Below are 57671 nucleotides of genomic sequence, written 5' to 3' on the forward strand. Positions count from 1 at the left end.
CTCCGTCCTTATCGAACTTCTTTGATTGTGTCGTCGGATTGAAGACTCGGAAGTACGGTACGGCATCCGTCCCGACCGATGCCGCCCATTGCCAACCACCGATGTTCGAAGCCGCTTCATAATCGACGAGTTTCTGTTGGAAATAACGTTCCCCTTTTTGCCAATCGATCAATAGATCTTTTGTCAGGAACGACGCGACGATCATCCGCAGACGATTATGCATCCAACCGGTTTGGTTCAATTGACGCATCGCTGCATCGACGATCGGATAGCCGGTTTTTCCTTCACACCAAGCCTTGAATCCGTCCTCGTTTTCTTCCCACTCGATTTCTCGGTACTGGGTGTTGACCGCTTGTCGTTTCGATTCCGGGAAGTGCATTAAAATCATGTAATAGAACTCACGCCAGATGAGTTCGGTGATGAACGTCTGCTTCCCTTTCGACTCTTTTGCATCTTGAATAGCTGCATAGACCGTTCGAATCCCGATCTCACCGGTCCGTAGATAACGTGAGAGTAAACTCGTACCGTCCATCGCTGGAAGATCACGATTCTCTTCGTAGTTTTCAAGCGATTGCTCGATGAATTTCTTTAAGCGTTGTTTCGCTTGCTTCTCACCCGGATGAAATGCCGCATCAGACTGTGCCTTTTTAAAATAGGCATCAATGAAACTATTAGTGTGCTGGCGCTTATGATAATGATCCCGTAGCGTTTGCCACTTCACTTCATAGGGTGTTGGAATTTCTTTTTTCATGAACGCATTCTTATACGGCGTGAATACTTTATAGAACTTTCCATCCTGCTTTTTAATGTCATGTGGATGGAGCAGATGCCGGTCTAACAAGCGCTCCGTTTGTCGTTTCTTACGTTTTTTGATGATTCCCTCATCCCGCACCTTGAATGGTTCGACATATTCCGCGTTGAATAACAAAACGTCCGCATCATTGGTTGCATCTAAGAAAGCTTGTTCATCGCCTTCGATGAAGCGAATCGGCATCTCTTTTTCTTTACAATCATCTGAAAACAATTCGAGCGCTTGAAAGAAATATTGTTGCCGCGCTTCATATTCTCCAATGTAATCTGGATTGAGCCAAAAGACGAACTCGACTGTCGCTTTTGGATTTTCCTTCAGTAATTCAATCGCACGTGCCAACATGTGGTTGTCTTGTAATCGAAAATCGCTTCGAATCCAACAAATAATGTTCAACCGTATCCTCTCCCATTACATATTGAATGAAAAACAGGCAGCCCGCCGAGCGTGCGCCTGTTTTTCATTGTGACCTTATACGAATTCAATCAATAAGTCTTGACTCGCAATAGCTTCGCCTTCTTTAACATGGACGGCTTTGATCTCACCGTCTTCTGGTGCTTGGATCGTCGTTTCCATCTTCATCGCTTCCGTAACGAGAAGTTGTTCTCCTTTACGGACACGAGTGCCTGTCTCAACGAGTACCTTCAGCACACTACCCGGCATCGACGCACCGATCTGTTTTGCGTTACTTCGATCTGCTTTTGGACGGCTTGATGAACTTTCCTTAATACTGATGTCCTTGACTTCGACTTCACGAGGAACACCATTCATCTCATAATAGATTGTCCGCATCCCGTGATCGTCTGGCTGACCGATTTGAATCAACTTGAGATATAGTGTCTTCCCTCGTTCAATTTCGACCTCGATCGTTTCGCCTAAGCGCATACCGTGGAAGAATGTATTCGTATCAAGAACCGAGATATCGCCATATCGCGCGACATACGAACTGTAGTCCATGAAGACTTTTGGATAGAGCGCGTAAGCGAGAGCATCAAATTCCGTGACTGGTCGTTCAAGTTTCTCAAACAACTCATTTTTTATTGCATCAAAGTTGAGTGGTTGCATCATCTTACCAGGACGTTCCGTCAACGGAGCAGCTCCCTTCAAGATGGCACGTTGTACTTCTTGCGGGAAACCGTCCGGCGGAGTTCCGAGTTCGCCCTTCATCAGTTCAACGACTGAATCCGGGAAATCAAGTCCACTTGCTCGGTGCAGTACGTCTTCTTCCGTCAGATGATGTTGGACCATGAAGAGCGCCATGTCTCCAACGACTTTCGACGACGGTGTGACTTTGACGATATCGCCAAACAACATGTTGACACGCGCATACATTTCTTTGACTTCAGACCAACGATCCGCAAGCCCGACCGCTTTTGCTTGTTGCTGTAAGTTCGAATATTGCCCACCCGGCATCTCATGATCGTAGACGGTTGGATTTGGTGCGATCATATCAAGTTCGAATGCTTGATACAAATGACGCACGTCCTGCCAATAGTCCGAAATCTGTTCGAACTTCTGTGCTGAGACGAGTGGTTGACGTGGATGACCACTTAGGGCATGAATCAAGCTACCACCCGCTGGCTGACTCGTCAGTCCTGACATACTTGATGCCGCGACGTCAACGACGTCGACCCCGGCATCGATCGCACGCGCATACGTATAAATCCCGTTTCCACTCGCATCATGGGTGTGAAGATGGATTGGTAACGATACTGCATCTTTAAGTGCCGATATAAGCGCATAGGCTGCTTCCGGTTTCAAGAGACCCGCCATATCCTTGATGGCAATGATGTGAGCACCGCTCTCTTCCAGTTGTTTCGCCAGATTGACGTAATACGGCAGATGATATTTCGGACGATTCGCATCGAACAGATCCCCTGTGTAACAGACAGCTGCTTCCGCGATTTTACCTGTTGGCAAGACCGCATCGATGGCGAGTTGAATTGATTCCGGGTTGTTCAAGCTGTCGAAAATCCGGAAGACATCGACTCCCGCTTGCGCCGCTTCCTTGACGAAGGTATGGATGACATTGTCTGGATAGTTCTTGTAACCAACGCCGTTCGCACCGCGAAGTAACATCTGAATCAGGACGTTCGGCATCTTTTCACGCAATTTCATCAGACGAACCCATGGATCCTCTGATAAGAATCGATACGCGACATCAAACGTTGCCCCTCCCCATGCCTCGACTGAGAACAATTCAGGAAGCAGTTTCGCTTCCGCCTCTGCGATCGCAACGAGATCCTTCGTCCGCATTCGTGTCGCAAGTAACGATTGATGAGCGTCACGGAATGTCGTATCCGTTAACAAAACGTTGTCTTGTGCTTTCAACCATTTCGCGACAGCTTCCGGTCCTTCTGCATCAAGGATCGCTTTTGCGCCTGGCGTGTAGTCTGCCGGAAGATTTTTTGGAATTCGGACGTCACGCGCAAGTGGCTTGTCCAGTTTTCCGATTCCCGGGAATCCATTGACGGAAACCTCTCCGATGTACGTCAACAGCTTCGTTCCCCGGTCTTGACGTTTTGGGAAGATGAATAATTCTTGTGTATCATCGATAAACGATGTATTGTAATCGCCGCTGACGAACGCGTGGTGTTTCAAGACATTGCTCAAGAATGGGATGTTCGTCTTAATACCACGAATCCGGAATTCACTTAAGTTTCGACGCATTTTCGCGACCGCTTGGTCATACGTCAAACCGTGCGTCGAGATTTTAACGAGCAACGAGTCATAATACGGTGAAATTTCTGCTCCGACATAGGCATTCCCACCATCGAGACGTACACCAAAGCCGCCTGGTGAACGATACGCTTTAATCTTACCTGTATCCGGCAAGAAGCCGTTCTCTGGGTCCTCTGAAGTAATTCGGCTCTGGATCGCAAAACCAAGCATCTTAATCTCTTTTTGTTGTGGAATGCCGACAAGATCGCTATGTAACGATTCGCCTTCAGCAACACGGATTTGAGTCTGAACGATGTCAACGCCTGTGATCATCTCCGTAATCGTATGCTCGACTTGTACACGTGGGTTGACTTCGATGAAATAGAACGATTCATCTTGTGTGACGAGAAATTCGACCGTACCCGCATTTTCGTATCCGACATGTTTCATCAACGTGACAGCCGCGTCACAGATCTTTTTACGCCCTTCTTCTGAAAGCGTGACACATGGCGCCACTTCGACGACTTTTTGGTGACGTCGTTGTACGGAACAGTCTCGTTCAAACAAATGAATGATGTTTCCATGTGCATCCCCTATGATTTGGACTTCAATATGTTTTGGTCGTTCGATTAATTTTTCAACGTAAATTTCATCCGAACCGAATGCTTTTAAAGCTTCAGATTTCGCTCGTTCAATCATGTCTGGAAGCTCTTCTTCTGTCCGGACGACACGCATACCACGTCCACCACCACCAAGCGATGCTTTGACCATGAGTGGATAGCCTGCTTCTTTTGCGAACGCATACGCTTCATCAATTGATGAGATCGGACCATCTGTTCCTGGAATGACAGGAAGACCCGCTTCAATTGCAGTCGTCCGTGCCCGTACCTTATCTCCGAACTTATACAGGTGATCTTCTTGCGGCCCGATGAAGATGATTCCTTCTTCGCGGCAACGTTTGGCTAGCTCAATATTCTCAGAGAGGAATCCATAACCAGGATGGATCGCATCACATTCGGCTTTTTTCGCTGTTGCGATGATATCTTCAATGTCGAGGTAGGCTTCGATCGGTTTTTTTCCTTCTCCGATCCGGTACGCTTCATCGGCTTTATAACGATGAAGAGAACCCATGTCCTCTCGTGAATAAATAGCAACGGTACGAATACCGAGTTCTGTCGCTGCACGGAAAACGCGAATCGCGATCTCCCCGCGGTTTGCTACGAGAATCTTCTGGATTTTAGTCAACTGATGCTCCCCCTTTAGTTAATGAGCTCGTGGCACTCATCGAACGTGCAGTTTGCACTTCTTTATGATAAGCCACCCGATATTTGTTTTGCATAGAAATGTTTGCCATTACACCAAGCATCGTACTCATGACGAGTAACGATGACCCACCGTAACTGATGAATGGCAAGGTGACACCTGTACCTGGAAACAGACCAGACATGGCTGCAATATTGATACATGTCTGGATGAAAATAATACCGGAAATCCCAAGTGCGAGCATGCTCGAATAAAGTGAGACACACCGGTTAGCGATGATCGCCCCTTGAATCATCAGGTAAAACAATAGACCGAGTACGACAAGGACCCCGATGAAGCCGAGTTCTTCCGAGATGATCGACATGATGTAGTCGGTTTCAGGCTCTGGCAGATAACCATACTTTTGAAAACTATTCCCAAGACCCACTCCGAACAATCCCCCATGGGCAATCGATATGACGGAGTTGATGAGCTGATATCCCTTACCTTCTGCGTCAAGAAAGGGATTCAAACTCGCTTGAATCCGTTGCATCTGATTATCCGAAAAATTGTTCCATGCGTACAAGAAGATGATCGGAACGGTAACGACACATAACATGATGTAACCACTCGGTAATCCTACTGCAAATAAAATCATCGCCGTGATGAGTAACAAAATGAATAATCCGCCGTCATCCGGTTGCATACGAATGATGATCGCGTAAGGTGCAAGTAACACAAGCATTGGAATCAAGATCCAGTCCGAGAAACTAAGTAAAATCCGTTTTCCGGGGGACGTCGCTGGAATTTGACGATGGATGAAGTGATGGACAATCCCAATCACGCCATCCATCTTTCCTTTGTGCTTTTGATCAAAATAACTGGCAAGCCCGACGACGAGCACGAATTTACAAAGCTCGATTGGTTGAATTAAGAAGATACCGAAGTTCAACCAGGCGCGAGCTCCGTTTAGGGGAGCCGAAAATAGTGTTGCCATCAGCATCAACCATGTAATCGCGTACAAGAGTAAACGAATGACTGGTCCACGAAATACTTCATGATTCACTTGCGAAACTAAAAGGAACAGCACGATGGCCATCGCATCGAACATCAACTGCTTCTCAAAGAAGGACGTATTCGCATAATCGCCACCGTTCCAAACGCTGGCACTATAGACCATGACTGTACTGATCGCCATGAGGATGAGCATCGTAAAGAAGAGACCGTAGTCAAAAAATGCTCGTTTTTCTTTAAACTTCGCTAACATATGTACACGTCCTTTTTTTCGTTTTCTAAAAAAAAATACCCAAACGCCGCATTTCACGTTTGAGTAGAAAATCAGCACGTCTCCGCATCATGTAAATCAGATAATTGCTGTTCAAGTGATTCGAGCAACTGTTTCCCTTCACCCGCATCAATCAGTTCAAGACGTACCGCAAAATCAATCTGACGGGACAATCCGAACATTTGTGTATCCAATACTTCCTCGTAAAGAGGACATTGTGGCATCGTTAAATTCGCAAGCTGGACCTCGATCAACCGGCGGATTTTTTGTGCATCCGCTTCTAGTAGCTCAAGAGCGCGCTGGCGATGAACTGTCTCGATTTCAGTTGACAATCCAATCCCTCCTCATCAAATGACGCGTTCCTGTTATAGCTAAACTTTACCTTACTTTCGCTAACAATTCAACGTTTCGGTATAATGGATTTGTTGGACTTACACATTTAGGGGGTATAACAAATGATTTTTCCGATTAACGGTAAAGTACGGCACCAGTTGACGATTGATCCGACAGTTTGGATCTTTGATGAACGAAAGGTTGCGATTGAGAAGATTGGCCAACCAGCAGATACGAGCGAACAAGAGGCGTACTACGCGAAAATGGGGGCAGCGTGGGATAAAGGCATCATGGAAGGCAGTCGTACGGATCATAATCGTCCGATGACACGCGCTGAAAAAGAAGCCGCGCTTCAAGGGTCATTCGCCATGGCGCTCGCACCGTTCATCCGGAATGCTGAACTCTTACCGGAAGCGACCGCTATTCGTTTCGAAGGTGAAGAAACGGTCGAACTTCCACTTGAGCAACTCGACGAAGTATACCTGCAGTTCTCACAAGACGGCAAAGTGTTAGCAGATGGACCCGTTCACCTGTTGCACGGACAACGGATCGTCAAATCTGTTCACACGGTTACCGTCATATAAGGAAAACGTGGTGCGCCTGAATAGACGCACCACGTTTTTTATAATAAGTCGGCTGCGAGGCGCGCCAGATTCGAGCGTTCCCCTTTGACGAGTTTGACGTGTCCCGTCATTTTCTCATTTTTAAGGCGTTCTACGGCGTAGGATAAACCGTTCGAATATTCATCTAAATACGGGTGATCGATCTGTTGTGGATCACCCACTAACACGATTTTTGAGTTTTCACCGACACGTGTTAAAATCGTCTTGACTTCGTGTTTCGTCAAATTCTGCGCTTCATCGATGATGATGAATTGCCCCGGCATGCTCCGTCCTCGAATATATGTCAACGCTTCCAGTTGAATCGTCTTCATTCCCGCGAGAATGTTACCAAGTTCGTCTCCTGATCCCGTATTAAAGAGATGTTCGAGGTTATCGTAGATCGGTTGCATCCACGGACGAAGCTTTTCCTCCATCTCACCTGGCAAGTAGCCAATATCATTTCCCATCGGCACGACTGGACGAGCAACGACAAGTTTTTTATATTTATGCTCGTCTTCTACTTGCAGGAGCCCCGCAGCGAGTGCAAGTAATGTCTTTCCGGTACCTGCCTTCCCAACGAGTGTAACGAGCGGTACATCGTCTCGAAGTAATAACTCAAACGCCATCCGTTGTTGAACGTTTCGGGGAATAACACCCCAGACTTGATCGACATCGATCGAAAGTGCCCGGATGATCGGCAAATTCTGATCAACGACAGCAATGGCAGAGGCTTTTGACATATTACTTTTTAGAATGATGAATTCATTCGGTTGCACTTTTTCCGGCAATACATCAACTGAAAGTCGTTTATCCTGATAGAAAGCATCGATATATTCCTGATCGACGGTCACTTCGATGAATCCTGTATAAAGACCAGTCAAGTCAGCGATATGATCCGTCATATAGTCCTCAGCGACTAATCCATACGCATCCGCTTTAACGCGGACTAAGATATCTTTTGAGACGAGAATGACATCTCGTGGCGTCGCTTCAGTTTGTTGTTCACGATGAATCGACCATGCGAGCTCGATAATCTTATTATCGTTCGATTCATGGATAAACGGCGAGCCCTCGTAAATGGAGTCACCGATATCGACGCGAAGAATGCCACCGTTACCAAGCGGAACTCCCGCATGAAGCTGACCGGTTTCCCGCAATTGGTCTAAAATGCGAGCTGTTTCTCGTGCGTTGCGCCCCACCTCATCCATGTTGCGTTTTTTTCCATCCAGTTCTTCTAGTACGATCGCTGGTATGACGACATCATGCTCTTGAAACTGAAAGAGAGAAAGTGGATCGTGCAGCATGACATTGGTATCAAGTACGTATATTTTTTTCATTCCATCGTTCGCCCCTTTAGAGTCGAGTTTGTGATGAATGTTACGCTTTTAGGATGCGATGAACAAGTTGATCCAACCGCTCAGCTGCCTGTTCATCGTATGTTTTTTCAATGGTCGGTCGTTGTGTGACAGCTGCTCCGTAAAATAAGATGTCACGTACCTCTTCGACGCGCCCCTCATAAAAAGAGAGCGAAAGTGGAAGTGGTTCTTGCGGCGTAAATGCCTTGACGTCCGTACACGTTAAGCTGTGTGTCGACTGCTCTGCAAAGAAGATCAAGGTGAAAACCGGATGTTCTCGTAACGTTTTGACGAGATGAGAATCTGCTTCGATCGCAAAACGAACCGTTTGTGAATCCTTCGCATATACCCAACTAATTGCATGTGTGATCGGCCAATGTTTGGATTGATCATGCGTGATCAAAAAAACAAGTGGTAATTGTGATAACGCATCTACTTGATGTGAGCTGAGATGTTGCTCTACTTTATTTGCCATGACATCACCTCCTCTATGACTTAGTGATGATATTTCGAGATATACTTCTCGATTCCCTTTTTTACATCTGAATAATCTTCTAATATGATATACTAAGAAAAAAAGGGAGGACCCGACATGCGAGTGAAATGTACGATTTGCGATAAGCGTGAGACGATTGATGATTGGTCCTTCACGGCGAAGCGATTACGCAATAAACCAGTTCGTGTCCATCTATGTGATGAGTGTCGATCTCGCGTAGAAGAACGGACACTCGAACGCCATGCCTCTGGACAATTTCATTTATACCCTACTTGGGAAACAAAACGAAAACACTGGTAAATAAAAGGTCTGTGGGAAACTTCCCTGGCAGACCTTTTTTTTGTTCACCGCTTGATTCGAACCAATCGATCATCCTCGGTCGACGGAGTCCCTCTACCATCTGTATTGTTCGTAATATAATAAATTGACGTCTCATCAATCCACACATCGCGAATCCGCCCTTGATTTTCGACAATCGTTTTGACCTGTTTCGTCTTTAGATTAATCGCTTGTAATCGTTGACCTACAAGTGTTGCAAAATACAACGTATCATCCGCTTCTGCAATCCCACTTGGTGCAACGGATCGCTCTCCCACTTCGTACCACGGTGTCACGAGTCCCTCTGCTTTCTCTGTTCCTTCAATCGTTGGCCATCCATAATTTTTTTGTTCAATTCGATTAATTTCATCGTGTCCACTTTGTCCGTGCTCACTTGCATACAGTTGGTCATCGACGAAAACAAGCCCTTGTGGATTTCGGTGACCAAGACTATAGACATAGCCTTTTTGATTCTCCTTGAACGGTTTTCCTTCAGGTGTGATGCGTAAAATTTTTCCTGCAAGTGAATCGATGTCTTGCGCCAGTTCAGGATTTGCTGCGTCTCCTGCTGTGACGTAGAGTGCACCTTCTGGACCCCACTCAAGTCGTCCTCCGTTGTGAATCGTCGCTCCCGGAATATCGTCGAGTAACACACGCTCTTCGACCCACTGATGGCCTTCCTCTTTGATTGCAATGACACGATTGGTCGCTTGATTTTGTTTTGCATACGTATGATAGACGTATGCCGTCTTATTGTTCTTAAAATCAGGGTCAAGTACCATACCGAGTAATCCACTTTCTCCTTCAGCAATTACATCTTTCTTCAGTTGCAAGCGCATCCTCTCATAATCACCTTGTTTTCCTTTGACGATTGTTCCTTCGCGCTCTGTAATATAAAAAGTCTCTCCTTCGCGAACGATATTCCATGGGGCGTTTAGCTCTTTAAATACGACTCCTTCTTGCGTTTGTGATGATTGCGTATCTTCTTGATTACCTGAATCCTGTTGATTGTTTTTTTGTGTCTTCTGATTGGTTTCCTTTGTTGACGATTCTTCTGACGTTTGTGTACAGCCGATCAGAATACCCGCTAACAGCAGGGGTATGACATACCTTATTTTCACTGTTTTCTTCCCCCTTTTAGTATCCCTGTTCCCGCTACGCTTTAAATCATGCATCTGAATTAGCACAAAAAAAGAACGAACCTCCGAAGAGATTCGTTCTTTTGATTCATGACATGCTTCCGTCAAGAAGCTGTCCGTTCACGTTCACGCTTGACCATCCACATCCGGAAGCGATAAATACCAAGTACGAAGACCATCGCAAGGAGTACTTCAGGAATCGGCCATGTCCAGAAGACAAGCGTCAATGCTGCCGAGAAGACGGCGAGCAAGAGATAGACGATCAGTGATTTCCACCATGCTAGTTCCTTAGCAAATCCTAATTTAAAGACGACAAGCGTCAAAATGACGACGGTGATCATTAAGGCATAAAATCCCGCTTCGATGTTGTTCGGATCACTTCCGACACCGAGAAGTTTCGCGATGAACGGAATATCGTATTTCGGAAAATCAGAAGCAACGGCAGCTTGTGCAGTCATTGCCAGTCCCCCTATTCGTTCCAGACTTAATCTTTACCTAGACGACGACGTTTTTCTTGCTTTTCACGTTCGTTCTTGTTCAAGACTTGTTTACGGAGACGAACCGATTGTGGTGTGATTTCACAGTACTCATCTTCGTTCAAGAATGTCAACGACTCTTCAAGTGAGAAGACACGTGGACGTTTAAGAACGTTTGTTGAGTCTTTTGCAGATGCACGCATGTTCGTTAATTGTTTTGCTTTAACGACGTTGACAGCGAGATCGACATCACGGTTACATTCGCCGATGATCATACCTTCGTATACTTCAATACCAGGCTCGATGAAGATCGTTCCGCGGTCTTCAAGAGCTGAGATCGCGTAAGCAGTTGCTTTACCCGTTTCGATTGAGACCATAACCCCACTACGACGCCCACCGATATCCGCTTGGATGAAGGGACGGTATTCTTCGAACGTGTGGTTCATGATTCCGTATCCGCGTGTAGCAGAAAGGAATTCGTTACGGTAACCGATCAAACCACGTGAAGGAACGATGAATTCCATTTTCGTTTGACCGTTGTCCATTGTTTGCATGTTCGTCAATTCACCTTTACGGAGACCAATCGATTCCATGACAGAACCTGTGTACTCTTCTGGTGTATCGATGACGACGCGTTCGAATGGCTCGACTTTGACACCTTCTTCTTCTTTGATGATAACTTGCGGTTTAGATACTTGGATTTCGTATCCTTCACGGCGCATGTTCTCGATCAAGATCCCGAGGTGAAGCTCCCCACGACCAGAAACGATCCAGCGGTCCGGTGAATCCGTGTTTTCGATACGGAGTGAAACGTCCGTCTCAAGTTCTTTTTCAAGACGCTCTTCGATTTTACGTGAAGTAACAAGATCCCCTTCACGACCAGCGAATGGCGAGTTATTGACGATGAATGTCATTTGAAGCGTTGGCTCATCGATACGTAATAATGGGAGTGGATCAACGTGTGAAGTTGGGCAAACTGTTTCACCGACGTTGATGTCTTCCATACCAGCGATCGCAATCAAGTCTCCTGCTTTTGCAGTTTCGATTTCGACACGTTTTAGACCGAAGTAACCGAACAACTTCGTGACACGGAAGTTCTTCGTTGAACCGTCAAGTTTCGAAAGTGAAACGCTATCGCCAACTTTGATTTCGCCACGGAAGACACGACCAACACCGATCCGTCCGAGGTAGTTATCATAGTCAAGCATCGTAACTTGGAACTGAAGTGGCTCCATTGTGTTATCGACAGGTGCTGGTGTATGCTCAAGAATTAAATCAAGAACGTTCGTGATTGTATCTTCTTGTTTATCTAATTCAGGTTCGAATGAACTTGAGCCGTTGACTGCCGATGCATAAACGACTGGGAATTCGAGTTGATCTTCGTCAGCTCCGAGGTCGATCAAGAGATCCACGACTTCGTCGACGACTTCAAGAGGACGGACCATCGGTTTGTCGATTTTGTTGACGACGACAATTGGTTGAAGTCCTTGCTCGAGTGCTTTTTTCAAAACGAAACGTGTTTGTGGCATACAGCCTTCACGTGCATCGACAACGAGGATGACGCCATCCACCATACGCATGATCCGCTCAACTTCTCCACCGAAATCGGCGTGTCCTGGCGTATCAACGATGTTGATGCGTGTGTTTTTGTAGTCGATTGCAGTGTTTTTCGCAAGAATCGTGATTCCACGTTCCCGCTCGATGTCATTTGAGTCCATTGCGCGTTCTTCGACTTGTTCGTTCGTACGGAACGTACCAGACTGTTTTAAAAGCTCATCGACTAATGTTGTTTTACCATGGTCAACGTGAGCGATGATCGCAACGTTGCGTAAATCATTTCGTACTAATGTTGTCATAGGTGTGTACCTCTTTCTATTCATTTAAATAAATCTTATCATACTTTCGGTCAACTTTAAGAGTATAGCACAGGTAGAGTCCTAATTGGCAATGACTAAGATTCGACATCATCTCGAAAGCCTTTTCATTATTCTTCATTCACGCTACACTGTTAACGTACTCACGGGTAGAGGGGGAAAAAACATGCGTCTACTATTTTTGTTACTTGCCATGCTTGCAGTAGGATCCATGGCAGCCATCGGCATTTTCATCGCGGAACAAAACGTACCGATGACGATCGCCTCTGTCGTCTTGATGATAGTTGCGATGGGTGCCGGATTCGTTTTAAAGGCACGTTTGCGCAAACAAACATGACTGAGAAGGTTCCTTTCGTTTAAAACGAAAGGACCTTTTTTCAATCCTCTTGTGTTTGTACGAACGTCAATACATCTTCAACGAATGTCTGGCTCCCTGCTAATACACTCGTTTGCTCGAGAAACGACATCGGCTCTCCGGTAATCGTCCCGACACGTCCACCAAGCTCTTCAATCAATAATTGACCGGCTGCATAATCCCAAGGCATGTTACGCATCGTGATATATCCATCAACGCGTCCGGCAGCCGTCCATGCGAGTTCAAGGGAAGCTGCACCAATCGCTCGTACACCTACTGCGTGTCGCACGAGCGGAGCAAGACGATCCGTGTTAATTCGACGGTTCGGCGTCACCCAGGTAGCATTCATACAGATGATCGCTTCCTTAACGCTCCGTTCTGTCAGTTGAGGTAACCGAATACCGTTTTGATAAGCCCCTTGTCCTTTGATGACATGAAATAGCTCGTCAGCCATGACATCATAAACAAATCCGTACCGTAATTCCCCTTCCATCATGATCGCAATTGAGATGGCGAACATTCGCTTTTGACGGATGAAGTTCATCGTTCCGTCGATCGGATCAACGAACCAAATCGTACCTTCGAGTGTATCGGGTCGAGCGATGCGCCCCTCTTCACCATAAATATGATGATCCGGATAGCGATCTAGAATACCTTTAATCAATAAATCCTCGACGGCTTGATCAATCTCCGTCACTAAATCACTTTTTCCGGTTTTCTGTTCAATGTGATACGACACATCAATCTTTTCGCGAATGTATTTCCCTGCTCGCTTGATCAAGTCTATCGCATCCAACTCGATTTGCATCTTCCTTCACTCCTTCATCATCGTTTCCAGCTTCTTCTATAGTAACAAAAAAAAGAAAACCAGCGAACGATTCGCTGGTTGAAGTAGTGATATTTTATTATAAGGTAGAGAAAAGGACGTTGAAATCAAGCTTCAAGACGTACCATCTCTTGACGATATTTTTCGAGGCGCTCTTTACTTGCACCAACAGCTTCTGCGTCACTTGCCACCATCGCATCATGTAATGTAGCAAGCTCATAGTCGATTTCGAGACGCAATACAGGAATGCGTTTTTCTGCATCTTTTCTCTTGTATGCTTCTATCACTTGTTTCACAGTAACCACACTCCTTCGCGGGATAAACAGAAGTTTAATTTGTCAGACAATTGCGACTTATCAGTGGATTGAATCAATAATAGTACGATTCAACTTAGATGTAAAGCATCTAATTTTAAAAAATACAGTTTCACATATTTGTAAGGATAACGTCTTGTATGTAGTATATAGCCGCTTCCCTTCTACTTTAAACAAATGATGATCATTTTCCGCACATTTCCAGTCCGTATAAAAGATAAGACTCCTATACGATCGCATAGGAGTCTTATCTTTTATGATGTCATTATTTTTTCATGCGCACGATTGGATCTTCTTGGCGTTTTGCCTGTTGCATCGTCCGATAACTTGAGCAACCTGTCTCTTCCATATAAAACTGATCCCACTGTTTTTCCTCGGATTTCGAGGTGACGATTTGCTTAAATTCCCGATATGCCTCGAGCAAACGTTGTCGTTCTACACCTGATTCATACGCTTGTTCGACTAAATTGAAAAAGTCGATGACTTTCACAATTTCTTCCGTCGACCAATCGGAATTGAGCGGATAATTCAATGCCATCATTCCCACTTCCTTTCTGCACTTTTCTATTTTACACGGAAAAGAAGCATAAAACAGTTGCAACCGTCCGAAAACTTGTTATAGTTAGCTTGTTTGATTGTATTTTTATTCGGTTTTAAGGGGGGGAAATCTGGTGCAAACAAAAAGCTTAACACAGCTCGATACACCTTTATTCGATGCGCTACTCGCGCATGCGAAACGTCAACCAATTCAATTTCATATTCCCGGTCATAAAAATGGTCAAGGAATGGATCCAGCCTTTCGATCGTTCATCGGTCAGAATGCGCTCGATATCGATTTAATCAATATCGCTCCCCTTGATGATCTTCATCATCCAAAGGCAATCATTAAGGAAGCTCATCAATTGGCAGCTCAAGCCTTCCATGCCGACGAAACGTTCTTTTCCGTACAAGGAACGTCAACCGCAATCATGGCAATGATCATGAGCGTCGTCGGACCTGATGATAAAATTCTCGTTCCTCGAAATGTTCATAAATCGGTGATGTCAGCTATCGTTCTTTCTGGTGCGCACCCGATTTTCATTCATCCTGAATTCGATGAGACATTTGGTATCGCACACGGTATCACACCAAGCGCGGTAGAACGTGCCCTTGCACTTCATCCTGATACAAAGGCAGTGCTCGTCATCAACCCGACCTATTTCGGCGTTGCTGGCGACTTGGAGAGCATCGTCAAACTTTCCCATAGTAAGGGTATTCCGGTACTCGTCGACGAAGCACACGGCGTCCATATCGCCTTCCACGAAGATATGCCATTATCTGCAATGCAAGCAGGAGCTGATCTCGCAGCAACGAGTGTCCATAAACTCGGTGGATCACTCACTGGAAGCTCTGTTTTAAACGTTCGCCGGGGTCTTGTCTCTCCGGATAAGGTTCAAGCGGTACTCTCGATGTTGACGACGACTTCAACATCCTATCTACTGCTTGCTTCTCTTGACTGCGCACGGCGCCATCTTGCAATCAACGGTGAAGCGATGAATCGTCGGGCACTCGAACTCTCGACACGGATGCGTTTCGGATTAGCGAAGCTTCCTTATCTCGCCGTTTTCGGCGAATCCGATCTTCATTCAAGTGCGACGTTCGCTTTTGATCCAACGAAAGTGCTCGTTTCCGTTAAGGGACTTGGTATCTCTGGTCACCTTGTCGAAGAGTTTTTGCGTGAAGAACATCGGATCGAAGTTGAACTTTCTGATTTAAATAATATCCTTGTCATCATCACTTCTGGTGACTCGGAAGAGACAATCGATGCATTCCTACATGCGATGTCTTTACTTGTTGCACGCTATCAGAATAATGGCGCTGAAACGACTGATCACTCAATCGTCCTTCCAGACATTCCAGCGCTCGCTCTCAGCCCACGTGATGCTTTCTATGAAGAAACAGAGACAATTCCGTTAGTCGATGCGGTCGGACGGATTTCAGCTGAATTCATGATGGTGTATCCTCCTGGTATTCCCATCTTTATTCCTGGCGAAATGATCACGGCAGACAATCTTGCCTATATTAAAGAAAACATTGAAGCTGGTCTTCCGGTTCAAGGTCTTGAGGATCATTCGCTCGAGACGATCAAAGTCATTCAGCAATCGAATGCAATTCGGTGAAGACAAAACAAAGCAGTAATCCTTACTAGATGAGGATTACTGCTTTTTTTGTCATTTCATTCTGCGTATTCATCGTTTGGTGAACAAGGAATGAACGCTGCGAGTGCTTCACCGATTACTTCGACATCCTCTCGTTCAATCGCAAATGTACGAATTAAGACATCTCCATTCAACACATCCTGTTGATCGAGTAACGCTGACTGACCACCGGTTAAACTGACGACAAGTACTTTCCCGAAGAATTGTCCCGTACAGACGACAGCAAAATCATAGCGGGCGAGTGCAGTCGTCCAGCCGACAAAACGAACCTTATCCATTTCCGATACGTAATACAGCTCCTCTAAGGTAGTCACGGATTCCATGTGCGTCCACCCTCTCCGATTTTTACTTTTTCTTTTCCTTTTTTGTATCAAGACCAAACAAAAAAACACCTCATACACGATCGGCTCCCCGTGTATGAGGTGTTTCGATATTATTTAATGATGTGGATTGGGCTACCGATTGCAACTTCAGCAGTTTCCATTGCGATTTCACCGAGTGATGGGTGTGCATGGATTGTGAGTGCGATATCTTCAGCTGTCATACCAGACTCGATTGCGAGTCCCATTTCAGCGATCATATCAGATGCGCCTGTACCAGCGATTTGCGCGCCGATCAAGAGACCATCTGATTTACGAGTGATCATTTTCAAGAAGCCGTCTGGCTCGTTGAGTGCAAGTGCACGACCATTCGCAGCGTAAGGGAATTTAGACGCGATGTAATCGAGTCCTTCTTCTTTCGCTTGTGCTTCCGTGTAACCGACTGTAGCGAGTTCTGGATCTGTGAAGACGACCGCTGGAATCGCGCTGTAGTCGAGGTATGCAGGGTGTCCTGCAGCTGCTTCAGCAGCAATTTTAGCTTCGAATGAAGCTTTGTGTGCAAGTGGTGGTCCTGGAACGATATCACCGATTGCGTAGATGTTTTCGTTTGAAGTACGGCACTGATCGTCGATTTCGACAAGACCACGGTCGCTGACTTTGACTTCTGCCATTTCAAGACCAAGATCACCAGTGTTCGGACGGCGACCGACAGTAACGAGGACGTAGTCCGCTTCAACTGTTTGTGCTTCACCGTTGACTTCGAATGTTACTTTAACGCCATCTTCCGACTCTTCTACACTTTGAGCAAGTGCTTCGTTGTGGATTGTGATGTTGCCTTTTTGTTTGAGCTTCTTCTTAACGACTTGCGTCATAGCAGGCTCGAAACCAGAAAGGATGTCTTTTGTTCCTTCAAGAATGACGACTTCTGTATCGAAGTTCGCATACGCTGTACCAAGCTCCATCCCGATGTATCCGCCACCGATGACGATGAGTTTTTTCGGGATTTCAGGAAGGTTCAATGCGCCTGTTGAAGAAAGGACGCGTTTTGACCATTTGAAAGCTGGAAGTTCGATTGGAGTCGAACCTGTCGCGATGATACATTTCTTGAATTTGTAAGGAGTCGAAGAATCTTCGTTGATGATACGGACTGTATCTTCTGATTGGAAGTAAGCTTCCCCAACGACAGTCTCGACTTTGTTCCCTTTAAGAAGACCACTAACGCCGCCAGTCAATTTGTTGACGACAGATTGTTTCCAAGATTGAACTTTCGAGAAATCGACAGTTGCATTCTCAGAAGTGATCCCCATATCGCTTGAACCTTTAGCGTGCTGGAAGTTATGTCCTGCAGTGATCAAGGCTTTTGATGGGATACATCCTACGTTTAAGCAGACACCGCCGACGTTTTCACGTTCAACGATTGTTACTTTCATACCAAGTTGCGCGCCGCGGATTGCAGCAACGTAACCACCAGGGCCAGCCCCGATTACGAGTAAATCTGTTTCTTGTGCGAATTCACCTACTACCATTGCTTATCCCTCCATGATGAGAAGTTGTGGGTCGTTCAATAGGCGTTTAACTAAGTTAAGCGCGTTTTGTGCAGTTGCACCATCGATGAGACGGTGGTCGAAGCTGAATGAAAGTGCAAGAACTGGTGCAGCAACGATTTCGCCGTTTTTAACGACCGCTTTTTCAGCGATACGACCGATACCGAGGATTGCAACTTCTGGGTGGTTGATGACTGGTGTGAACCATTGACCGCCAGCAGAACCGATGTTAGTGATCGTGATTGATCCGCCTTTCATCTCGTCGCCAGAAAGTTTTCCGTCACGTGCTTTACCAGCAAGGTCATTGATGTTGTCAGCAAGTGCGAAGATCGATTTACGATCTGCATCTTTGACGACTGGTACGACAAGACCGTTGTCTGTATCAGCAGCAATACCGATATTGAAGTAGTTTTTGTAGACGATTTCTTCGTTTACATCGTCGATTGATGCGTTGATTGCCGGGTATTTTTTAGCAGCAGCAGTCAATGCTTTTACGACGAACGGAAGGTAAGTCAATTTCGTACCTTGAGCAGCCGCAACTTCTTTGAAGTTTTTACGGAGTGCAACGAGGTTCGTAACATCCACTTCGTCCATGAGTGTTACGTGTGGAGCTGTATGTTTCGAGTTAACCATTGCTTTCGAAATCGCTTTACGGATTCCTTTGATTTTCTCGCGTGTTTCAAGTTCAGGTTGAGCAGCAACGTATGGCTTCACTTCTGTTTTTGGTGCAGAAGCAGCTGGTGCTTTTTCTTCAGTTGCTGGTGCATCAGAAGTTTGTCCACCGTTAGCGAATGCATCGATGTCTTCTTTAACGACACGACCGTTGTCTCCAGAACCTTGGACTTCACGGATGTCGACACCTTTTTCACGTGCATATTTACGGACAGATGGCATCGCGATGACGCGTTCTGATTTATGGATTTGAACCTCGTTTGGTTTGTCTTCCACTTTTTGATCCGTATCTTGAACGTCTTTCGCATTTTCTTCAGCTTTTGGTTGCTCTGCTTCTTCAGAAGGAGCAGAACCTTCGCCTTCGACTTCGAAAGTGATGAGGACGTCGCCAACGACAGCTACGACACCTTCGTCAACTTTTACTTCTTTAACAGTACCATCAACTGGCGATGGAATTTCAACGACTGCTTTATCGTTTTGTACTTCAAGAAGAACATCATCTTCTTTGACAGTGTCGCCCGCTTTTACGAACCACTTTACGATTTCACCTTCATGAATACCCTCACCGATATCCGGCAATTTGAATTCAAATAAACCCATTTGAATATGCCTCCTTTTAGTTCACTCTTCTAGTCGATTGTTATCTGTAAAAACGGAAGCAAGGAGAGAATGTACCCCTCTCCTTATTTTCCGAAATGCTCTTAGAAATTGTAGACAGTCTTGACTTTCTCGACAATATCTTTGTGATCCGGGATCCAGACGTCTTCACCTTGTGCGAATGGGAAGATCGTATCTGGAGCAGCAACACGAAGAATCGGTGCTTCGAGGTCAAGGATTGCACGTTCTTGGATTTCAGTTGCAACCATTGCAGCGATACCCGCTTGTTTTTGTGCTTCTTGAACGACGACGACACGGTTTGTTTTCTTGACAGAAGCAAGAATCGTATCGATATCGATCGGGCTGATCGTCATCAAGTCGATGATTTCGACGCTGATGTTTTCTTTTTCGAGCTCTTCTGCTGCTTTAAGTGAAGCGTGCACCATCGCACCGTAAGTGACGATTGTTACATCTGTACCTTCACGTTTTACATCAGCTTTTCCGAGTTCGATCGTGTAATCGCCCTCTGGCACTTCACCGCGGAATGAACGGTAGAGTTTCATGTGCTCGAGGAATACGACTGGGTCGTTATCACGGATTGACGCGATCAAGAGACCTTTTGCATCGTATGGTGTTGAAGGAATGACAACTTTAAGTCCTGGTGACTGAGCCATGAGTCCTTCGAGGTTATCTGCGTGAAGTTCCGGTGTTTTAACACCGCCACCGAATGGTGAACGGATTGTTACAGGTGCATTGTATGTGCCACCTGAACGGTAACGGAGACGCGCGAGTTGTGCTGCAACTGAATCGAATACTTCGAATACGAATCCGAAGAATTGGATTTCCATGATTGGACGGAATCCTGTCAGACTGAATCCGACAGCAAGACCACCAATACCTGATTCCGCAAGTGGTGTATCGAAGACACGGTCTTCGCCGAGCTCATCTTGAAGACCTTCTGTCGCACGGAATACCCCACCGTTTTTACCGACGTCTTCACCGAACAAGAGAACTTGTTCGTCGCGTTTCATCTCGACGCGCATTGCGTCAGTGATCGCTTGGATCATCGTCATTTGTGCCATGGGTTATTTCGACTCCTTTGCTGTATACTCATCAAGCTGCTCTTGCAGGTTTAGTGGAAGCTTTTCAGCCATCACGTTGATGAAATCTGTAACTTTTTGTTTTGGTTCTTTGTCAGCTTGTGCAAGTGCTTCCTTAACGTCAGCTTTAGCTTGCTCGATGACTTCGTTCTCTTTATCTTCGTTCCAAAGACCTTTTGCTTCCATGAAAGCACGGAAACGGACGAGTGGATCTTGTGCTTGATACTCATCATCCATGTCTTTTGTACGGTAACGTGTTGGATCATCACCAGCGAGTGTGTGTGGTCCATAACGGTAAGTCAATGTTTCAATCAATGTCGGAACACCGTTAAGTGCTTCTACGCGTGCTTGTTTCGTAGCTGCGTATACAGCAAGAACGTCCATACCGTCGACTTGGATACCATTGATACCAGCAGCAACAGCTTTTTGAGCGATTGTTTTCGCCATAGATTGTTTTTCGACAGGTGTCGAGATTGCGAAACGGTTGTTTTGAACGACGAAGATTGCAGGTGCTTTGAAAGCTCCAGCGAAGTTCATACCTTCATAGAAGTCCCCTTGTGAAGAACCACCATCACCTGTGTAAGTGATCGCTACTTGTTCTTTACCGCTTTTCTTAAGACCGAGAGCAACACCAGCCGCTTGAACGATCTGCGCACCGATGATGATTTGTGGCATTAAGACGTTAACACCTTCAGGAATCTGACCACCTGTGATGTGACCGCGTGAGAACAAGAATGCTTTGTAAAGTGGGAAGCCATGGAAGACCATTTGTGGAATATCACGGTATCCAGGAAGAATCCAGTCATCTTTATCCAAAGCGAATTGCGTACCGATCATTGACGCTTCTTGTCCAGCTACTGGAGCGTAGAAACCAAGACGTCCTTGACGGTTAAGTGAGATTGCACGTTGGTCCCAGATACGTGTGTATACGAGACGGCGCATTAATTCCGTAAGCTCTTCATCCGAGAGGTCTGGCATAGCGTCTTTATTGACGACTTCACCTTTCTCGTCAAGAATGCGGAACGTTTCAAAGTTTTCTTCCACGTTTTTAAACATGTTTACGTTCATCTTTTCACCTCATCCTTTCACTGCGTTCAGCGAAATATTCCTCTGACTGATTTGCCCACATGACAATAGTGTCCAAAAAACGAAGTCCCGTGTGACTATCCTTTGAACATGTGTCTGTGTACCTATTCAGTTGAGTAAACTGTATTATCATGAATCGACACGTTATAGTGTCTTGTTCATTACGTTACAAGTATAAATCTGTAACACCTTAAAATCAAAGGAAATGTTTTATTTTTTTCGCGTTTCACATTGTGAATTCAATCACAAAACTAGAATATTCCATCTTCTGTATCATTCGATATTTTCCTACTGTGTTAGTTGTCATCATTCCCCACTTTCCTATGCTATACTTTTTGTAGACGAAAGGAGTGTTGTTCATGATCACCATGAATGAAATCGTACGCGAAGACGTTCCTGCTCTTCACGAACGGTCAGTAGAAGTGACCTTCCCTCTCAGCGACGAGGATAAGGAAACGATGCGACTCATGCGCGAGTTCCTCGCCAATAGTCAAGATGATGAAATTGCGAAGAAATATGACCTACGAAGCGGCATTGGACTTGCAGCACCACAAATCGGTGTCAACAAGCGCATGTTCGCGATCCGCTTACCGGATGGTGACGATTTATTGGAATTCGGTATTTATAATCCAAAAATCATCAGTCATTCCGTCGAGCAGACGTATTTAACAGGCGGCGAAGGATGTTTGTCCGTCGACCGTGAAGTCGAAGGACATGTACCGCGCTATATGCGTATTACCCTAACTGGCATCGATCATAACGGAAATCCGGTAAAATTACGTTTAAAAGGGATGAAAGCAATCGTCTGTCAACACGAATATGATCATTTAGATGGTGTCATGTTCTATGATCGGATCGATAAAAAAGAACCATTCAAGGAATATGGTCCTGCCACATAATACAAAAATCCTCGTTTCCGTTTCCGGAAACGAGGATTTTTTCGAATCAGACTTCCATGATGATCGGCATGACCATCGGATGACGTTGTGTTTTTTCAGTTAAATACGGTGTGAGCGTATCATTGATGACTTGTTTGATGTCCGTCCATTTCGTGTTACGGTTCGCAAGCGATTGATCAAGCGAACGCTTAAGTAGACGTTCAGCATCTTTAATCAAATTACCTGACTCACGCATGTAGACGAAACCACGCGAGATGATATCCGGTCCTGAGACGAGACGATTCGTTTTAGAGTCAAGCGTCACGACAACGACGACAAGTCCCTCTTCTGAGAGAATACGGCGGTCTCGTAAGACGATATTACCGATATCACCGATTCCTTTTCCATCGACATAAACGGCATTCGCTTGAATCTTCCCAGTGATAGCGGCTGCATTCGCATCTAATGCCAGTACTTCACCGTTATCCATGACGAAGCAGTTCTCTTCCGGTACACCAGCGTCCATCGCAAGCGACATATGCTTCTTCAGCATCCGGTATTCCCCGTGAATCGGCATGAAGTATTTCGGATTCAATAGACGTAACATGAGCAACTGCTCTTGTTGACTACCGTGACCTGATGTATGGATATCATTCAGTTTACCGTACATGACATCCGCGCCAGCTTTATATAGCTGATTGATCGTCTTTCCGACAGAAACGACGTTTCCTGGGATTGGTGACGAAGAGAAGATGACGAGATCATCTGGAATGATTGAAATTTGACGGTGTGTTCCGTTTGCGATACGGCTAAGGGCCGCCATCGGTTCTCCTTGTGAACCGGTACAAAGGATCGTCAACTCGTTTGATTTATAACGCTTCATCTCGTTCGGCTCGATGATCGTACCCTTCGGCGCCTTGATGAAGTCAAGTTCTTGACCAATCATCATGACCTTATCCATGCTACGTCCGAAAACGACGATTTTTCGTCCTGCTTCAACAGAAGCATTGACGACTTGTTGGAGACGATAGATGTTCGATGCGAATGTCGCGAAAATGATTCGTCCTTCCGCCTTACGGAAGATGTCTGAAATCGTTTCCCCAACGACACGTTCGCTCATCGTAAAACCTTCCACTTCAGCGTTCGTAGAATCCGATAAGAGGCACAAGACGCCTTCCTTACCAAGTTCAGCCATTTTCGCTAAATCAGCAGGTTCTCCGACCGGTGTGAAATCGAACTTAAAGTCCCCTGTATGCACGATATTGCCTTGTGGTGTCTTGACGACGACACCGAACGAGTTCGGAATCGAGTGTGTCGTACGGAAGAACGAGATACTCGTCTTCCGAAACTTGATGATCGAATCTTCATCGATTTCATGAAGTTCTGCATTCCGAAGCAAACCGTGTTCTTCTAGTTTGACTTTAATGAGACCCATTGCAATTTTTCCAGCGTAAATCGGTAAGTTTACTTGTTTAAGCAAGAAAGGAAGACCGCCAATATGGTCTTCGTGACCGTGCGTGATGAAGACCCCTTTGACCTTATCTTTGTTCTTGATCAAATAAGTGTAGTCCGGAATGACATAGTCGATTCCGAGTAATTCATCCTCAGGGAACATGACACCCGCGTCGATGACGATGATTTCATCTTGGAATTGAACGACATACGTGTTCTTTCCGATTTCCCCGAGTCCACCGAGTGCGAAGACGGCGGCTTGATGGTTTTTGACGAACTTCATTCGAACGTCGCAACCTTGAAGTCAGGATGTTGTTGTTCGTATGTCAAAAATTCTCCACTAACTTCGCGGATGAACTCAATGTTGATCTCTTTGAGGTCGTCAATCGTTGATCGCACGTCACGAATGCTTTCCCCTTCTACATACATCGTTTCTGTCCGTTCACGAACAGGTGCTTCCGAACGAAGCGGTTGGTAAAATACTTTAAAAATCATGTCTAGCAACTCCTTATCAGTACATTGTTTTTTGTCCTTAGTACAGTATACACGATACATGGACTATTTTTCATCCTTATTCCACATGTTCCCTTCCGGCAACACGCTTTTGGTTATGCTATACTTTCACATGAACAGGTCATTTCGACCAATTAAAAAGAGAAGGTGAAACCATGGCAAATCAGAAAGTCGTCTTTTTCGATATCGACGGAACCTTATTGCATGATGGTCATTTCGTTCCGGAATCAACAAAACAGGCAATTCGTCAACTTCAAGAAAACGGTGTATATGTAGCGCTCGCGACTGGACGCGGTCCCGCAATGTTATCTGGGATTCGTGAGTTGCTCAACATTGATACGATCATCGGTTACAACGGGCAAATTGTCGTTCATCAAAACGAAATCATCTACAAACGTCCACAACCTAAAGTCGATCTGACACATTTGACGCAACAAGCAAAGGAAAACGGACATACGCTTGTCTATCTTGGCGAAACAAAAGGTTTTACAACGAAATCAAATGATTTTCATGTCGTTGATTCGCTCGGAGATCTCGACATGCCGTTACCGCTTCACGATGAAGAAGCCTTCTTGTCTCACGATGTGTTTCAAACGCTTGTCTACTGCACGGCAGAAGAAGAAGCAGATTACATCAAACGTTACGATGCTTTTGATTTCATTCGCTGGCATCCCCACGCGATGGATGTCATCAACGTCGGGTCCTCGAAAGCAGAAGGCATCAAACAGTTCTTGAAATTGACAAACATTCGCCGCGAGGATACCTTCGCTTTTGGAGATGCTCTCAATGACCTTGAAATGCTACGCTATGTCGGAACCGGTATTGCAATGGGCAATGGGCTTCCGGAAACAAAAGCCGCTGCCGATTATGTCACGAAACCAATTCTTGAAGACGGTATCGCACATGGACTCAAAGAATTCCAACTCATCTAATAGATAGATGTAAAGCTGAGGCATGCCTCAGCTTTTTTTAGTTCTTTACTTTATGAATCGCGCGTTCTAAGCGATCAAGATCTTCATTCTCACCAATGACGACGAGATAATCGCCTTTTTCAATGACTTCATCTGCCTGCAAGGAGATCATGACATTTTCACCCCGTTTGATGGCGACAACGTTTGCTCCATATTTACTTCGTAAGTCGAGATCAATCAAGGTTTGTTTTGCCATCCGATCACTGACTTTAATCTCAACGATTGAGAATTCTTGTGATAAGTCTAAGTAGTCAAGGATATTCGAACTCATCAATCCGTTCGCAATCCGAACCCCCATATCCCGCTCAGGGTGAACGATGAAATCCGCTCCAATTTTTCGCAATACTTTTTCATGGTAATCATTCGTTGCTTTGACGGTGATCGATTGCACACCGAGCTCTTTTAAAATCAACGTCGTCAAGATAGACGCTTGAATGTTTTCCCCAATAGCGACGATGACATGATCAAAGTTTCGAATCCCCAAACTTTTTAAAACGTTCTCATCGGTCGTATCGGCAATGACAGAATGTGTCGCAATCCCCATGAATTCGTTGACACGTTCCTCATCGGAATCAATTGCCAAGACATCATAGCCGTTTTTCGATAATTCGCGGACAATCGAGCCACCAAAACGCCCTAGTCCGATTACTGCAAACTCTCCATTCATTTTCACAACTCTCCTTCACAATCGCTCTTCATTAGTAGTGTACCCGATTCAATTTAAAAATACTATAAACGCCTCTGCGAATCGCAGAGGCGTTTATCCATTCATTATTTTGATGATTTTCCACGTACATAATCGTTATCGAACAAGAAGAGCCGTAAAATCAAATACAACGCCGGAATTAAGAGTAAAAGTCCGAAGATGAAAACGACGACGAGTGCGGAAGCCATCGTTTCGTTTACGACTGCTTTGTTGATATCGATATATGGATACAAGATATACGGCAAGTGTGTATATCCGTAACCGAACCACGCGACTGCATACTGTAACATGACCGCGACGAACGCGATGCCATAGTTTTTCTTCATATAGACGAGTGTCACGGCAATGAGGAAAAATAAGAAACTAGCAGCGAACCACCACCAGTTGCCGTTTAGGATATTTTCATAATGCCATGCCGCTTGGTTCTTCAGTCCAAAGAAGACGAGCGCACAGACGAGGATTGTTGGTCCACTCCAAAAGAGTGCCCATTTCCGAATAAGCGGCGTAGCTCCCTCATCTTTCGCTTTATCCGCGTAGAATAAGAGGAACATCGCGCTGATGTATAAGACAGATACGATAGCGAGCGCTACGACCGTCCACGAGTAAAAGTTCGAAAATAATTTCGTTCCTAAAAACTCAACTGTATCATTCGTTTTGCGGATGAAACCACCTTGACTGATTGTCAATGTCGTCGACATCGCAGCAGGAATCAGCAACCCTGTCGCTCCATATAAAAATGTGTAGAACATGCTGTCGTTTGATCCATAATTGGCGAACGCATAAAAGCTACCACGAATCGCAATCAAGACAAGAACAATTGACGCTGGTACGAGTAGTGCCGTACCGAAATAATAAGCGGAGTCTGGGAAGAACCCAACTAGTCCTACGAAGAAGAATACGAAGAAGACATTCGTTACCTCCCAAACAGGAGAGAGGTAACGAAGAATCAATCGATTCGTCAGATGATCCCGCTTCGTATATTTTGAATAAAAGGCGTAAAATCCAGCACCGAAGTCAATTGAGGCAACGATGAGATATCCGTACAGGAAAGTCCAAAGGACCGTGATCCCTAGTGTTTGAACGTCCAAATCGTTCCCTCCTTACTTGTTATCATCCACGAACATTGCTTCACCGCGTGCATGGTGGTTTTCAGCAAGTTCTTGAAGTTCTTTTCCAACCGTGTTTTTCTTAAACATCCGTAATAAGACGACCGTACAAATCGTACCAAGCAACAAGTACAATGCACTGAATAAAATGAGCATCGGACCAACCGCTGTTGAAGTCGTCGCCGCGTCCGCTGTTCGCATGATACCGTAAAGCGTCCAAGGTTGACGACCAATCTCAGCGTACATCCATCCCGCTTCGATTGAAATCATCGCTAACGGACCACCGATGAACACCCCTCGTAAAATCCACTTATTATATGGATTCAATTTTTTCAATCGGAATGCCAAGATGAACAAAGCAGAGATAGCAGTCAAGTACATCCCAATCGATACCATGATATCAAAGAAATAGTGGACGATCAGTGGTGCTTGATCTTCTTTTGCGAATTCGTTTAAACCGATGACTTCCGTATTCGGAGCCCCACCTGCAAGAATTGAGAGCGCATATGGGATTTTGACGGCTCCTTTGATTTCATAACTGCCGTCTTCTTGCTGATCAAGTATCCCACCAAAAATCAATTCTGCTTCATTTGTCGTATCAAAATGCCATTCCGCAGCTGCTAGTTTTTCTGGCTGGTATTTCGCTAAATATTTCCCTGAGAAGTCACCGACAAGTGCTGTCGAGAACGCGAAAATCAGACCAGCCATGACAGTGAGACGAAGAGCTTTCTTATGATATGCCGTCTCTGCTGCTGAGAGTGTCTTTTTGCGAAGCAAATGGAACGCCGCGATTGCTGCCAAGATAAAGGCAACAGTCAAGTAAGCTGAAACGATGACGTGTGTCGCCTTCGTCGGTGTCGCTGTATTAAACATTGCTTTTAATGGTTCGATTTGCGTTAACGTACCATTGACGATCTTAAATCCTTCTGGTGAGTTCATGAAGGAGTTGACTGTCGTGATGAAGAACGCTGATGCTGTCGCACCAATGACGACTGGAATCCCAATCAACCAGTGCAACCATGGATTTTTGAACCGGTCCCACGTATACAAGTAAATACCAAGGAAAATCGCTTCAAAGAAGAACGCGAACGTTTCCATAAATAGTGGCAAAGCAATTGTTTGACCCGCTACTTGCATGAGTGACGGCCAAAGTAATGATAGTTGCAAGCCGATTGCCGTCCCTGTTACGACACCGACTGCTACGGTAACGACGTATCCACGCGTCCACCGTCTTGCTAATAAGATATAATCTGGATCTTTGCGTTTCAGACCGATGAATTCAGCTGCCAGTACCATGAGCGGTACTCCGACACCAATCGTCGCGAAAATAATATGAAACGCTAGTGTGAGCCCTGTCAACAATCGACTGAGCACTACGGGATCATTGAACATGTATTTAGCCCCCTCTTCCTAAAACATACTTCTCTATATGGTCTATAACCGTATCATAGAGAACATAACCCTTTGTGTCTGTTTATAATGTTTGATGTAACAAATTGTTCACATATACACGTGATTTTTTTCACAAAATGTTCGAAAACTCTTATTCCTACATATATTAAAAACTTTCCCATTCCTGAATTCGAAAGGGAAAGCTTTATATCCTTTATTATTTCATAAAAATTTTTAAACATACTCTCGGAAATAATGGTCAAGTAAATCAATGACAAAAGAAATGGCTGATTCATCCGGGTTTAATGTTGGTTGATGCAAACCAGATGTCGGATTATCGACGCCGAGCCAGAACATCATCCCTGGGATCTCTTTCAGCATGAAACCAAAATCTTCCCCTGTCATCGCCGCGTCACATTCGATATAGTTGGCATTCATCTTTACGAATGATGAGAATTTATCCACGATTTGCCGGTCGTTGACGACTTCATAATAGCGATTACCGAATTGCAGATCGATTTTAACACCAAACGAAGCTTCGATTCCTCGAATGATGTCACGGACACGACGTTCGAGTTTTTCCATGTCTTCGCCGTTTAGCGCACGCATCGTTCCGTCAAGAACCGCTCTACCGGCAATGACATTCTCACGAATACCTGCATCCACTTTCCCAATCGTGATGACACTACAATTCATCGGATTAATGGATCGACTGACAATCGTTTGCAATTGCATGATCAAGGCTGCTTGCGCAACAACTGTATCAATCGTCAAATGAGGAAAAGCCGCATGACCACTTTGACCATAGATCGTGATATGAACTTCTCGAGCACTCGCGAACAGTACGCCTGGACGACTAGCAATCGTACCGACTGGATATTCCGGTGCAACGTGAAGACCATACATCTCACTCGGACGATATTTTTCAAACAATGGACTTTTAATCATCGGCTCCGCCCCGCCCGGTCCTTCTTCTGCCGGTTGGAATAAAAAGACGACATCATCCATGACTGGTAGTTCAACGATCCGTTTCATCAACCCTAAAGCAATCGAGGCATGCATGTCATGACCACACGCATGCATGAACCCTGGGTGTTCTGAGCAATACGGAAGCCCTGTCGCTTCTTCAATCGGTAACCCATCAATATCTGCGCGATACCCGATCGTTCGGTTTCCAGTCAATCCTTTCACTCGAACGAAAACACCTGTTTCAAATGTGTCATATGTGACACGATCTGGCGGATATGCACGAATTTGTTCCAATATAAAAGCTTGCGTCTTAAATTCCTTGAACCCTGGTTCCGGTATTTTATGAAGCGCGCGCCGCATCTCAATGGCGTATTCCATCTGACTGACTTCCTCCTTCTTCTTTTACGATGTCCCAAAAAGCTTGGACTTGTTTTAATTCAAGCATCGATTCCGTGGACAAGATCCAAGTATCTCGCTTCAGTACTTTTCCGGATGATGTCTTCAACGGAAGCTGCATGACTTCATTCGATTGCTGAATCGTCGACTCAGGTAAGATAGCAAAACCGATGCCATGTAACGCCATCTGTTTGCATGTCTCGATTTGGTCGACGACCAAAGTCCGAGAGGGTGGACTTGCGAACCGATCTTGCCACCACTCTAAAATTTCTTGATAGTACGTCGAATCACTTTTGAACTGGATGAACGGGCGATCCGTCACACGCAATTGTTCAATCGACGTCAACTCACTATCAACTAGATAGAGCGGGTCTGAGAAAAGGCGCTCTTTAACACCTTTCCAGTCCGGGTTTCCACGAATGATCCCGATATGAAAGTGTTCCTCTAACATATGACGCATCATCTCACTTGACCATCCGGTGACCAACTGGACACGCACATGCGGATAACGCTCGACGAATCGTTTTAAGACACGCGGGAGCCAGTATTGTCCCATGATGGAGGCGACAGCAATCCGAAGCGTTCCGTAAACGGCACCCTCTTCTGCCGTCAATTCACTTTTTAGTTCGAGTTCCTTCCGATTCATCTCTTTTGCGAGACCAATCACTTTTTCTCCTTGCGGTGTGATGCTTAAGCCACGCGATGAACGAATGAATAGTTTGGTTCCCCAGCGTCTCTCAATCGCAACAAGACGTTGACTAAGCGCAGGTTGTGAAACGAATAATCGTTCAGCAGCTCGCCTCATATTCAATTCTTCCGATAAAGTGATCAACATTTCCATTTCCGACACTTGCAATGTGAGATTCGACTCCTCATGATATAAGATGGCATTAGTTTAACACGTTAGAAAGGACGATACATATGACACGCTATCATTTTATGTTCATCATCTCAACGATTGCAACGCTTGGCAGTCTCTATTTTAGTGAAATTCGTGGATTCATTCCCTGCCCTCTCTGTTGGTGGCAACGACTATTCATGTATACGACAGCCTTTTATTTGCTCATATCCTTGTTCCGGTCGAAAACGATCGATCCACTCTTTGTACGCCTATATGTGCTTGCCGGCTTTGGTGTCGCCTTGTACCATGTCATCCTTGAGCGTTTACCCGATGGCGAAGCGTTATGTTCGAGTGGCTGTCTCATCAAATGGGTCAACTATTTCGGTTTCTTGACGATTCCGATGATGAGTCTCATTGCCTTTACATTACTCTTGATTCTAGCGTTCTATCCAGCACGTTCGAACAATGAAGCGTAAGATATGAATCTTTGGTCAATACAAAGAAGGAGAAGTCAATTCGGCTTCTCCTTCTTTTGTCGTTTTACATCACGTCCATCGATTGAAAACACTTACGGCGCTTGAGAACGCAAGCTCTGAGAGTTGTCCCGTCCCTTCACACCAGTCTCCGACGAAAGCAACACCTGCATGTCCCGGAATTTGAGTCGCAAGAGGACCTTGCCCCATTTTCCATTTGATTTCTTGTACGACTGCTCGTTTAATCGTTCGTTCTGCAACGATACGTTCTCTCCAGTCTGTGAAATGAACGTCAAGCATCTGTTCGATTCCCGTTCGAACATGTCCGATATAATCAGGATCCTCAAGTCGATCGTGTTCAAGATAAGCGATTGCTTGAAGGACTTGACCATCCTTTGGTGCGAGGCTTGCATCATAATGCGATAAATCCGTGATGAACGCTCGATGCGAACGGTCGTAGATGTATGAATACGGTGTTTGGATATAAGGCTGAAGTCCGAGATCATACACGAAAACTTCGACGGGTTCATGACTCGCATGCGGTGTCACGAATTTTTGGATCGTCGTTGGAGTCGCCATTTTTAAGATTTCACGTGGTGGTACGGCAAAGATGATCCGTTCCACATTCCATTCTTGTTTTTTTCGATCACGTACCAAGAATCCTGTCGTAGTCAATTCGACTGCTGTTATTTTTGTTTTTTTCAAGATCTCTCCGCGATTCTCTAGGATGATCCGTTCCAATTCCTGTACTAACCCTTGCCAGCCCCCTTCGATGTATGAGACAGGCTTTCGCGTCCGAAAAAGCTTTTGATAATACTCGAAATAGACATCTGATGGAATTTTTTCTGGTTCTGCCGTAAAAAAATTCGTTGATGCCAAATCAAGCATCAACTGTGCCACTTGTTCATCGACGCGTTCTGTTTTTAACCATTGCCCGATGGATTGTTGCGGATTCCCTCGTTCGACTCGTAAAATCGTTTTAATAATCTCCCATGTAAAACGTACTTTGTTCGTTCCTTCGATGACTTCTGTTTTCAGTAGTCCCCAGGCATTCGCAGGAACAGCCGTCAAATGACCTGAAAACTCATATTTCGCACGACTCGCTGAAAAATCAAGCCACGTCACTTCGATACCGAGTTGTTTCGTTAATTTGCGAAGAATTGATTGATCGCGTCCATAAATCGCATGGGCACCGTAATTAAATGTAAAGCCCTTTACGGTTTGAGAGGTGGCACGTCCTCCGAGTAATCCAGCATCCCAGAGCGTGACCGGTGTTCCTTGTTTTGCAAATAACGCCGCTGCTGTCAATCCGGATAACCCTCCACCTATGATCCCAATCGTCATACTCTCGCCTCCTCAACCATCGTTTCTCTTCTTTTCCCATAACGACCGGAGAAGAATCGAAGAACATGAAAAAAGACATGATTTCAATCATGAAATCATATCTCCTTATTTTTGATTATGCTTTCCACCATTCATCAAGTGGTGAGACGGGCATATGATGCTTATGTCCAACACGTTTATACTGCGTCTCTAACTTTTCTTGACTTGCTTCTGAAATCGACTTACCTTCCAAATAATCATCAATTTCTTCGTATGTCATTCCGAGTGCCACTTCGTCTGGTAGTGCCGGACGATTTTCTTCAAGGTCTGCTGTCGGAACTTTTTCAATCAAGACTTCTGGGGCGTTCAAGTAACGTAAGAGTTGTTTCCCTTGCCGTTTATTCAGTCCCGTTAATGGCGTTAAATCACATGCACCATCCCCATGTTTCGTGTAGAATCCCGTCACGAATTCGGCTGCATGATCCGTTCCAACGACTAAACAGCCATAATGAGCGGCTAAATCATATTGACTCTTCATTCGTTCTCGCGCTTTCGTATTTCCTTTGCTAAAGTCTGAAAGTTCTGCACCTGTCGCCTCTTCGAATTCCCGCATCGATGCTTCGACCGCTGGTTTGATATTCACACGAAGCGAATGATCCGGTTGAATAAAAGTCAAGGCTGCCTGTGCGTCTGCTTCATCTTGTTGTTCACCGTAAGGCAAGCGGACCGCATAAAATGAGACATCTTGTCCCTCTTCTTTTCGCAACTCTTCAACTGCCAGTTGGCATAGACGACCTGCGAGCGTTGAATCTTGTCCCCCGGAGATGCCTAATACGAATCCCTTCGCCCCTGTATGCTTGAGATACGCCTTCAAGAAGGCTACCCGCTCGTTTACTTCTTGGGCTGGATCAATGATAGGTTTAACGCCTGTTACTTGGATGATTTCTTGTTGCATGAATAAATTCACTCCTTCACATCGTTTTGATCGTCATTTTGAATCAATCATTTGGTGATCCGTCGTTTGTTTTGCATTTGCTCCTTTGAACTGGCGGATTGTCGATACGCGAACTTCCTTGCTATCACCTAAAGAGGAGATCGGTAATTCAACCGTGTACTGTTTCGTTTCGCGTTTTGTGAACGTATCCTTCTCAATCGCTTGCGTGAATACTTGCTCTTTCTCAAAATCATACGTTACGTGTTGTTTCGCATCAATCAATTGAGCCTGAAATCGTTGCGAGGAAGGATATGTCACGTTTACACTGTAATCATTTGGATTCGTTAAGGAAATGTCTAATTGCATCATACTGTCTTGCTTTGTCGTTTTGACTGCAATCTGAATCGGTTCGTTCATGGTTTTTGTTGCCTGTTGTTTCTTTTCTTGGCAACCTGCTAAACAAACAGTAAGCAGCAACAGAATGAAAACGAGACGTTTCATTTCATCCCTCCTTTTATCTAATCAATTTTATCACAAAAAAAAGCGAGAGAGGATTTCCTCTCTCGCACATTTCATCTCTTATGCTACAGGTAAAGTAGATGGATTCATCTTGAATGAAAACAATTGCTCTAAACCTGTCGCAAACAGTTCGTCACAAATATCTTCTGCCGCGTTTGCTGGTGCAACCAATGTAATCGTACGACTGTCAATTGTTTCGATCGTGACATATACCCCAGTTGTTGTCCGTTCCTTGTATCCTACTGCTAAATCAGTTTCAGCGAAAAGTAACATATCCCCGATTCTCCCCTTTTCTCATTCATATGCCAAGCCAAAAGATGACCTACATGCTTCGAATTCGTTATTGTAGGTTTACTGTATCAAAGAGATGAAAAAAGACGAGAATAGTCATTCGACATTTCATTTCAAAACAATATTCCAGTTCAAATAGGGATATTGTGGAATAATCTATATAGTTGTTGCATGCAAGCGTTTTTACGAGCGTTTCCAACACATTTCATTTCGATTTCAAAAAGATGACAACATAATTTTGATTATTTTACCATCATTTTTAGATAACAGGGAAAATATACCTAGACAATCGATGGCTCATTTTGTCGAATGATTCTTTCACACAATATTATTTTGAGTTCTCATGAACTTTCATCTATCATTCGATTCATTTGTTGCCAGACCGTCCCTAGTGCTTCTTCCCCACTTTCGATTCGAGTCAAGGCGAGTTCCGCCTGTAAAGCGACTTCATATTCTCGGTCTCGGCTCGCTTCACGCAGTCTTGGAATCGACTGTTCTGTTCCAACATCGAACAGGAATCGAGCAGCCCGCCAACGTACTAGTTTATTTTTATCCGTCAAAGCCTCCATCATCATTGGTTCAGCCTCTGGCATCGCCCAATCCGAAATCGTATCACCTGCTGTTCGTCGTACGATACCTGATGGATCATGGAGTGCACTTGTCAGATACTCTAATAATTCTTCCCGATGTTCTTCGAACATCCCAAGCTTTACGATTGCTTGACGACGAATTTGCATTTTTTCATCCTGTAATAATCGTGCATACGCCGGAACCCATTCCATTTCAACAGGCAGTTCATCAAGCGCCGCAAATCGTTCTTTCCAATCAGACGAACGAATAGCTTGACCACTAAAGGCAATATCTTCCCCTGCTGCGAGCGACTTGAGACGTTCGATACGTTCGACTGGATATGCGATCTCAATCTCATTCGCTACTTCACGCAAACTTTCGTCAAGGTCACCGTATCGAGGTGCTTGTTCCACCCAGCGTCGATCGCTAATGACATTCTGAACGAATGGTTGGACGAATAGCGCTGCTTCTCGGAATCGTTCTGGCAACCCTTCTCGTTTTTCTTCTAATCCTTTCACACCTTTGATTTGCATTGGTACGCCTAAAATGAACTGTACAAATAAATGGACTGGCTCATACTCAGCATCTGTCTCGTGCTGTTCAACGTCATTTAACGTTTCACCGAACGCACGTCGTATATCGATGACAAGCGAACGCCAATCATATTTCGGATAACGCTCGATCGATAAAAAGTCACTGACCTGATAAACAAACTTAACGCCAGGTATTTCAAGTAATCGCTGAATGTGTTCCGGTGCGCCAAAGGCATGCTCGAATGTCTGCCCCTTTTCCGAAAAGACCTCATCAACGATGACTTTCATGTTATTTGGACTTGGTGTTGGTTCAATCGCTACGATTTTCATGTGTATCCCCTCCACTTCTATCATTTCAGATATCTAATCTGAAATGCAAAGCAAATGCCCTACAGACATGACCGTAGGGCAAAAACTTACTTGAATGCTTCTTCGATAATTGCAACGAAGGCATCCGGTGTCTCAAGCATCCCCATGTGTCCACTGTCTGTTGACCGATGTATGAGATGATCATTTGTTGGTGCAAACGCACTTTCCTCTGAGATCAATGGATCCTTCGTACCATGAATGATGACACCTTTTACGTTTGCTTTCGTTAAAGCTTTCGTCATATCCCGACGATCTCGCATCGCAGAGAGTGCACGGATGGCTCCTTCGACGGTCATCATATACCCAATTTCAAGTGCTTCAGCAACAGCGAATTCATCGGCTCCTTCCGCAAATAAGGACGGAACAAGACCATTGACAAATTCTCTTACACCAACTTCTTCGACGCGCGTGATATTTTGATTTCGTTTTTGTTTCGCTTGTTCATCATCTGCTTTCGCCGTTGAGTAAACGAGACCATATCCACTGATTTGTTCGGCATACCTTTCCACGATTGCAGCCGTGATGTACCCGCCAAAAGAGTGACCAACGATGATTGGCTTTTCAACACCACGTCGCTCTAGATCATCCATGACCCATTCTGCGAATCCCTCAATCGTATCAGGTCCGACATCCAGTCCTTCATGTCCTGGTAAACTCAACGGTAAAACTTCAAAAGAATGTCGTAAATTTGCCTCTACCCGATTAAAATAATCTGTCCCTCCTGTAAATCCATGTAGGAGTACAAGTGTTTGTTTTTCCATTGACTACCTCATCCCTTCCACTCAGATGCGAGCATACGGTACATCGTCAAGTTCATGAAACGACCATGACTATATGCATAATCTTCTAATAATCCTTCTGCTTGAAACCCTAATTTTTGCACCAATGCATTGGAAGCAAGATTCTCAGGTGCTACGAGAGCACTGATGCGATGGAGAGCGAATTCCTCAAATCCGTAAGTCAGAACAGCTCGAGCCGCTTCGGAAGCCACTCCGCGTTGCCAATACTCTTGACTGACTTCAAAGCCAATTTCAGCTCGATGGTATTGGGAGAGCCAGTTATGAAAACCAATCGTACCGATCAATTGATTCGTTTCTGCATCAGCAATTGCCCAGCGAATCGCTTTACCTTGTGTAAACTGTTCCTTGAAGTAACTGATGACATTTTTTGCTTCATAGACTGTCACAAGCGGATCTGATCCGTAATAGTACATGACTTCATCATCTGATAGGATTTTAAACAATTCACGTGCGTCACGGTTTTCGAGCTCACGTAATACGAAGCGCTCGGTTCGCAATTCCGGGAATGGCTTTCGCAAGCCCCACATGCTCCATCACCTCTCTTTATGCTTCTCTATGTAGTATGCCCGTTTTCAGGAGTAAATATCCTTTCAGGCAATTCGAAGTTTTGCTACTATTGAATTATGAAGGAGTTAGTCACGGAAAGGAAGCGAAGTGGTATGTCAAGTGCGTTACTTTACTTATATGAGGACGAGGAAAATCAACGCTTGACGATGTCAGGGGTGCATTTCTCTGATTTCGCCGCAGCCGTCGATTTGAAGCGTCCTTTGCTTATTTCAGGAAGTGATTTCAAGCAGACGAAACAATCGTTTCGGACAATGCTACATTATATCGAAGCGCATGAAATCGAACAGTTTTCACAATCCACGGATGTGCAGCGTCATCCATTGATCGCTATCGATATTCGTTCCTCCCATTCACTCGACGTATTAACGGATGTCGAGATCGCAGAGTTGTTATTTTTAATGCATATGAAACGTGGAATGCCACTTCCCTTCCTTGATTCGATTGAAAATGAATTGGTCTATTTTAGCGAGCATGACGGACTTCATGCTTCCGTTTACTTAAAAGACTGGGCACGCGTCGAACAATTGATTGCTGATCTTGTGCAACGAAAATTCCGACAGCACGCACGATCCGTTGCCTCTATTGCTTTAACAGCTGAAATCATGATCCATATCCGTCATTTTCTCGGAGAAGGGGTCCTGATTGATTTCGAAAGCGCAAAGCGATCTGTTTTTTCAAGAAATATTACGATTCCTGTCTACGTGGCTGGCCGTTATGAAGACATGAGCGTATTACATGAAGATTTTGAAGCCGAGAAAGAATCGATTCTTAGACGTGGAACGCTTGTGTGTCGAAAAAAGAAATGGAGTTTTGAGTTAGATTGACCTTTAGCATCTTTTTCTTTTAGAAAAGGATGCTTTTGTTCTATTTGAATTTTAAATGATGATTCCTTCTTTACGGTTATTATGGACAATGTGACAATATCGTTAAAAAATTTTTCGAATTTTCACACAAAATAAGACTAGCATCTTGTGAGGACTTCGCTATAATGAGGATAACCTTTTTAAGATAGAAGTTAGACCTGTTTTTTTGTAGGGATGGTACTGGAATCAGCAGAAGGAGGAATTCAATATGGATCAGTTAAAAGTGAACGGAATTGGCTCATTCACGAAATTTGCGACGAACGGGAACATCCTCAAATTAAAGGATGCGACACTCGGTGAAGTGAAACTGTCGCTGAATGAAGCGAGTTCAATGACCATCGCCCCTGTCGATGAAGAAAATGGACTTTTCGTCATTAAAGGGCAACAGCAGGAATCGCTTGTTGAACTGACGTTACCACGTCAATCCTGTGAGGTCGTTCACGCTTGGCTCCTCCATAAATTGAAACGCCATAAAAAAATACGCTCGATTGCGACAAGCTGACATTTGTATGAAAATCCTTAACTCAAGACTTCCATTCATGAGTTAAGGATTTTTTTCTGTTTAAAAGTCTCGGTGATAAATTTTCAGAAAATATTGTTTTCTTAGATTCTTCATGTTATCCTTAGAAAAATTCAAACAGGAGGTTTTAAACATGACATATACATCGCTTATCCCAGTACGACTGATTGTGATTAGGACCAGGGACTGAAGATTCATTTCTCGATTGAGAAGATGAAGACCAGGCCCTTTTCGTCATTTCGACAAGGCGTCTGATCACACGACGCCTATCCACGCACATCGTGGATGAGGCTTTTTTTATTGAAATTAGAAGGAATGGAGGACAACACATGTTTAAGACAAAAGATACGTTCGCTTTAGGATTTATGATCTTCGCATTATTTTTCGGTGCGGGTAACCTAATCTTCCCACCAGAACTCGGCGCCCTTGCAGGTAAACAATTCCTCCCAGCCATCCTCGGCTTTATCGTGACAGGTGTGGGTCTTCCGTTGCTCGGCTTACTTGCTGTCGCATCTATCGGAGGCGGTATCAAAACGCTTGCTGCTCCTCTCCCTCGTTTTGTAGGTGCTGCCTTGACGTTTGCTCTCTACGTTGCCATTGGACCTTTCTTCGGAATCCCTCGGACATCGGTTGTCACGTATGAGCTCGGTGTTGTACCATTTCTCGGTGCGCCTTCACAAATGACATTAGTTCTCTCATCAAGTCTCTTTTTCATTGCTACGCTTTACCTCGTATTGCGTCCTGGTAAATTACTTGAAATCATCGGACGTTTCATCACACCTTTATTGCTGATTGCACTTGCTGCGTTAAGCATCAGTAGCATCGTCTCACCACTTTCAAGTGTCGCTTCACCAAGCAAAGCCTATGAGACGACAGGTCAAGCATTCATCCAAGGTTTTCTTCAAGGATACTTAACGCTTGATGCACTCGGCGCCTTAGTCTTCGGTGTCGTGGTACTTCATACATTAAAAAGTCGAGGCGTTCATGAACGAACAGCACAATTTAAAGTCGTCACTCGTGCTGGAACGATTGCTGCGGTTGCTTTGACTCTCGTCTATATCGGACTCGGAATGATCGGACGTAATACATTTGCCGCAATCGGAAAAGTCGATGGTCCGACCCTTCTTCAGCATTATGCGAATACAGCATTCGGTTCAATTGGTTTAGCTGTACTTGGTCTTGCGATCCTACTTGCCTGCTTGACGACTTCAGTTGGTCTCGTCACTGCATTTGCAGAATATATGATGACTCTTTCAACACGTGTCACATTAAAAACAGCAAGTATCTTCACGACTGTTCTTGGTCTCACGGTATCTATTGTCGGATTACAGACATTGTTATCAATCGCTGTTCCCGTGTTGATGTTCCTTTATCCAATCGTCATCGTCTTAATCGCATTAACATTCATGCGTCATCTGTTCCGTCGTAAGTCGGTCGTTTATCAGTTCACTCTTGGAGTAACGATTTTCTTCTCACTTTGTAGTGCGTTAAACCAACTTTCTCTTTTCCCGGGAAATCTCAAAACCTTCTATCAATCACTTCCTTTAGTGGATCAAAGTTTAGAATGGTTATTTCCGACACTTATCGCCTTTGGTCTCAGTTCATGGTTTGGACACGTTTCCACCCCTTCCGTCATACAAAAACGCGCTAGCTAGTGATTCCGTTTTCATAGCTATGGTATGATGAACAAAATGGTTATATTAATGGAGGCGTCATATACATGGATAAGATTGCTTGGATTACCGACAGCATGGCTTTTTTCGAGCCAGGAGAGGCTGAAAAAATCGGAGTCCATGTGATACCGACATTACTCATCTTGAACGGGGAGTCTTACCGGGAGTATGTCGATATCTCGATTGAACAATTGAATCAAAAAATGCAGGACGATTCGAAAATCTCACCTACGACTTCGCAACCGTCTTTTGGTGACTTCGTAACTCTATACGAACAGTTACTCGAAGACGGTTATGATTACGGATATGCGATTCACATCACGAGTGGCTTAAGTGGTACCTACTCCAGTTCGGTCGCTGCAGCTGAGGCTGTCGGTTTCCCGCTGTATGCGATTGATTCATACACGGGTGCTGCCAATCAACAAGAACTTGTCCGGATCGCACAGCGACTAGTAGCTGCTGGTAACGATCCAAAGGAAGTCATGTCGACACTTGAAACGTTTAAACACAAATCGCATTTTTATCTGATTATTGGAAATATGGAGACGATGCGACGTAGTGGTCGAGTTTCAGGAAGTCAATTTTTATTAGCGAATATGCTCAACATCAAGCCGATCGTTCAATTTAATGAAGAAGGACAGCTTGTTCCTTTCAAGAAGGTACGCTCGATCAAAAAAGCATTTAAGGAAATGGTAACCGAGATCACTTCTAAAGTGACAGCACAAGGAGTCTACGATCGAACACTATATATCGGTCATACGCTCGCTCATACTGCTGCTGAAGAATTAAAACGTTTGATTGTAACGGAACATCCTGAAATCAACGTTCGTATCACGCAATTCGGTCCTTCCATCTTGGCACATGCTGGTGCTGAGACGGTCGGCGTGTTCTGGTTCGACGACATTTCTCTACCTACAACTTGATACCTAACATAAAAAAATAAAGAACCGGACGGTCTTAAAAAAGACCGTCCGGTTCTTTATTTTGTTTCGTATTTACGAAATAATTCTTCTAGCAACATCGCTTCGTCCAACGTACGATGAATCGGTTCGTGCGGAAGTGCGATTTGATTCGATAATGTGTCGGAAGGATATACATCAAACGACACTTGTTCCATCTCAATAAGATACTCAAGGATAGAATCAAGTGAGCTTTCCTTTTTAAATTGACGAAGCCAGTTTTCATATCGACGATCTACTTTTCCTTCTTTCAGCAATATCTCTCCACTAGCAATGATTGCCCATTTAGGCGGCGCATCGATTTGGAAAAGCTCCAACTGCTGATATTCTTCCATCGTTCGTTTCGTCACCGGAATGACACCGTTGATTGAGACCAATCGTTTTAATCTAAGATGCGCTCGCATCGTCATGAATCGCGGTCGTCCGGCGACTCGCTCAACAAGCAAGGTCGGTTTATCAATAGAACGCATCGTTTCTTCATCAAATAATAAACTATGATCTACATCTAATACTAGCATTAAGACACTCCTTTTTTTCTGCGGGAGACGATGAATACATAGGAGCTACATAAAAGAATCGCTGCAAAACAATAACCACCGATGACGTCTGAAAAATAATGAACGTTTAAAATGATGCGGGAAGCTCCCATGGCAAGAAATAACCCAATCGTCAACACCGATACGATTACTTTGCCAGTCGTTTTTAAATGCCGGAAAGCGACGACAAGAAATCCTACATATACAGCGAATGCCATCGCGGAATGACCACTTGGAAAACTATAGCCAACACCACCAACTAACTCATTCAATGAAGGACGTTCTCGTACGAAGGCAAATTTGACGACTTGATTCAATGCTCCTACAGAGATCGCCATCAATACATACCAAATACTTGCGATACGATCTCGCCACAAGACATAACTCACTACTCCAAGTAACACCGTCATTGTCATCGCCCCAGGACCAGAGCCTAGTTGAGTGAACCAAGAGACAAAGTCCCCTGGAACATGTTGAGACATGTACGACGATAATTGAGCGTCAAATAAAAAATAGCCCGTCATTCGAATCGAGACGGCGATGATCACGAACAAGACGACAGCGATGGATGCACCCACCCACGCCGCTCTTGCCCCCCGCATTAGTATGTCCCCTTACGTTCTTCTAATTCTTCTGCTGAATAATCTTCCTTATCCCGCAAACGATGTGCCAAACGCCCTGATGCATTTGCTGCGATGGCTGCAACGATATCGTCCATGAACGTATTGACTTTTCCGTCTCCGAGCTTCGTATCCAGTTCTTTGATGATCCCAACCTTCGCCTTATCCAAATATCCGAATGTCGTAACAGCGATAGAACCGTACGTATTGACAGCACCAATCGCGATCGTTTCATCTACGCCAAATAATCCTTCATCGCTTTGGATGATGGACAAGAGTGGTTCTGATAATAATCCTTTTTCAGCAAGAATATCTAATTCTGCCCCGACAAGGATCGCATGTTGTAATTCACGCTTTTCAAGAACTCGTTCAACCGAACTGACACATGTTTCTACTGTCAGATCCACTGTGTATGGTGCTTGCATTTGGTAAACGATCTCAGCAATCGCATGAATCGTCACCCCGCGTTCATGTAACTTGTCAATTGCTGCTTGTTTGACCTCTTTTGAATGTGTTTTCTTCATGACTGTATCCACCTCTCCAACAAAGTACTTCATTAGTATACACGGATTCTAAAGCTCCTCTCAAACTTCTTTGACATCGACGCCAGAATCCGTCATGATTATTTTGTAAAGCGTTATCATTTCAGGGGAAAGTAGGGGATTTTCGATGAACATCGGGGTTGTATTGTTTCCATCGAAACGCGTTCAAGATTTTGCCAATTCATACCGAAAGAGATATGACTCGAAGTATTCACTGATTACACCGCACATCACGTTACGGGAGCGGATGGGAGTCGATGAGACAGAATTAGATCACATCGTGACAGAGTTAAATCGAATCGCGTCCGAAACGAAACCGGTCAATCTGCACATCCAAGGAGCACGGTCGTTCCATCCGACGAACAATGTCTTGTTCCTTAAAGTAATGCCATCGGATGAGTTAGAACAATTACATCGCGCCTTGCATACAGGACCACTCGCACATAAACCGAAATACGATTTCTTGCCACATATCACGATTGGTCAAGAACTGTCGGATGTCGAATTGTTCGATGTACTAGAACGTCTCAAGATGGAAGATATCCGTTTCCAAGAAGATGTCACGAAAATGGCTTTATTGTATGAATTGGAAAATGGAGCTTGGAGTGTCTACGAGACATTCCGCTTTACAGGTCAATGAATGATTAAACTTCCCGGTCGAAGCTTCGACCGGGAAGTTTTAGTTCTGGTAACACTCCATATGCATTCGCCTGTTCTTCTAAAAAATCTTGCGTTTCATGTTCTCGATAAGGATCGACTGGGCGTATCGGTTGAACCCTTGCGACCGGTTCAGTTTTCAGTTGTGGGTCGACTCGTACTTGACGATTCACATATTGTACGACCGTAAAATCGATTGCGTTCATCCTCTGCACTTCCTCTCCCCTTTTAATTCTCACGTTGTTCATAATTGACACTTCCCTGATTAAGCACAAAAAAAACCAAGCTCCCCTCCTAAGGGAAGCCTGGTTCACTAAATCACCTATTACAGAATGTGGAATCCACTATCGACGTGAAGGATTTCTCCTGTTACACCACTCGACATTTGCGAAAGTAAGAATAATCCACTCTGACCGATTTGTTCCGTCGTAACGTTACGGTGAAGTGGCGCGCGTTCTTCGATGCTATCAAGGATTGAGTTGAAATCGCCAACACCTTTTGCTGAAACTGTCCGGACCGGACCAGCAGAGATCGCATTGACACGAACACCTTGCTGTCCGTATTCAGCAGCGAGATAACGAACGCTAGCATCTAATGCTGCTTTCGCAACACCCATGACGTTGTAGTTCGGAACCATCTTCTCACCACCAAGGTAAGTCAATGTGATGACAGATGCGTCTTCTGTGAAGAAATCTTTCGCTGCCTTGACGACTGCCGTCAAACTGTAGGCAGAGATATCAAGTGCTTGCGCGAACTGTTCACGTGTCACACCAGAAAATTCACCACGAAGTGCTTCTTTATCCGCGAATGCGATCGAGTGAGCAATTCCTGAAATCTTACCGTGATCTGCATGGATCGTCTGGAAGACCTGTTCGATTTCTTCATCACTCGTGACATCACACGTATAATAAGAAGCCGGACGTGATAATTCCTGTCCTAATTTTTCAAGTGGTGCTTTGAAACGTTCCCCGACATATGTAAATGCGAGGCTTGCTCCAGCAGCGTCGAGTGCACGTGCGATGCCCCATGCAATCGAACGTTGGTTGATGACGCCCATGACGACGTACGTCTTGCCTTCGAGTGAAGGATAAATATTCATGATAAAGTCCCCCTTGAATTAGTACCTGGTAATAAAACCTATCTTCAGGTTACAAAAACGTAACGCTTCTGTCAACCATCGCTCTTGATATTGCGGATTTGATAAATTACGGTAATATAGAAAGTGTTGAACTACCTCCACCAACGCTTTGCTTACAGGTAGTGGATTCCTGAGTGATCCGAACTATCGGTCGAAACGTGATCAGGCTAACCCCGTCGTCCCGACGGTTGAAGAAGCTAAGATACGTTCTGCTTCTTGTTTAAGATTCAGTCCCGCGTTCACATCACGGTCGTGGTGGACATCGCAACTCGGGCATGTCCATTCGCGCAATCCAAGATGTTTCACGTCCTTGTGTTGATGACCGCAACTCGAGCACAGTTGGCTCGATGCGAAAGTCTTGCCGACCTTCACGACAGTCTTCCCATACCAGTTTGCTTTGTACTCCAGCATACGGAAAAATGCTGACCAGCTGACATCAGAGATGGACTTGCTCAACCTGCGGTTTTTCTGCATATGCTTGACCTGTAAGGTCTCGATGCCGATGACGTCGTGGTTTTTGACAATCTCGGTCGATACCTTGTGCAGGAAGTCGGTTCGCGTGTTCATGATCTTCTCATGGATGCGGGCGACCTTCCGCTTCTGCTTTTGGTAGTTTTTTGCCTCGGACAGCTTGACTTTCCTATCCAAGGCTATACGCTGACGTCGAGAGAGTTTGCGCTGTTCGCGTATCAATCTCTTCTCAAGTGTTTGGAAGTGACGGTCGTTTTGGTACACCGTGCCATCGGACTGGACGGCAAAGTGTTTCAGCCCGACGTCGATGCCTACGGACATATCCGTCTTCGGCAGTTCGTAGATCTCCTGCTCGACGAGCAGGGAGACGAAGTATTTTCCTGAAGCGTTACGTCGGATTGTGGCGTTCAGGATTCGTCCTACTACCTGCCTGGAGTTGGCAAAACGCATCCACTTCAGCCTAGGTAGTTTAAGTCTGTTGCCCATAATTGACACTTCGGGAAGTTGGTTCTTCTTCTCGATATTGGTTTTGTAGGATTGGACGGGATGACGCTTCGATTTGAATCGAGGCCGTTCGTTCTGCTTCTTGAAGAAGCGATCATATGCATCGGTCAGGTGTTTGACACTCGATTGAAGCGAATGGCTATCGACTTCTTTCAGCCAGTCAAACTCTTGCTTCAGCATCGGAATTTCTTTTGAACAAGAACCATAAGACAGTCCTTTTCCTGTCGTTTTATACATCTCATCCCACTTCGCTAAGAAGTGGTTGAAGATGAAGCGCGAACAACCAATGGTCTTTGCAATCAGGATTTCCTGCTCTTTTGTCGGGTATATCCTGAATTTATAAGCCTTACGCTTCAACATGCTGTTCACCTCCTAAAAAGGTTTATACCCGAAAGGGCGGGGGGCGATTCACCTCCCACTTTCACTTCGTTTAGAAATGGGAGTACTCTCGCCTAATTTAGATAGAAAGTAGGGATGAAATGAATCGATTCAAATCATTTACACAACGTTATGATCATACGTTGTTGTTTTTACTCGCCTGTCTGATGGTCATCAGCGTCATCGCCATCTATACGGCCCAACCTTCGCTTAAAGGTGCTATCAGTGCCATCAACTTCTCCGCCAAACAAATTCAGTGGTATGTCATCGGCTTCATAGCGTTATCCGTCGTCATTTTCATCGACTATGAACAGCTGAAGCGATTCCACTGGTTTTTATACGGAGCTGGTATTCTGTCATTGATTGGTCTTGTTGTTCTTCGAAACACTCCAGTCGTTACTGAAATCAAAGGGGCATACGGGTGGTATCAATTCCCGGTCATTGGTACTGTTCAGCCGGCCGAGTTCATGAAATTCTTTTTGATTGTTTCGCTCGCTGCCGTCATCACCGAACACAATGCCCGTTATGTTCAACATGAACGCGACTTCTTATTGCTCGTTAAAATGGTTGCTGTCACGGCTTTACCACTTGGTCTCATTATCATCCAACCCGATTTAGGAATCGGTTTGATTTTATGTGTCATTCTTGCATGTGCCATGTTGTTATCTGGACTGAACTGGAAATGGCTCTTGACGATGTTTGCCTTGTTCGCAGGTTCTGTCATCATCTTCTTTTACCTGTTTTATTTCCACAACGACTTACTCGCAACGTTTTTCCCAGGTCACGCGATGAACCGGATCATGGCTTGGTTGCAACCTTTTGAATATGCGGATGATCTCTCGTATCAGCTCGTCCAAGCAATCAATGCAACAGGTTCTGGTCAAATGTTCGGGGTTGGATACGGAAAACTGCAGGTATTCGTTCCGGAACTGCATACGGACTTCATCTTTACGACGATTGCCTCACACTATGGTTTCATCGGGGCTGCCATCGTATTGATTGTCTTATTCCTGTTCGTCTATCGCTTGATTCAAATTGCTCTTGAGACGGCGGATCCATTTGGTACCTATATCGTGACAGGATATGTCGCCATGTTCACGTTCCAAATCTTCCAGAACATCGGGATGACGATCGGTGTCTTACCGATCACAGGTCTTCCATTACCATTCATTAGTTATGGTGGATCAACGATGATCGTAAACCTCGTCGGTCTAGGATTAATTATGGCAATCGCTTCTCAGTCTCGGATTTCCATGTTTGATGAAGATTAATCGCATACGATAAAAGGCAGTGGATTAAGTCCACTGCCTTTTATCGTATGTTCATTATTCCAATCGAAGATCCTCGGGAAGCGGCGCTTCAAATCGGACACGTTCTCCTGTCGCAGGGTGAAGGAACGTCGCTGACGCGCTATGGAGTGCTTGACGCGGGAGCAATGGTTCACCCTGATACATCGTATCACCAATCAAAGGATGTCCTAAAAAGGCAAGATGGACACGAATTTGATGCGTCCGTCCCGTCTCTAGTCGAATATCCAGTAAGGAAAACTCTCGATCCAAAGCTTGGACCCGTCGACTATTTAAAATATGCGTAATGGCCCGTTGACCATCCGGTCGTACCATTCGTTCCATGAAGGAATGATCGGTTTGACCAATCGGCTGATCAATCGTTTGTACCGGTACATGTCCGGGTGCATAGGCTAAATAATGCCGCTCTAATTCGTTTGATCGTTGCATGAGACTCATTCGGTGATGGGCGAGTCCGTGTTTCGCGAATAAAACGAGACCACTCGTGTCTCGATCGAGTCGATTGACGATATGGATCGCATACGGAATCCCTTGTTTTCGATAATAACCAAGAACATAATTCGACAATGAGTGTTCCGGATGCAATCGTGACGGAATCGATGCCATCCCCGGTGGTTTATTGACGACGAGTAACCAATCATCTTCAAACAAAATATCGAGTTCCCCTTCTGTCGCTACCATGTCCGGTGCTGGTGTTTCTTCCGGGAAGAAGACGTGGACACGGTCACCCGCGCACAAGACGTCGTGGACGTTGACATGATGACCGTTCCGCGTGATATCTCCATGATTTTTGATTGATACTAACATTTTTCGTGAGATACCTAGACGGGTCGTACAAAAATGACTGACGCGCCAGCCATCCTCGGTATCAGTAACCGTCTGTCGTAGCTGAAATCCATTCATGTTTCCATTTCCTTTACATACTGCGTCAACGTCTTTCGTCTGCCAGGAAAGATTCCCGCACCCGTTGCCAAAACGGGAAAGAACGAAAACGAGCAAATTTCACTTTTTTATCTGATACCCGACACCGGATCGATGTCACATTTTGATGGACAATCGAAGCATAGTGGTCATAGGTCATCTGAAAATCAATCGGATTGACGGGACGAATTTCGACATCATGATGTTTCGGTAACAACATCGGTGAGCCGATCGTCCGGTAAACACGATTATTGATCGAAGCCATTTCTGTAATTTGGATCGCTTCGAGTGCCGGGTGGACAATCGCACCGCCGAGCGCCTTGTTATATGCCGTCGAACCAGAGGGTGTCGATATACATAACCCGTCACCTCGAAACGTCTCAAAATAGTCGCCTCGAATCGATAAATCGCAAACGAGTGTTTGATTGAAACTTTTGATCGTACACTCGTTCAAAGCAAGCAGTTGATTATGTGAGCCATCCGCATAGTCAATTGATAGTTCAAGCAGCGGGTATTCGACCGTCGCTAAATCCTGCTTCGCGATATGATCAATCAACTCATCCATCTCTTCAGGACGCCAATCCGCATAAAAACCAAGGTGCCCTGTATGAATCCCTACAAGGGTAATCGTCTCTACTTGATCGAGATACGAATGGAACGCTTGTAACATTGTCCCGTCTCCCCCGATTGAAACGACGATTTCCGGTTGACTGACATCAAGCACACATCCCCGCTCCGTCAACGCCTGCTCGAGTTGTTGTTTTAGCGCATGAGAACGCTCATCATCACGAGCCGTGATTGCAAAACGCATGGTCATCCCCCTACTCTTTTAATCGTTCCGACGCCTTAGCGTCGCGTTGAAAGACGAGTTGCGCGTCTTGAATTTCTACTTTCAATTGACTCATCTCCGCGTCAAGCAAAAATGCCGCTTCTGCCGCACGGCGTAGGCGCTCCCGTGTTTCTTCCGGAATGTTCCCTTGGTACTTGTAATTTAACGAGTGTTCGATCGTCGCCCAAAAGTTCATCGCAAGCGTACGAATTTGAATCTCGACTAATGTCGGTACTTCACCTTCGATCGTCTGTACTGGATAAGCAATGATGACATGATACGATCGATAACCACTATCCTTCTTTTGAGTGATGTAGTTACGTTCCTCGACGATTTTAAAATCACCGCGCGAACGTAATAGTTCAAGAACATGAATGATATCATCGACGAATTGACACATGATGCGTAATCCGGCAATATCCTGCATATCTTGTTCCAATGATTCACGCGCAATTGCTTTTCGTTCTGCTTTTTGAAGAATGCTTTTTACAGGTTTGACCCGTCCTGTGACAAATTCAATCGGTGAATGCTCTCCCCGTTGCTGAAATTGTTTACGAATCGCTTTTAGCTTTACTTTCAACTCATCGACCGCGATTTGATACGGCGCAAGAAATAAATCCCAATTTTCTTTTGTCATCTGATTTGTCACCACTTTTAATCGAATAGTATTGGTTCAGTGCCTGTTCCTACCTCATTCATGTTATCATATTTTCAGACATTCAACTAGAAAGGCGTGATTCCGATTAGACAAGAATTGGAAATCGAATTCAAGAACTTATTGTCTGAACAAGAATATCTATCGTTATTTACCCATTATGCGTCAACTAAACAACCCATTTGGCAAGCAAATGATTATTTTGATACGCCTGATTTCGAACTTCGAAAAAAAGGTGCTGCCTTACGGATACGTGAAAAAAAACAAGGACTTGTCCTTACTTTAAAACAACCTCATGAAAATGGATTGCTTGAAACACATGTCACACTATCAGCAAGTGAAGCGGAAGATCTATTCAAATACGGTCTGATTCACTCCGAAGAGATGAATCACCAGTTGTCGTCTTTTGACTTGCAAGGTTCGTTGGAACATTTAGGACGTTTAGAAACCGAACGCATCGAGACGGTGCTTCCAGAAGGCTTACTCGTCCTTGATAAAAGTCGCTATCTCGGACATACCGATTATGAGTTAGAGTTTGAGGTCAGCAACTTCGAACAAGGGCAAAAGGATTTCGAGCGAATTCTTTCAGAACACGATATTCCACAGCGCAAAACAAAAAATAAAATCGTTCGCTTCATGGAACGTAAAGCGCTTTCTTGATTTTTCGTGTAAGAATGAACAAGCAAAACCTTTGCTCTTTCTTTTTTTTCGTTGCTAAAATAGGGTAACGATAACAACAGGAAGGGGTGAACGGATGGAACACGCACAATGTAACGGATCTTATTGTTCATTGGACGAACCATCGATTCAACAACCGACGAAACCTCTGGAAATCTATCATTTTTTAGATGTGACACAAACGGACGGTTTACGGTTGATACCCGTTCTCAAGAAATTAGAGCTAGAATATGGTCATCTTTTTCGTCTCCGCACGATTGCTACGATTCCTTGTGCTCCTTCACGTTCCGCGTGCGATATGTCACCACTCGTCATCCTAAAAGCAATCGAGCTTCAAGGAAAAACGTTTGGTATGCGGTTCATGCGACGCCTTCGGATGCTTCATAATGTCGAAGGTGAGAGTGCTTACAGCCGTCCATCATTGATGCGGTTAGCCGAAGCATTGACAGAGTATGGTCTGGATTTAGATGAATTCCACCGTGATGTCTCGTCGGACACGATTCAGCAAATGCTCGAGAAAGAGACTGAACTGGTCACGGAATGGGATGTCCGAATTCTTCCGACACTCGCTTTCGTTGGAGATGAGGAAGCCATTAAGGCAGAAGGACCTTATGAGTATTTGGTCTATGTTTCGATCTTAAGTGAACTGCTAGATCATACGATTGAAAAACAATCGAAGCCACCACTTGAACAATTCTTGAGACGGTATGAAACAGCAACTACGGCTGAAATCGCCTTTATTTATGACGCTCCTGAATCCCAGGTTGAACACGAACTAAAAAAACTGGTCTTACAACAGAAATGTGCTTCTCTATCGTACTGTGATGGAAAAGTATGGCGGCATTTAAAAGATTCAGCACATGCTTAATACAAAAAGGACAGTGGAGCAAGCTTCACTGTCCTTTTTTGGTATTCACTCATAGAAAAAGAAGAAGTCCTTCATGACGAGAAGGACTTCTTCTTTTGACCATTGGATGGGGGAAAAAGAGAATCGACTGGGGAATGTGACCCTCTTCACAATATAAGTATACCGTGAGTCTTTTTTCTTTTCCACTCTTTGTTCACTTTGTCACAAAGATGTCACTCTGCTAATAACGCTTCGAATTCATCTAGGACTCGTTCAAATTGACGAAGTGCTGCTTCAACTGGTGCTTTTGTTGTCATATCAACACCAGCAGCTTTTAGTACTTCGATTGGATAATCGCTTGATCCCGCTTTTAAGAAATTATTGATGTAACGTTCTACAGCCGGTTGTCCTTCTTCTAGGATTTGATCCGTCAAAGCAGCCGCCGCCGAAATGCCTGTTGCATACTGATAGACATAGTAATTGTAATAGAAGTGTGGAATCCGAGCCCACTCCAAACCAATCTCTTCATCTAATACAATCTCTTCTCCGAAGTATTTTTGATTCAAGGCATAATACGTTGACGTCAAGAATTCTGGTGTCAACGATTGTCCAAGACGCGCCGCATCATGAATCGCATGTTCGAACTCAGCGAACATCGTTTGTCGGAACAATGTACCGCGGAATGTTTCAAGTTGATTGTTTAATAGATAAAGTTTTTCTTTACGATCCGTCACTTTCTTCAATAGATAGTCGTTTAACAACGCTTCATTTGTCGTTGAAGCGACTTCAGCGACGAAGATTGAATAATCGCCATATGGATATGGTTGAGATTTCCGCGTGTAGTAGCTATGAACCGAATGTCCGAATTCATGTGCGAGCGTAAAAAGATTATTGATGTTATCTTGCCAGTTCATCAAAATGAATGGTTGTGTATCGTAAGCACCAGAAGAGTATGCTCCACTCCGTTTACCACGCGTTTCCCGGACATCAACCCAGCGCTCAGACAACCCTTCTTCGAGAATATGTTTATATTCTGCTCCAAGCGGCGCGAGCCCTTCGACCATCAATTGTTTCGCTTCTTCATAAGAGACCTTCATCTCGACCTCAGAAACGAGGGGGGTATACATATCGTACATGTGTAACTCATCAAGACCGAGGACCCGTTTACGTAAGGCAACATAGCGATGAAGCAATGGTAAGTGCTCATGTACCGCTTCAACCAACCCATCATAAACGGATTCAGGGATTGCATTACCATGTAAGGCTGCCGCGCGTGCCGAAGGGAACTTCCGAACATCTGCATAGAAGTTGTCTTTCTTAACTGACCCAGCAAGAGTTGAGGCGAGCGTATTCGTGTATTTCGAATACGTTCCGTACATCGCTTTAAATGCGGCTTCACGCACCGAACGATCAGATGATTCAAGGAATGTGATGAAACGACCATGTGTCAATTCCGTCTCTTCCCCGTCTTCCCCCTTAATTTTCGGGAATGTCAAATCTGCATTATTCAGCATACCGAATGTCGTACCGGATTGACCGAGAACTTCTCCCGCCTTCGCTAGAATCGCTTCTTCCGCTTCCGTCAACACATGCTCGCGTTCTTGGTTCAACTCATCAAATGCATGACGGTACATCGCAAGGTCTACATTCTCATTAAGATACGCTTCTATCGTTGTTTCAGGTACAGCTAACAATTCCGGTGTCATGAAAGCAAGTGTGGCTCCGATTTGTGACGCAAGCGTCCGAGCACGGTCGTTCATGGCTTGATAGAAGCTATCCGCTGTATTTTCGTCGTAACGCATGTGCGCGTATGTATAGAGCTTATAAAGACGTCTTGAGACTTCGTCTCGTAACTGTAACCCTTCATAGAGTGTGTCCGCACTTTGTCCAAGACGACCCTTATACTCGACGAGTAATGGAAGCATCGCTTTCACCGATTCAAATTCTTCTTCCCACGCTTCGTTTGATGCATAAATCGATTCTAGATTCCAAGTTTCTGAAACGTCAACATCTTGACGTGTTAATACTTCTGCCATTTCCCTCACTCCTTTAATTCAGTTATACCTGTTTTCTTTTCGACAAACAATCGAATTGCTCCTGCTAAAACAGCCGATTCGCCTCCTCGATCCGCTCTAACCATTCCGTGATAAGTAAATCGATCATCGGTCGTTCAAACGGGATATCCAATCGATGAAGTAAATGAAAGACGGCCTGTTCTAAAGCAGTAGAGGAATAAACCCCTTTTAACCGCAAAAAGACTGCCATTTGAAACTCAAAAGGATGAACGGGATACGATAATAAGTGACTGATCGGAAGAAAGACCGATGACGGCAGATTCAGAAGATGAAACCCTGCCTCATATAATGGAAGTTTAAGCATTCGTGGAGGTAACGAAGGATAAAAAGGACGCTGTCGATAGCGCAAGACGATTCCTTGCCATCGAGCCATTGAAAATTTCCGAGGAAATGACGGAAGTTCCGTCGAAAGGAAGTCGGATAATGAAAGGGATTGAACGGTACAATAGACATAATGTTTCGCAAAAGGGAGCGGATGTCGAAACCGTCGGATTTGATTGTCAACAATCAAGTCCAAATACTCATTTTCTAAGAAGGCTTGACGCATCCATCCTTGTAAACGAAATGTGACACCATGTGACGGATGAAACCCAATCCAACGAACCGTTTGTCCTTGTTTCGCATCAAGTCTTGCTCGTCTAATCCATTCATCTGCCGACATCGGAGAACGCTGAATTTCAATCCCAATCTCTTTTTCCGGAATCCACAGGTCGAAGCGTCGCTGTCCAATCGTCCATTCGGTCTCGACGCGAACGCCTGCATTCATCAACGAATCTGCAATTCGTCGTTTCCAAGATACATGTAAGCTACTTTCTCCTGAACATGCTGAGATATGTGCAAAATGTGGTCGTCGTCCCTGCCTGACGCGCAATGGCTTCAGACAATACGGACAACGTAAGGACATCGCTTTTAATTCATGGACAGAAAACCTATGAATCAGAATGCGTTTACATGACCCATCAATGGCTTCAAACATCAGCATCGTCCCCTTTTGCTAGAGTAGCGGTGAGAATAAGCGTGAAATTGATTCAACTAAACGGCGGCGTAATGGACGACGATGAAACAAATCAGCATCAACTTGTGTAGACTGGCTAAAATCCTCATAAAAATCACGTGTTAATTGATGAACCGAATTTGTTCCGTATAAAAAAGCATTTACCTCGAAATTCAAATGAAAACTCCGTAAATCCATATTTGCTGTTCCAATCGTTGCGATGGCGTCATCCACGACGATGACTTTCGAATGCATGAATCCTTTGTTATACTCATAGATTTTCACACCAGCCTGGAGTAAATCATCAAAGTAAGAGCGACTCGCATAAAATACGATTTTATGATCCGGAAAGCTTGGCAGAAGAATACGAACATCAATTCCAGACATAGCGGCTGTCTTTAGTGCTGTCATCAAATCTTCATCTGGTATTAAATATGGAGATGCAATGTAAACAGATTCACGCGCTTCTGTGATGAGTCCGAAGTAAAGTGACTTCATTGCCTCATGTGGCTCATCAGGTCCACTGGCAATGATTTGAACGCCTCCCGTTGCTTCATCGACATATTCCAGTGGTTCCATATAAAACGGTGTAAACAGGCGTTCCCCCGTCATATAGTACCAGTCTTGGAGGAAAATCAATTGAAGTTCAGAAACAGCTTCTCCGCGTACAAGAAGATGCGTATCACGCCAAAATCCAAAATGCTGATCGCGACCGATATACTCGTCCCCAACGTTAATTCCACCCGTAAAAGCAACTGTTCCATCAATGACAACGATCTTCCGATGATTTCGGTAGTTGGACTTACTCGAAATGAACGGTAATACGACAGGGAAGAATGCCCGAACTTCAACACCTGCCTCCTGCATCTTTTTGAAATAATGCTTATCTGTCGAAAAACACCCGACGGCATCATAAAGAAAACGGACTTCAATTCCTTGTTGTGCCTTTTCAATCAATACTTCCTGTAACTGCAATGCGAGCTCGTCATCCCGTACGATATAGTATTCCAAATGGATATGATGTTGTGCTTGACGAATCTCTTCTAAAAGAATCGGAAATTTCTCCTGACCATTCGTCAAAATTCTTGTATGTGTATTATACGAAATCGGAAGTCGACTGATCGAATCGATAAGTGTGACAACTTTTCCATAATGTCCTTCTTGGAACACTGATTGGTGTACTGCTGTTTTAAACTGGGTACGGTATTTAATATAAGACTCTTCATCAAGCATTGCTTTCAATCGAAACATTCGTTTCCGGCGGTAGTTCTGACCAAACGTAAAATAAACAAACACGCCGACAACAGGTAGTGCCATCATGACAAGTGCCCAGACGAGTGTTCGTTCTGGGTTACGATTTTCAAGCAAAATGATGACGAACACGCTCATGACGACCAAAATGATGACGATGGACAGCCAGCCTACCATATAGACGCTCCAATAGTAGGATAAAAAGGCGATTAAACCGATGGTCAAGATGAGGGTCATGAGAAGTTGTACACGTCGTAGCATGAATCCCCCTCCTTTTATGTATGTTGTAAAAATTGTAGTTAAGAACTCATGACAGAAAGGAAGCGTTTAAATGGGTACGTATATCATTACTGGTGCAACAAGTGGAATCGGAGAAGCAACTGCCCTCCAACTGATTCGAGAAGGTCATACCATTCTTGCCATTGGTCGTAATCAAGACAAAGGAGCTTCTCTTGAATCTAGCGGAGAAGGACGTTTATATTTCTTCCCTGTCGACTTGACTGATTCCTCTGCCATCGACAGGTTCTTTGAAGAAACACTCGAAGATTTTCCAGAAATCGACGGGATTTTTAATAATGCAGGGACATTTGGAAAACCCGTCGCACCCGAGAGAATCTCCGATCAACAAAAAGAAGTGTTCCAAGTGAATTATCATGCCCCTGAACGAATCATCCAGCTCGCGACGAAACGTTTCTCAAAAGGTGCCTCTATCGTCAATAATAGCGCGATCGTCGGTCACGTCAAGTTTCCCGCCATGCTCTTACCCTATGCATCGTCTAAGAGCGCTTTATTGACACTGACAAAGACATACGCTGCCCGCTTCCATGGCAAGTATCGTTTTAATGCCATTTGTCCGGGACCGGTCGACACATCATTGAGCCACGCATTATATGGCGGGAAAGATAAGTTTGATCTTGCGATGAAGCATCATCTTCGTGGCGAACCTGCACAACCTTCTGAAATCGCAGAAGTCGTTTGTTTCTTACTCTCGAATAAAGCGAGTTACATCAATGGGCAAGCCCTTATCGTAGACGGTGGTTATACCCTCACTTAATGTCAGAATAAAAGGAGGTATCACGATTCGTGATCCTCCTTTTACTCGCACTTTTAGTTCCTTTAATTCGGAAAGTATTTCCGAATAAAGGCAAAGACGTCTGAAGCAATGATTTGTTTTCCATATTCAGCGACAGGATGAATCGTTTGTTCGCTGAAATGAAGATATTCGGCAATTAAACTCATGACATTTTCTTGTGCTTCTACATTCACATCATCTTCGAAATGAACATGTAGTAGATACAGTCCATCCTTTTGGTAAAGCGCTGTTTCAAGTTCTGCGAAGACAGGAGCATTCGCATATTGACTAAGCGCAATGATATGCTCGAAATCATGAGTTTCGAATAAGACATCCTGGCTTAATTCTGTATCTTTATCTTCTGTCTCAGACATCGCTGATCGTAAAAGTGAATCGAGTTCGTCTTCATCGACTTGCTCACCATCGACTGCATTTTTTGCGATCGTTACAGTGACTTCAAGACCTTTTTCAAAAGCTTGCACTTGTATCCATAGTGGACCTTCGAAGGAGATGGACTCTTTTTCATTCGCTTCGTCCATCATCTGCCAGAATAACTGTTCTCCCCGTTCCCGATTATACCAAATCTCATCTCGGGCAAAACCACGGCGTTCGATGTCAGTATAAGTGATGAAGAACTTGACCGTATTGTCATTGACGCGTTCGATTTTCAATCTGTCCACTCCTTTCTTCTCGTTCCTTATCTAGAATACGAACGAGGACATGACTTGGATTCACACTTTCGAATCCGAAGGATATATTTCTATTCCTTTGTTATCTTTATTTTAACCTTTTTTATCGGTAACAAAAAGCACACTGCTCACGAAGCAGCGTGCTTTTTAAAATTACTCGTTTACAAGACGCTGTGCTTCCAAAAGTTGGAATGTACGCACCTTGCGTGGTAAGAATCGACGGATTTCATCCTCGTTATATCCTACTTGAAGACGTTTTTCGTCAATCAAAATCGGACGACGCAATAA

The 57671-nt window shown here is 44.6% G+C and carries 61 protein-coding genes (2 of these 61 only partly in view); 16 read left to right on the forward strand and 45 right to left on the reverse strand.

Going from position 1 to position 57671, the window contains the following annotated elements:
- The 4 genes from ACY2IG_RS11530 to ACY2IG_RS11545 all read right to left on the reverse strand — a co-directional run.
- Positions 1 to 1204, reverse strand: partial view of a cryptochrome/photolyase family protein gene (locus ACY2IG_RS11530; protein ID WP_462617944.1) — the 5' portion only. The gene continues 152 nt to the left of window position 1, outside the view; 1204 of the gene's 1356 nt are visible here — the first part of the coding sequence; its start codon is at positions 1202 to 1204; its stop codon lies off the left edge, out of view.
- 75 nt (positions 1205 to 1279) lie between these two features.
- Positions 1280 to 4714, reverse strand: a complete 3435-nt coding sequence (locus ACY2IG_RS11535) for a pyruvate carboxylase (RefSeq protein WP_462617945.1) — start codon at positions 4712 to 4714, stop codon at positions 1280 to 1282.
- Entirely contained in the window at positions 4707 to 5978 is a 1272-nt protein-coding gene (locus ACY2IG_RS11540) for an FtsW/RodA/SpoVE family cell cycle protein (RefSeq protein ID WP_035406728.1), read from the reverse strand. The genes ACY2IG_RS11535 and ACY2IG_RS11540 overlap by 8 nt, the downstream gene beginning before the upstream one ends.
- 71 nt (positions 5979 to 6049) lie before the next feature.
- Positions 6050 to 6328, reverse strand: a complete 279-nt coding sequence (locus tag ACY2IG_RS11545) for an Fpa/YlaN family protein (RefSeq protein WP_023468835.1) — start codon at positions 6326 to 6328, stop codon at positions 6050 to 6052.
- 123 nt (positions 6329 to 6451) lie between these two features.
- Here ACY2IG_RS11545 and ACY2IG_RS11550 point away from each other — a divergent pair, with 123 nt between their 5' ends.
- Entirely contained in the window at positions 6452 to 6913 is a 462-nt protein-coding gene (locus tag ACY2IG_RS11550) for a hypothetical protein (RefSeq protein WP_056062372.1), read from the forward strand.
- Between the two features lie 38 nt (positions 6914 to 6951).
- Here ACY2IG_RS11550 and ACY2IG_RS11555 read toward each other — a convergent pair whose 3' ends face one another.
- Both ACY2IG_RS11555 and ACY2IG_RS11560 read right to left on the reverse strand, forming a co-directional pair.
- The gene (locus ACY2IG_RS11555) at positions 6952 to 8268 is read right to left on the reverse strand and encodes a PhoH family protein (protein ID WP_035406722.1); all 1317 of its coding nucleotides are present in this window, start codon (positions 8266 to 8268) and stop codon (positions 6952 to 6954) included.
- 40 nt (positions 8269 to 8308) lie between these two features.
- The gene (locus ACY2IG_RS11560; RefSeq protein WP_462617946.1) at positions 8309 to 8761 is read right to left on the reverse strand and encodes a PNPOx family protein; all 453 of its coding nucleotides are present in this window, start codon (positions 8759 to 8761) and stop codon (positions 8309 to 8311) included.
- A 117-nt stretch (positions 8762 to 8878) separates the two neighbouring features.
- On the opposite strand from ACY2IG_RS11560, the gene ACY2IG_RS11565 reads away from it, so the two are divergent.
- Positions 8879 to 9082, forward strand: a complete 204-nt coding sequence (locus tag ACY2IG_RS11565) for a YlaI family protein (RefSeq protein WP_035406716.1) — start codon at positions 8879 to 8881, stop codon at positions 9080 to 9082.
- Positions 9083 to 9126: 44 nt separating this feature from the next.
- Here the strand turns inward: ACY2IG_RS11565 and ACY2IG_RS11570 are convergent, their stop codons facing one another.
- The 3 genes from ACY2IG_RS11570 to typA form a co-directional block, all read right to left on the reverse strand.
- Positions 9127 to 10221, reverse strand: a complete 1095-nt coding sequence (locus ACY2IG_RS11570) for a PQQ-dependent sugar dehydrogenase (protein ID WP_462617947.1) — start codon at positions 10219 to 10221, stop codon at positions 9127 to 9129.
- 122 nt (positions 10222 to 10343) lie between these two features.
- On the reverse strand, positions 10344 to 10697 hold the full coding sequence (locus ACY2IG_RS11575; protein WP_462617948.1) for a YlaH-like family protein: 354 nt from the start codon (positions 10695 to 10697) through the stop codon (positions 10344 to 10346).
- 26 nt (positions 10698 to 10723) lie between these two features.
- Positions 10724 to 12571 (reverse strand): translational GTPase TypA, encoded by a 1848-nt coding sequence (gene typA, locus ACY2IG_RS11580; protein WP_035406711.1) that lies wholly within the window; start codon positions 12569 to 12571, stop codon positions 10724 to 10726.
- Between the two features lie 184 nt (positions 12572 to 12755).
- Between typA and ACY2IG_RS11585 the strand changes: the two genes are divergently transcribed.
- Positions 12756 to 12926 (forward strand): DUF5325 family protein, encoded by a 171-nt coding sequence (locus ACY2IG_RS11585; protein ID WP_462617949.1) that lies wholly within the window; start codon positions 12756 to 12758, stop codon positions 12924 to 12926.
- A 40-nt stretch (positions 12927 to 12966) separates the two neighbouring features.
- Here the strand turns inward: ACY2IG_RS11585 and ACY2IG_RS11590 are convergent, their stop codons facing one another.
- The 3 genes from ACY2IG_RS11590 to ACY2IG_RS11600 all read right to left on the reverse strand — a co-directional run bounded on the left by ACY2IG_RS11590 (position 12967) and on the right by ACY2IG_RS11600 (position 14622).
- The gene (locus ACY2IG_RS11590; RefSeq protein WP_035406708.1) at positions 12967 to 13752 is read right to left on the reverse strand and encodes an inositol monophosphatase family protein; all 786 of its coding nucleotides are present in this window, start codon (positions 13750 to 13752) and stop codon (positions 12967 to 12969) included.
- A gap of 125 nt (positions 13753 to 13877) precedes the next feature.
- Entirely contained in the window at positions 13878 to 14066 is a 189-nt protein-coding gene (locus ACY2IG_RS11595) for a hypothetical protein (protein WP_023468845.1), read from the reverse strand.
- A gap of 283 nt (positions 14067 to 14349) precedes the next feature.
- Positions 14350 to 14622, reverse strand: coding sequence for a UPF0223 family protein (locus ACY2IG_RS11600; protein WP_035406705.1), 273 nt, complete (start codon positions 14620 to 14622; stop codon positions 14350 to 14352).
- Positions 14623 to 14755: 133 nt separating this feature from the next.
- Between ACY2IG_RS11600 and ACY2IG_RS11605 the strand changes: the two genes are divergently transcribed.
- Positions 14756 to 16243 carry an aminotransferase class I/II-fold pyridoxal phosphate-dependent enzyme gene (locus ACY2IG_RS11605; RefSeq protein ID WP_462617950.1) on the forward strand — a complete coding sequence of 496 codons (1488 nt, stop codon included), beginning with the start codon at positions 14756 to 14758 and terminating at the stop codon, positions 16241 to 16243.
- Between the two features lie 56 nt (positions 16244 to 16299).
- Here the strand turns inward: ACY2IG_RS11605 and ACY2IG_RS11610 are convergent, their stop codons facing one another.
- The 5 genes from ACY2IG_RS11610 to pdhA form a co-directional block, all read right to left on the reverse strand.
- Positions 16300 to 16605 (reverse strand): SAV0927 family protein, encoded by a 306-nt coding sequence (locus tag ACY2IG_RS11610; RefSeq protein WP_023468848.1) that lies wholly within the window; start codon positions 16603 to 16605, stop codon positions 16300 to 16302.
- A gap of 110 nt (positions 16606 to 16715) precedes the next feature.
- Positions 16716 to 18128 carry a dihydrolipoyl dehydrogenase gene (lpdA, locus tag ACY2IG_RS11615; protein WP_029342176.1) on the reverse strand — a complete coding sequence of 471 codons (1413 nt, stop codon included), beginning with the start codon at positions 18126 to 18128 and terminating at the stop codon, positions 16716 to 16718.
- Positions 18129 to 18131: 3 nt separating this feature from the next.
- Positions 18132 to 19418: a dihydrolipoamide acetyltransferase family protein gene (locus ACY2IG_RS11620; RefSeq protein WP_035406694.1), complete on the reverse strand. Its 1287-nt coding sequence runs from the start codon at positions 19416 to 19418 to the stop codon at positions 18132 to 18134.
- Positions 19419 to 19519: 101 nt separating this feature from the next.
- Positions 19520 to 20497: an alpha-ketoacid dehydrogenase subunit beta gene (locus ACY2IG_RS11625; protein WP_035406692.1), complete on the reverse strand. Its 978-nt coding sequence runs from the start codon at positions 20495 to 20497 to the stop codon at positions 19520 to 19522.
- A gap of 3 nt (positions 20498 to 20500) precedes the next feature.
- Entirely contained in the window at positions 20501 to 21583 is a 1083-nt protein-coding gene (gene pdhA, locus ACY2IG_RS11630; RefSeq protein WP_035406689.1) for a pyruvate dehydrogenase (acetyl-transferring) E1 component subunit alpha, read from the reverse strand.
- A gap of 377 nt (positions 21584 to 21960) precedes the next feature.
- On the opposite strand from pdhA, the gene def reads away from it, so the two are divergent.
- On the forward strand, positions 21961 to 22500 hold the full coding sequence (gene def, locus ACY2IG_RS11635; protein WP_023468853.1) for a peptide deformylase: 540 nt from the start codon (positions 21961 to 21963) through the stop codon (positions 22498 to 22500).
- Positions 22501 to 22546: 46 nt separating this feature from the next.
- On the opposite strand, the gene rnjA is transcribed toward def, so the two are convergent.
- Positions 22547 to 24214: a ribonuclease J1 gene (gene rnjA, locus ACY2IG_RS11640; protein WP_035406688.1), complete on the reverse strand. Its 1668-nt coding sequence runs from the start codon at positions 24212 to 24214 to the stop codon at positions 22547 to 22549.
- Entirely contained in the window at positions 24211 to 24426 is a 216-nt protein-coding gene (locus ACY2IG_RS11645; RefSeq protein WP_462617951.1) for a DNA-dependent RNA polymerase subunit epsilon, read from the reverse strand. The genes rnjA and ACY2IG_RS11645 overlap by 4 nt, the downstream gene beginning before the upstream one ends.
- 173 nt (positions 24427 to 24599) lie before the next feature.
- On the opposite strand from ACY2IG_RS11645, the gene ACY2IG_RS11650 reads away from it, so the two are divergent.
- Entirely contained in the window at positions 24600 to 25376 is a 777-nt protein-coding gene (locus tag ACY2IG_RS11650; RefSeq protein WP_035406686.1) for a Cof-type HAD-IIB family hydrolase, read from the forward strand.
- Between the two features lie 37 nt (positions 25377 to 25413).
- Here ACY2IG_RS11650 and ACY2IG_RS11655 read toward each other — a convergent pair whose 3' ends face one another.
- The 5 genes from ACY2IG_RS11655 to ACY2IG_RS11675 all read right to left on the reverse strand — a co-directional run bounded on the left by ACY2IG_RS11655 (position 25414) and on the right by ACY2IG_RS11675 (position 30840).
- The gene (locus ACY2IG_RS11655) at positions 25414 to 26082 is read right to left on the reverse strand and encodes a potassium channel family protein (RefSeq protein ID WP_035406684.1); all 669 of its coding nucleotides are present in this window, start codon (positions 26080 to 26082) and stop codon (positions 25414 to 25416) included.
- A 104-nt stretch (positions 26083 to 26186) separates the two neighbouring features.
- Positions 26187 to 27209 carry a cytochrome d ubiquinol oxidase subunit II gene (locus ACY2IG_RS11660; RefSeq protein ID WP_035406681.1) on the reverse strand — a complete coding sequence of 341 codons (1023 nt, stop codon included), beginning with the start codon at positions 27207 to 27209 and terminating at the stop codon, positions 26187 to 26189.
- Between the two features lie 12 nt (positions 27210 to 27221).
- A complete protein-coding gene (locus tag ACY2IG_RS11665; protein ID WP_035406678.1) occupies positions 27222 to 28619 on the reverse strand; it encodes a cytochrome ubiquinol oxidase subunit I in 1398 nt (465 codons plus the stop codon).
- A 234-nt stretch (positions 28620 to 28853) separates the two neighbouring features.
- Positions 28854 to 29966: an N-acetyldiaminopimelate deacetylase gene (locus ACY2IG_RS11670; protein WP_214854656.1), complete on the reverse strand. Its 1113-nt coding sequence runs from the start codon at positions 29964 to 29966 to the stop codon at positions 28854 to 28856.
- Complete coding sequence (locus ACY2IG_RS11675) at positions 29950 to 30840, reverse strand: LysR family transcriptional regulator (protein ID WP_023468861.1); 891 nt, start codon at positions 30838 to 30840, stop codon at positions 29950 to 29952. Before ACY2IG_RS11675 ends, ACY2IG_RS11670 begins: the two co-directional genes overlap by 17 nt.
- 65 nt (positions 30841 to 30905) lie before the next feature.
- Here ACY2IG_RS11675 and ACY2IG_RS11680 point away from each other — a divergent pair, with 65 nt between their 5' ends.
- Positions 30906 to 31301, forward strand: coding sequence for a disulfide bond formation protein B (locus ACY2IG_RS11680; RefSeq protein WP_035406674.1), 396 nt, complete (start codon positions 30906 to 30908; stop codon positions 31299 to 31301).
- Between the two features lie 69 nt (positions 31302 to 31370).
- Here the strand turns inward: ACY2IG_RS11680 and ACY2IG_RS11685 are convergent, their stop codons facing one another.
- The 7 genes from ACY2IG_RS11685 to ACY2IG_RS11715 form a co-directional block, all read right to left on the reverse strand.
- Positions 31371 to 32642, reverse strand: a complete 1272-nt coding sequence (locus tag ACY2IG_RS11685; RefSeq protein ID WP_056062395.1) for an FAD-dependent oxidoreductase — start codon at positions 32640 to 32642, stop codon at positions 31371 to 31373.
- Between the two features lie 115 nt (positions 32643 to 32757).
- Positions 32758 to 33576, reverse strand: a complete 819-nt coding sequence (nadE, locus tag ACY2IG_RS11690) for an ammonia-dependent NAD(+) synthetase (protein WP_462617952.1) — start codon at positions 33574 to 33576, stop codon at positions 32758 to 32760.
- A gap of 33 nt (positions 33577 to 33609) precedes the next feature.
- On the reverse strand, positions 33610 to 34056 hold the full coding sequence (locus ACY2IG_RS11695) for a BsuPI-related putative proteinase inhibitor (protein ID WP_462617953.1): 447 nt from the start codon (positions 34054 to 34056) through the stop codon (positions 33610 to 33612).
- Between the two features lie 78 nt (positions 34057 to 34134).
- Positions 34135 to 34347 (reverse strand): hypothetical protein, encoded by a 213-nt coding sequence (locus ACY2IG_RS11700; RefSeq protein WP_035406663.1) that lies wholly within the window; start codon positions 34345 to 34347, stop codon positions 34135 to 34137.
- A gap of 359 nt (positions 34348 to 34706) precedes the next feature.
- Complete coding sequence (locus tag ACY2IG_RS11705; protein WP_056062400.1) at positions 34707 to 35798, reverse strand: conserved virulence factor C family protein; 1092 nt, start codon at positions 35796 to 35798, stop codon at positions 34707 to 34709.
- Positions 35799 to 35884: 86 nt separating this feature from the next.
- Positions 35885 to 36598, reverse strand: a complete 714-nt coding sequence (locus ACY2IG_RS11710) for an alpha/beta fold hydrolase (RefSeq protein WP_056062403.1) — start codon at positions 36596 to 36598, stop codon at positions 35885 to 35887.
- Positions 36599 to 36606: 8 nt separating this feature from the next.
- On the reverse strand, positions 36607 to 37164 hold the full coding sequence (locus ACY2IG_RS11715) for a GNAT family N-acetyltransferase (protein WP_035406655.1): 558 nt from the start codon (positions 37162 to 37164) through the stop codon (positions 36607 to 36609).
- A gap of 132 nt (positions 37165 to 37296) precedes the next feature.
- On the opposite strand from ACY2IG_RS11715, the gene ACY2IG_RS11720 reads away from it, so the two are divergent.
- From ACY2IG_RS11720 to ACY2IG_RS11735, 4 genes are all read left to right on the forward strand, one after another.
- Positions 37297 to 38028 carry a hypothetical protein gene (locus tag ACY2IG_RS11720; protein WP_056062405.1) on the forward strand — a complete coding sequence of 244 codons (732 nt, stop codon included), beginning with the start codon at positions 37297 to 37299 and terminating at the stop codon, positions 38026 to 38028.
- A gap of 247 nt (positions 38029 to 38275) precedes the next feature.
- The gene (locus ACY2IG_RS11725; RefSeq protein WP_035406649.1) at positions 38276 to 38569 is read left to right on the forward strand and encodes a hypothetical protein; all 294 of its coding nucleotides are present in this window, start codon (positions 38276 to 38278) and stop codon (positions 38567 to 38569) included.
- A 347-nt stretch (positions 38570 to 38916) separates the two neighbouring features.
- The gene (brnQ, locus tag ACY2IG_RS11730) at positions 38917 to 40242 is read left to right on the forward strand and encodes a branched-chain amino acid transport system II carrier protein (protein ID WP_035406647.1); all 1326 of its coding nucleotides are present in this window, start codon (positions 38917 to 38919) and stop codon (positions 40240 to 40242) included.
- Between the two features lie 65 nt (positions 40243 to 40307).
- Positions 40308 to 41183: a DegV family protein gene (locus ACY2IG_RS11735; RefSeq protein WP_035406645.1), complete on the forward strand. Its 876-nt coding sequence runs from the start codon at positions 40308 to 40310 to the stop codon at positions 41181 to 41183.
- A gap of 56 nt (positions 41184 to 41239) precedes the next feature.
- Here ACY2IG_RS11735 and ACY2IG_RS11740 read toward each other — a convergent pair whose 3' ends face one another.
- Genes ACY2IG_RS11740 through ACY2IG_RS11750 form a run of 3 tightly spaced genes read right to left on the reverse strand, consistent with a single transcriptional unit; the run spans position 41240 to position 42899 of the window.
- The gene (locus ACY2IG_RS11740; RefSeq protein ID WP_035406643.1) at positions 41240 to 41737 is read right to left on the reverse strand and encodes a hypothetical protein; all 498 of its coding nucleotides are present in this window, start codon (positions 41735 to 41737) and stop codon (positions 41240 to 41242) included.
- A complete protein-coding gene (locus ACY2IG_RS11745) occupies positions 41737 to 42357 on the reverse strand; it encodes a phosphatase PAP2 family protein (protein WP_462617954.1) in 621 nt (206 codons plus the stop codon). The genes ACY2IG_RS11740 and ACY2IG_RS11745 overlap by 1 nt, the downstream gene beginning before the upstream one ends.
- A complete protein-coding gene (locus tag ACY2IG_RS11750; protein ID WP_035406640.1) occupies positions 42357 to 42899 on the reverse strand; it encodes a phosphatidylglycerophosphatase A family protein in 543 nt (180 codons plus the stop codon). The genes ACY2IG_RS11745 and ACY2IG_RS11750 overlap by 1 nt, the downstream gene beginning before the upstream one ends.
- Before the next feature lie 145 nt (positions 42900 to 43044).
- Here ACY2IG_RS11750 and ACY2IG_RS11755 point away from each other — a divergent pair, with 145 nt between their 5' ends.
- Positions 43045 to 43557 carry a YjcG family protein gene (locus ACY2IG_RS11755; protein WP_311247409.1) on the forward strand — a complete coding sequence of 171 codons (513 nt, stop codon included), beginning with the start codon at positions 43045 to 43047 and terminating at the stop codon, positions 43555 to 43557.
- A 4-nt stretch (positions 43558 to 43561) separates the two neighbouring features.
- Here the strand turns inward: ACY2IG_RS11755 and ACY2IG_RS11760 are convergent, their stop codons facing one another.
- From ACY2IG_RS11760 to tnpB, 3 genes are all read right to left on the reverse strand, one after another.
- Complete coding sequence (locus ACY2IG_RS11760) at positions 43562 to 43780, reverse strand: hypothetical protein (RefSeq protein ID WP_035406634.1); 219 nt, start codon at positions 43778 to 43780, stop codon at positions 43562 to 43564.
- Between the two features lie 119 nt (positions 43781 to 43899).
- Entirely contained in the window at positions 43900 to 44673 is a 774-nt protein-coding gene (gene fabI, locus ACY2IG_RS11765) for an enoyl-ACP reductase FabI (RefSeq protein WP_311247408.1), read from the reverse strand.
- Between the two features lie 201 nt (positions 44674 to 44874).
- Positions 44875 to 46047 carry an IS200/IS605 family element RNA-guided endonuclease TnpB gene (gene tnpB, locus ACY2IG_RS11770; protein ID WP_462617955.1) on the reverse strand — a complete coding sequence of 391 codons (1173 nt, stop codon included), beginning with the start codon at positions 46045 to 46047 and terminating at the stop codon, positions 44875 to 44877.
- Positions 46048 to 46166: 119 nt separating this feature from the next.
- Here tnpB and ACY2IG_RS11775 point away from each other — a divergent pair, with 119 nt between their 5' ends.
- Positions 46167 to 47336 carry an FtsW/RodA/SpoVE family cell cycle protein gene (locus ACY2IG_RS11775; protein ID WP_368916175.1) on the forward strand — a complete coding sequence of 390 codons (1170 nt, stop codon included), beginning with the start codon at positions 46167 to 46169 and terminating at the stop codon, positions 47334 to 47336.
- Between the two features lie 54 nt (positions 47337 to 47390).
- Here ACY2IG_RS11775 and ACY2IG_RS11780 read toward each other — a convergent pair whose 3' ends face one another.
- Genes ACY2IG_RS11780 through ACY2IG_RS11790 form a run of 3 tightly spaced genes read right to left on the reverse strand, consistent with a single transcriptional unit; the run spans position 47391 to position 49759 of the window.
- Complete coding sequence (locus ACY2IG_RS11780) at positions 47391 to 48275, reverse strand: RluA family pseudouridine synthase (RefSeq protein WP_462617956.1); 885 nt, start codon at positions 48273 to 48275, stop codon at positions 47391 to 47393.
- 25 nt (positions 48276 to 48300) lie between these two features.
- The gene (locus ACY2IG_RS11785) at positions 48301 to 49104 is read right to left on the reverse strand and encodes an NAD kinase (protein ID WP_035406625.1); all 804 of its coding nucleotides are present in this window, start codon (positions 49102 to 49104) and stop codon (positions 48301 to 48303) included.
- Between the two features lie 10 nt (positions 49105 to 49114).
- Complete coding sequence (locus tag ACY2IG_RS11790; protein ID WP_035396676.1) at positions 49115 to 49759, reverse strand: GTP pyrophosphokinase; 645 nt, start codon at positions 49757 to 49759, stop codon at positions 49115 to 49117.
- Between the two features lie 117 nt (positions 49760 to 49876).
- Here ACY2IG_RS11790 and ACY2IG_RS11795 point away from each other — a divergent pair, with 117 nt between their 5' ends.
- Complete coding sequence (locus ACY2IG_RS11795; RefSeq protein ID WP_052019082.1) at positions 49877 to 50437, forward strand: CYTH domain-containing protein; 561 nt, start codon at positions 49877 to 49879, stop codon at positions 50435 to 50437.
- 94 nt (positions 50438 to 50531) lie between these two features.
- Positions 50532 to 51323 (forward strand): DsbA family protein, encoded by a 792-nt coding sequence (locus ACY2IG_RS11800; RefSeq protein ID WP_035406622.1) that lies wholly within the window; start codon positions 50532 to 50534, stop codon positions 51321 to 51323.
- A 212-nt stretch (positions 51324 to 51535) separates the two neighbouring features.
- Here the strand turns inward: ACY2IG_RS11800 and pepF are convergent, their stop codons facing one another.
- The 3 genes from pepF to cls form a co-directional block, all read right to left on the reverse strand.
- Entirely contained in the window at positions 51536 to 53338 is a 1803-nt protein-coding gene (pepF, locus tag ACY2IG_RS11805; RefSeq protein ID WP_462617957.1) for an oligoendopeptidase F, read from the reverse strand.
- A gap of 64 nt (positions 53339 to 53402) precedes the next feature.
- On the reverse strand, positions 53403 to 54143 hold the full coding sequence (locus tag ACY2IG_RS11810) for a competence protein CoiA family protein (RefSeq protein WP_462617958.1): 741 nt from the start codon (positions 54141 to 54143) through the stop codon (positions 53403 to 53405).
- Between the two features lie 228 nt (positions 54144 to 54371).
- Positions 54372 to 55883 (reverse strand): cardiolipin synthase, encoded by a 1512-nt coding sequence (cls, locus tag ACY2IG_RS11815; RefSeq protein ID WP_056062426.1) that lies wholly within the window; start codon positions 55881 to 55883, stop codon positions 54372 to 54374.
- A gap of 70 nt (positions 55884 to 55953) precedes the next feature.
- On the opposite strand from cls, the gene ACY2IG_RS11820 reads away from it, so the two are divergent.
- Positions 55954 to 56676, forward strand: a complete 723-nt coding sequence (locus ACY2IG_RS11820; protein ID WP_035406611.1) for an SDR family NAD(P)-dependent oxidoreductase — start codon at positions 55954 to 55956, stop codon at positions 56674 to 56676.
- 62 nt (positions 56677 to 56738) lie between these two features.
- On the opposite strand, the gene mecA is transcribed toward ACY2IG_RS11820, so the two are convergent.
- Complete coding sequence (mecA, locus tag ACY2IG_RS11825) at positions 56739 to 57365, reverse strand: adaptor protein MecA (protein ID WP_035406608.1); 627 nt, start codon at positions 57363 to 57365, stop codon at positions 56739 to 56741.
- A gap of 171 nt (positions 57366 to 57536) precedes the next feature.
- A protein-coding gene (spxA, locus tag ACY2IG_RS11830; RefSeq protein WP_012370920.1) for a transcriptional regulator SpxA crosses the window boundary here: on the reverse strand, positions 57537 to 57671 show its 3' end. 264 nt of this gene lie beyond the right edge of the window; the window shows 135 of its 399 coding nt (coding positions 265-399); the start codon falls outside the window, past its right edge — the gene reads right to left on this strand; its stop codon occupies positions 57537 to 57539.

Source organism: Exiguobacterium sp. EF_C8 (genome assembly GCF_054956715.1).

Coding starts and splice junctions, on each gene's coding strand:
- brnQ (WP_035406647.1), top strand. CDS start 38,917: ATGTTTAAGACAAAAGATACGTTCGCTTTAGGATTTATGATCTTCGCA.
- ACY2IG_RS11820 (WP_035406611.1), top strand. CDS start 55,954: ATGGGTACGTATATCATTACTGGTGCAACAAGTGGAATCGGAGAAGCA.
- ACY2IG_RS11590 (WP_035406708.1), bottom strand. CDS start 13,752: ATGCAAATCGAGTTGGATGCGATAGACTTGATCAAGCGAGCAGGGAAA.
- ACY2IG_RS11810 (WP_462617958.1), bottom strand. CDS start 54,143: ATGAATGCAGGCGTTCGCGTCGAGACCGAATGGACGATTGGACAGCGA.
- ACY2IG_RS11725 (WP_035406649.1), top strand. CDS start 38,276: ATGGATCAGTTAAAAGTGAACGGAATTGGCTCATTCACGAAATTTGCG.
- ACY2IG_RS11650 (WP_035406686.1), top strand. CDS start 24,600: ATGGCAAATCAGAAAGTCGTCTTTTTCGATATCGACGGAACCTTATTG.
- nadE (WP_462617952.1), bottom strand. CDS start 33,576: ATGCAACAAGAAATCATCCAAGTAACAGGCGTTAAACCTATCATTGAT.
- ACY2IG_RS11760 (WP_035406634.1), bottom strand. CDS start 43,780: ATGAACGCAATCGATTTTACGGTCGTACAATATGTGAATCGTCAAGTA.
- cls (WP_056062426.1), bottom strand. CDS start 55,883: ATGCTACGACGTGTACAACTTCTCATGACCCTCATCTTGACCATCGGT.
- ACY2IG_RS11620 (WP_035406694.1), bottom strand. CDS start 19,418: ATGGGTTTATTTGAATTCAAATTGCCGGATATCGGTGAGGGTATTCAT.
- lpdA (WP_029342176.1), bottom strand. CDS start 18,128: ATGGTAGTAGGTGAATTCGCACAAGAAACAGATTTACTCGTAATCGGG.
- ACY2IG_RS11565 (WP_035406716.1), top strand. CDS start 8,879: ATGCGAGTGAAATGTACGATTTGCGATAAGCGTGAGACGATTGATGAT.
- rnjA (WP_035406688.1), bottom strand. CDS start 24,214: ATGAAGTTCGTCAAAAACCATCAAGCCGCCGTCTTCGCACTCGGTGGA.
- ACY2IG_RS11680 (WP_035406674.1), top strand. CDS start 30,906: ATGACACGCTATCATTTTATGTTCATCATCTCAACGATTGCAACGCTT.
- ACY2IG_RS11575 (WP_462617948.1), bottom strand. CDS start 10,697: ATGACTGCACAAGCTGCCGTTGCTTCTGATTTTCCGAAATACGATATT.
- ACY2IG_RS11745 (WP_462617954.1), bottom strand. CDS start 42,357: ATGCGGGGGGCAAGAGCGGCGTGGGTGGGTGCATCCATCGCTGTCGTC.
- ACY2IG_RS11780 (WP_462617956.1), bottom strand. CDS start 48,275: ATGAATGGATTTCAGCTACGACAGACGGTTACTGATACCGAGGATGGC.
- typA (WP_035406711.1), bottom strand. CDS start 12,571: ATGACAACATTAGTACGAAATGATTTACGCAACGTTGCGATCATCGCT.
- tnpB (WP_462617955.1), bottom strand. CDS start 46,047: ATGTTGAAGCGTAAGGCTTATAAATTCAGGATATACCCGACAAAAGAG.
- ACY2IG_RS11700 (WP_035406663.1), bottom strand. CDS start 34,347: ATGTTACTTTTCGCTGAAACTGATTTAGCAGTAGGATACAAGGAACGG.
- ACY2IG_RS11600 (WP_035406705.1), bottom strand. CDS start 14,622: ATGGCATTGAATTATCCGCTCAATTCCGATTGGTCGACGGAAGAAATT.
- ACY2IG_RS11670 (WP_214854656.1), bottom strand. CDS start 29,966: ATGGAATACGCCATTGAGATGCGGCGCGCGCTTCATAAAATACCGGAA.
- ACY2IG_RS11665 (WP_035406678.1), bottom strand. CDS start 28,619: ATGTTCAATGATCCCGTAGTGCTCAGTCGATTGTTGACAGGGCTCACA.
- ACY2IG_RS11695 (WP_462617953.1), bottom strand. CDS start 34,056: ATGAAACGTCTCGTTTTCATTCTGTTGCTGCTTACTGTTTGTTTAGCA.
- fabI (WP_311247408.1), bottom strand. CDS start 44,673: ATGAATATTTATCCTTCACTCGAAGGCAAGACGTACGTCGTCATGGGC.
- ACY2IG_RS11720 (WP_056062405.1), top strand. CDS start 37,297: ATGTCAAGTGCGTTACTTTACTTATATGAGGACGAGGAAAATCAACGC.
- ACY2IG_RS11710 (WP_056062403.1), bottom strand. CDS start 36,598: ATGGAAAAACAAACACTTGTACTCCTACATGGATTTACAGGAGGGACA.
- ACY2IG_RS11625 (WP_035406692.1), bottom strand. CDS start 20,497: ATGGCACAAATGACGATGATCCAAGCGATCACTGACGCAATGCGCGTC.
- ACY2IG_RS11715 (WP_035406655.1), bottom strand. CDS start 37,164: ATGTGGGGCTTGCGAAAGCCATTCCCGGAATTGCGAACCGAGCGCTTC.
- ACY2IG_RS11555 (WP_035406722.1), bottom strand. CDS start 8,268: ATGAAAAAAATATACGTACTTGATACCAATGTCATGCTGCACGATCCA.
- ACY2IG_RS11705 (WP_056062400.1), bottom strand. CDS start 35,798: ATGAAAATCGTAGCGATTGAACCAACACCAAGTCCAAATAACATGAAA.
- ACY2IG_RS11740 (WP_035406643.1), bottom strand. CDS start 41,737: ATGCTAGTATTAGATGTAGATCATAGTTTATTATTTGATGAAGAAACG.
- ACY2IG_RS11550 (WP_056062372.1), top strand. CDS start 6,452: ATGATTTTTCCGATTAACGGTAAAGTACGGCACCAGTTGACGATTGAT.
- ACY2IG_RS11585 (WP_462617949.1), top strand. CDS start 12,756: ATGCGTCTACTATTTTTGTTACTTGCCATGCTTGCAGTAGGATCCATG.
- ACY2IG_RS11800 (WP_035406622.1), top strand. CDS start 50,532: ATGGAACACGCACAATGTAACGGATCTTATTGTTCATTGGACGAACCA.
- def (WP_023468853.1), top strand. CDS start 21,961: ATGATCACCATGAATGAAATCGTACGCGAAGACGTTCCTGCTCTTCAC.
- ACY2IG_RS11685 (WP_056062395.1), bottom strand. CDS start 32,642: ATGACGATTGGGATCATAGGTGGAGGGTTATCCGGATTGACAGCAGCG.
- ACY2IG_RS11790 (WP_035396676.1), bottom strand. CDS start 49,759: ATGACAAAAGAAAATTGGGATTTATTTCTTGCGCCGTATCAAATCGCG.
- ACY2IG_RS11655 (WP_035406684.1), bottom strand. CDS start 26,082: ATGAATGGAGAGTTTGCAGTAATCGGACTAGGGCGTTTTGGTGGCTCG.
- pdhA (WP_035406689.1), bottom strand. CDS start 21,583: ATGAACGTAAACATGTTTAAAAACGTGGAAGAAAACTTTGAAACGTTC.
- ACY2IG_RS11735 (WP_035406645.1), top strand. CDS start 40,308: ATGGATAAGATTGCTTGGATTACCGACAGCATGGCTTTTTTCGAGCCA.
- ACY2IG_RS11785 (WP_035406625.1), bottom strand. CDS start 49,104: ATGCGTTTTGCAATCACGGCTCGTGATGATGAGCGTTCTCATGCGCTA.
- ACY2IG_RS11755 (WP_311247409.1), top strand. CDS start 43,045: ATGAACATCGGGGTTGTATTGTTTCCATCGAAACGCGTTCAAGATTTT.
- ACY2IG_RS11750 (WP_035406640.1), bottom strand. CDS start 42,899: ATGAAGAAAACACATTCAAAAGAGGTCAAACAAGCAGCAATTGACAAG.
- ACY2IG_RS11775 (WP_368916175.1), top strand. CDS start 46,167: ATGAATCGATTCAAATCATTTACACAACGTTATGATCATACGTTGTTG.
- ACY2IG_RS11560 (WP_462617946.1), bottom strand. CDS start 8,761: ATGGCAAATAAAGTAGAGCAACATCTCAGCTCACATCAAGTAGATGCG.
- ACY2IG_RS11610 (WP_023468848.1), bottom strand. CDS start 16,605: ATGGAATCCGTGACTACCTTAGAGGAGCTGTATTACGTATCGGAAATG.
- ACY2IG_RS11540 (WP_035406728.1), bottom strand. CDS start 5,978: ATGTTAGCGAAGTTTAAAGAAAAACGAGCATTTTTTGACTACGGTCTC.
- pepF (WP_462617957.1), bottom strand. CDS start 53,338: ATGGCAGAAGTATTAACACGTCAAGATGTTGACGTTTCAGAAACTTGG.
- ACY2IG_RS11645 (WP_462617951.1), bottom strand. CDS start 24,426: ATGATTTTTAAAGTATTTTACCAACCGCTTCGTTCGGAAGCACCTGTT.